34 protein-coding genes and 4 pseudogenes are annotated in these 41,557 nt (G+C 61.6%); 16 read left to right on the plus strand and 22 right to left on the minus strand.

Annotation, left to right across the window (positions count from 1 at the left end):
• Window positions 1-311 (plus strand): annotated as a pseudogene (locus NKJ84_RS27515) (S-(hydroxymethyl)glutathione synthase); the annotation flags it as partial.
• Window positions 312-346: 35 nt separating this feature from the next.
• Here the strand turns inward: NKJ84_RS27515 and NKJ84_RS27520 are convergent.
• Window positions 347-430: pseudogene (locus tag NKJ84_RS27520) on the minus strand (transposase); the annotation flags it as partial.
• A 180-nt stretch (window positions 431-610) separates the two neighbouring features.
• On the opposite strand from NKJ84_RS27520, the pseudogene NKJ84_RS27525 reads away from it, so the two are divergent.
• A pseudogene (locus NKJ84_RS27525) lies at window positions 611-817 on the plus strand (type II toxin-antitoxin system VapC family toxin); the annotation flags it as partial.
• Window positions 818-857: 40 nt separating this feature from the next.
• Here NKJ84_RS27525 and NKJ84_RS27530 read toward each other — a convergent pair.
• The 14 genes from NKJ84_RS27530 to NKJ84_RS27595 all read right to left on the minus strand — a co-directional run bounded on the left by NKJ84_RS27530 (window position 858) and on the right by NKJ84_RS27595 (window position 18,760).
• Window positions 858-1,688: a BtpA/SgcQ family protein gene (locus NKJ84_RS27530; protein WP_352509038.1), complete on the minus strand. Its 831-nt coding sequence runs from the start codon at window positions 1,686-1,688 to the stop codon at window positions 858-860.
• Window positions 1,685-2,593, minus strand: a complete 909-nt coding sequence (locus NKJ84_RS27535; RefSeq protein ID WP_352509039.1) for a ribokinase — start codon at window positions 2,591-2,593, stop codon at window positions 1,685-1,687. Before NKJ84_RS27535 ends, NKJ84_RS27530 begins: the two co-directional genes overlap by 4 nt.
• A 3-nt stretch (window positions 2,594-2,596) precedes the next feature.
• Entirely contained in the window at window positions 2,597-3,367 is a 771-nt protein-coding gene (locus NKJ84_RS27540) for a glutamine amidotransferase (protein WP_352509040.1), read from the minus strand.
• An 18-nt stretch (window positions 3,368-3,385) separates the two neighbouring features.
• A complete protein-coding gene (locus tag NKJ84_RS27545) occupies window positions 3,386-4,483 on the minus strand; it encodes a phosphotriesterase family protein (protein ID WP_352509041.1) in 1,098 nt (365 codons plus the stop codon).
• A 4-nt stretch (window positions 4,484-4,487) separates the two neighbouring features.
• A complete protein-coding gene (locus tag NKJ84_RS27550; RefSeq protein ID WP_352509042.1) occupies window positions 4,488-5,492 on the minus strand; it encodes an ABC transporter permease in 1,005 nt (334 codons plus the stop codon).
• On the minus strand, window positions 5,489-6,286 hold the full coding sequence (locus NKJ84_RS27555; protein WP_352509043.1) for an ATP-binding cassette domain-containing protein: 798 nt from the start codon (window positions 6,284-6,286) through the stop codon (window positions 5,489-5,491). Before NKJ84_RS27555 ends, NKJ84_RS27550 begins: the two co-directional genes overlap by 4 nt.
• A gap of 73 nt (window positions 6,287-6,359) precedes the next feature.
• Window positions 6,360-7,298 carry an ABC transporter substrate-binding protein gene (locus NKJ84_RS27560; RefSeq protein WP_254819828.1) on the minus strand — a complete coding sequence of 313 codons (939 nt, stop codon included), beginning with the start codon at window positions 7,296-7,298 and terminating at the stop codon, window positions 6,360-6,362.
• 116 nt (window positions 7,299-7,414) lie between these two features.
• Window positions 7,415-8,026, minus strand: a complete 612-nt coding sequence (locus NKJ84_RS27565) for a cupin domain-containing protein (protein WP_352480706.1) — start codon at window positions 8,024-8,026, stop codon at window positions 7,415-7,417.
• A 1,386-nt stretch (window positions 8,027-9,412) separates the two neighbouring features.
• Window positions 9,413-12,616 (minus strand): efflux RND transporter permease subunit, encoded by a 3,204-nt coding sequence (locus NKJ84_RS27570; protein ID WP_352509044.1) that lies wholly within the window; start codon window positions 12,614-12,616, stop codon window positions 9,413-9,415.
• A complete protein-coding gene (locus NKJ84_RS27575) occupies window positions 12,613-13,716 on the minus strand; it encodes an efflux RND transporter periplasmic adaptor subunit (RefSeq protein ID WP_352509067.1) in 1,104 nt (367 codons plus the stop codon). The genes NKJ84_RS27570 and NKJ84_RS27575 overlap by 4 nt, the downstream gene beginning before the upstream one ends.
• 478 nt (window positions 13,717-14,194) lie before the next feature.
• Window positions 14,195-15,394 (minus strand): mandelate racemase/muconate lactonizing enzyme family protein, encoded by a 1,200-nt coding sequence (locus NKJ84_RS27580; RefSeq protein ID WP_352509045.1) that lies wholly within the window; start codon window positions 15,392-15,394, stop codon window positions 14,195-14,197.
• A gap of 17 nt (window positions 15,395-15,411) precedes the next feature.
• Window positions 15,412-16,773 (minus strand): mandelate racemase/muconate lactonizing enzyme family protein, encoded by a 1,362-nt coding sequence (locus tag NKJ84_RS27585; protein WP_352509046.1) that lies wholly within the window; start codon window positions 16,771-16,773, stop codon window positions 15,412-15,414.
• 55 nt (window positions 16,774-16,828) lie between these two features.
• Window positions 16,829-17,995, minus strand: coding sequence for a mandelate racemase/muconate lactonizing enzyme family protein (locus tag NKJ84_RS27590; RefSeq protein ID WP_352509047.1), 1,167 nt, complete (start codon window positions 17,993-17,995; stop codon window positions 16,829-16,831).
• Between the two features lie 54 nt (window positions 17,996-18,049).
• Complete coding sequence (locus NKJ84_RS27595) at window positions 18,050-18,760, minus strand: GntR family transcriptional regulator (RefSeq protein WP_352509048.1); 711 nt, start codon at window positions 18,758-18,760, stop codon at window positions 18,050-18,052.
• 208 nt (window positions 18,761-18,968) lie between these two features.
• Here NKJ84_RS27595 and NKJ84_RS27600 point away from each other — a divergent pair.
• From NKJ84_RS27600 to NKJ84_RS27625, 6 genes and pseudogenes are all read left to right on the plus strand, one after another.
• A pseudogene (locus NKJ84_RS27600) lies at window positions 18,969-20,448 on the plus strand (ABC transporter substrate-binding protein).
• A gap of 66 nt (window positions 20,449-20,514) precedes the next feature.
• Window positions 20,515-21,474: a carbohydrate ABC transporter permease gene (locus NKJ84_RS27605; protein WP_352509049.1), complete on the plus strand. Its 960-nt coding sequence runs from the start codon at window positions 20,515-20,517 to the stop codon at window positions 21,472-21,474.
• Window positions 21,471-22,361 (plus strand): carbohydrate ABC transporter permease, encoded by an 891-nt coding sequence (locus tag NKJ84_RS27610; RefSeq protein WP_352509050.1) that lies wholly within the window; start codon window positions 21,471-21,473, stop codon window positions 22,359-22,361. The genes NKJ84_RS27605 and NKJ84_RS27610 overlap by 4 nt, the downstream gene beginning before the upstream one ends.
• A 10-nt stretch (window positions 22,362-22,371) precedes the next feature.
• On the plus strand, window positions 22,372-23,469 hold the full coding sequence (locus NKJ84_RS27615; RefSeq protein WP_352509051.1) for an ABC transporter ATP-binding protein: 1,098 nt from the start codon (window positions 22,372-22,374) through the stop codon (window positions 23,467-23,469).
• A gap of 33 nt (window positions 23,470-23,502) precedes the next feature.
• Entirely contained in the window at window positions 23,503-24,666 is a 1,164-nt protein-coding gene (locus tag NKJ84_RS27620) for a mandelate racemase/muconate lactonizing enzyme family protein (protein WP_352509052.1), read from the plus strand.
• Window positions 24,667-24,688: 22 nt separating this feature from the next.
• Window positions 24,689-25,438: a ribonuclease activity regulator RraA gene (locus NKJ84_RS27625; RefSeq protein WP_352509053.1), complete on the plus strand. Its 750-nt coding sequence runs from the start codon at window positions 24,689-24,691 to the stop codon at window positions 25,436-25,438.
• On the opposite strand, the gene NKJ84_RS27630 is transcribed toward NKJ84_RS27625, so the two are convergent.
• From NKJ84_RS27630 to NKJ84_RS27640, 3 genes are read right to left on the minus strand one after another with little or no spacing between them, the layout of a single operon-like run.
• Complete coding sequence (locus NKJ84_RS27630) at window positions 25,439-26,260, minus strand: alpha/beta hydrolase (RefSeq protein ID WP_352509054.1); 822 nt, start codon at window positions 26,258-26,260, stop codon at window positions 25,439-25,441.
• Window positions 26,261-26,268: 8 nt separating this feature from the next.
• Complete coding sequence (locus NKJ84_RS27635) at window positions 26,269-27,756, minus strand: NAD-dependent succinate-semialdehyde dehydrogenase (protein WP_352509055.1); 1,488 nt, start codon at window positions 27,754-27,756, stop codon at window positions 26,269-26,271.
• 18 nt (window positions 27,757-27,774) lie between these two features.
• Entirely contained in the window at window positions 27,775-29,001 is a 1,227-nt protein-coding gene (locus tag NKJ84_RS27640; protein ID WP_352509056.1) for an iron-containing alcohol dehydrogenase, read from the minus strand.
• A gap of 187 nt (window positions 29,002-29,188) precedes the next feature.
• On the opposite strand from NKJ84_RS27640, the gene NKJ84_RS27645 reads away from it, so the two are divergent.
• The 4 genes from NKJ84_RS27645 (at window position 29,189) to NKJ84_RS27660 (ending at window position 31,601) form a co-directional block, all read left to right on the plus strand.
• Window positions 29,189-29,890, plus strand: coding sequence for a GntR family transcriptional regulator (locus tag NKJ84_RS27645; RefSeq protein ID WP_352509057.1), 702 nt, complete (start codon window positions 29,189-29,191; stop codon window positions 29,888-29,890).
• Between the two features lie 153 nt (window positions 29,891-30,043).
• Entirely contained in the window at window positions 30,044-30,637 is a 594-nt protein-coding gene (locus NKJ84_RS27650; RefSeq protein ID WP_254819857.1) for a DJ-1/PfpI family protein, read from the plus strand.
• Between the two features lie 302 nt (window positions 30,638-30,939).
• Window positions 30,940-31,167: a CopG family transcriptional regulator gene (locus NKJ84_RS27655; RefSeq protein ID WP_352479447.1), complete on the plus strand. Its 228-nt coding sequence runs from the start codon at window positions 30,940-30,942 to the stop codon at window positions 31,165-31,167.
• Complete coding sequence (locus NKJ84_RS27660) at window positions 31,164-31,601, plus strand: TA system VapC family ribonuclease toxin (RefSeq protein ID WP_352509058.1); 438 nt, start codon at window positions 31,164-31,166, stop codon at window positions 31,599-31,601. The genes NKJ84_RS27655 and NKJ84_RS27660 overlap by 4 nt, the downstream gene beginning before the upstream one ends.
• Before the next feature lie 712 nt (window positions 31,602-32,313).
• Here NKJ84_RS27660 and NKJ84_RS27665 read toward each other — a convergent pair.
• From NKJ84_RS27665 to NKJ84_RS27680, 4 genes are all read right to left on the minus strand, one after another.
• On the minus strand, window positions 32,314-32,769 hold the full coding sequence (locus tag NKJ84_RS27665; protein WP_352509059.1) for a type II toxin-antitoxin system VapC family toxin: 456 nt from the start codon (window positions 32,767-32,769) through the stop codon (window positions 32,314-32,316).
• On the minus strand, window positions 32,750-32,992 hold the full coding sequence (locus NKJ84_RS27670) for a type II toxin-antitoxin system Phd/YefM family antitoxin (RefSeq protein WP_352509060.1): 243 nt from the start codon (window positions 32,990-32,992) through the stop codon (window positions 32,750-32,752). Before NKJ84_RS27670 ends, NKJ84_RS27665 begins: the two co-directional genes overlap by 20 nt.
• 430 nt (window positions 32,993-33,422) lie before the next feature.
• On the minus strand, window positions 33,423-34,550 hold the full coding sequence (locus tag NKJ84_RS27675) for an NAD(P)/FAD-dependent oxidoreductase (protein ID WP_352509061.1): 1,128 nt from the start codon (window positions 34,548-34,550) through the stop codon (window positions 33,423-33,425).
• Window positions 34,551-34,613: 63 nt separating this feature from the next.
• A complete protein-coding gene (locus NKJ84_RS27680; protein WP_352509062.1) occupies window positions 34,614-35,615 on the minus strand; it encodes an SIS domain-containing protein in 1,002 nt (333 codons plus the stop codon).
• A gap of 100 nt (window positions 35,616-35,715) precedes the next feature.
• Here NKJ84_RS27680 and NKJ84_RS27685 point away from each other — a divergent pair, with 100 nt between their 5' ends.
• From NKJ84_RS27685 to NKJ84_RS27700, 4 genes are all read left to right on the plus strand, one after another.
• Window positions 35,716-36,606: a PfkB family carbohydrate kinase gene (locus NKJ84_RS27685; RefSeq protein ID WP_352509063.1), complete on the plus strand. Its 891-nt coding sequence runs from the start codon at window positions 35,716-35,718 to the stop codon at window positions 36,604-36,606.
• Window positions 36,607-36,740: 134 nt separating this feature from the next.
• Entirely contained in the window at window positions 36,741-37,577 is an 837-nt protein-coding gene (locus tag NKJ84_RS27690; protein WP_352509064.1) for an ABC transporter substrate-binding protein, read from the plus strand.
• Between the two features lie 76 nt (window positions 37,578-37,653).
• Entirely contained in the window at window positions 37,654-39,183 is a 1,530-nt protein-coding gene (locus NKJ84_RS27695; protein ID WP_352509065.1) for an amino acid ABC transporter permease/ATP-binding protein, read from the plus strand.
• Window positions 39,184-39,272: 89 nt separating this feature from the next.
• Window positions 39,273-40,403 (plus strand): LacI family DNA-binding transcriptional regulator, encoded by a 1,131-nt coding sequence (locus NKJ84_RS27700; RefSeq protein WP_352509066.1) that lies wholly within the window; start codon window positions 39,273-39,275, stop codon window positions 40,401-40,403.
• Window positions 40,404-41,557 lie beyond the last annotated feature (1,154 nt).

The following is a 41,557-nucleotide window of genomic DNA, read 5'->3' on the forward strand; positions in this document are numbered from 1 at the left end:
GCGCGCTGATCCTGCGCCATGCCTGCACCGGCTGCGGCGTCCACATGCACGGCCCGGTCGAGCGCGACCACGCTTTCAAGGGGCTGTCCTTCATCCATCCGGAACGCTTCCAGGAGGATGGCTGGGCGCCTCCGGGCTTCACCGCCTTTGTCTCGTCGATCATCGAGTCCGGTGTCGATCCGAGCCGCATGGATGGTATCCGATCACAGCTGAAGTCGATCGGGCTCGAACCTTATGATTGCCTCAATCCTGGCCTGATGGACTATATCGCCACCTGGACGGCCAAGAGATCGGGCGCGTTGCCGGCCTAGTAGCCGCTCGACTATCATCGATCGAGCCGGGCGACGCCGCCCGGCACGATCACGTGCAGGTGCGGACGGTGGGTCATCGCGGAGCCTTGCCTGTGAAGGACGGCGGTGATGCCGATACGGGGCGCCGAGAGCGTAGCCCTCGACGCCCAAGTTTTCAGGCATTGCCCATTTCAATCGCCTCGACTGCGCCATTGGCCTGCGCCCAGCGCGAAGATCGGCCACGGCTTTTGGTCGAGGGAATGGGCAATTGGATCCCATCCTATCGGCGGAGAGATAGACACTCGAAGATCGAGCATATTAGACTAAGTTTTATGGGCCTGATAGACAATGGTTATCATGAGCTGCCAATGACCGGCGAGCATGCCGTTGCGGTGGAGGGGCTTCCACCCATCCACAAGGACCCCTTCGACCGGATCCTGATTGCTCAATCGATTGTGGAAGGCATCAGATTGCTGACCGTCGACGATCTGGTCGCGCAGTATCCTGGGCCTGTCCGTCGTCTCTGACCGAGGTGGCCCGAGCGGTGGGCTAGGCGGTTGAAGTCAGCTATCGCTTCAGACCACCCATGAACGCCTTTACGCGAGCAGAGTCGACCTGGTTCCACCAGACGCCGTCGTGCTTCAGCGCGCTGGCGATGATGACCCCGTCGACAATGGCGAGGATATCGTTGGCATTGTCCGGCGTCACGCCGCTTCCGACCAGCGTCGGCAGGCCGGCGGCCTGCTTGATCATGCTTATGTAGCCCAAATCCGCGGCGTGGCCGGTGCGCTGGCCGGTGGCGATGATGGCATCGGCATCGAAGAAGACCAGGTCCTTGACCAGTTCCTCCACCGGACGGTCGGCGACGATGGCATGTGCGCCGTGTTTGACATGGGCATCGGCGAAGATGCGGATGCCGTTGGCGCGCAGCCTGGCGCGGTAGCGCGCCGCGCGGCCCGACTCGCCCTCGACAAAACCCTCATTGGCGACATAGGCGTTCGCCCATTGATTGACGCGGACGAAACCGGCGCCGGCAGCGCTGGCGATCGCCAAGGCCGGGATCGCGGCATTGGCCAGCACATTGATGCCGACCGGCCTGCCGAGCTCGCGGCGGATGCGGTCGGAAACGACCGCCATATAGGCCGCCGTCTCCGGCCCGATATCGTCAGGCTTGGCGAAAGGGATGTCGCCATGGTTCTCGACGATGACGCCGTCGCAGCCGCCGTCGAGATAGGCTTTGGCGTCATCGAGCCCGCGCTGGTAGATCACCTCCACGGCCTCGCCGTCATAGCGCGGCGCGCCGGGCAGGGGCGCCAGGTGAACGACGCCGATCACTACCTTGGTGCGGCCGAAAAGGTGCAAGAGTGCGTCGCCGCCGGATTGGCCGATCTGGGTCATGAGAGCTCCATTTGATCGATGAGCACCGCCATCTCGGAGGCGGAAGGACAGGATGCCAGCGTGCCCGGCCGTGTCACGGCGATTGCGGCGGCCGCCAGCGCAAGCTCCAGCGCCGAGGTGACCAACATGCCCCGCGCAAGCCCGCCGGCGAGACAGCCGCAGAACACATCGCCGGCGCCGCTGGTGTCGAGCGCCTCGACCTGCGGGGCCGGCAAACGAAGCGGCTCTTCCTGGCCCGGGCCAAGCACGAGACAGCCTGCGGCGCCGAGCGTGATGATGACGGTGCCTGCACCTTTGGCTACCAGCGCGTCGGCGGCTGCTGTCATGTCATCCCGGCCGGTCAGGGTTTTCGCCTCGGATTGGTTGACAACCAAAAACTCCGCCAGGCCAAGATCGGGAACGGATGCCGCATCGATCGGGCTGGCGTTGAGAACGGTGCGTGCGCCGTTTTCCTTTGCTGCTCTGAGGCAGGCATCGGTCGCGGCGGCACGCAAATTTCCCTGGCAGACGAGGATGTCGCCGGGAGCGATCCAGCGGACAAGTGCTGTTTGCGCCACCGGATCGAACGCTTCGCTGCAGGCAACGCCGCTGACGATGAAATTCTCGCCGCCTCGATCGACGACGATGGTCGAGCGGTCGCTCGGCAGCTCGAATTCGCTGACCTCGAGGTCTGACAGTTCGCTGTCGAGGCGGCTCCTGATCCATGTGCCTTCGCGGTCCTTGCCGAGCGCCGTCCAGAACGTCACCTCTGCACCAGTCCGCGCTGCTGCGACCGCTTGGTTGGCACCCTTGCCGCCGAGCCCGTCGGCATAGCTCACGGCATTCAAAGTCTCGCCCGCGGCAGGGAGGCGGCCGACGCGAAACATGGTATCGATGCAGGCATTGCCGACGACATGGACATGCATGGCTCAGCTCTCGCCGGTCGCCCAGCCCAGCATCTGTTCGAACAGGGTCTTGTAGCCTGGCCAGGCGATGAATTGCGGCGGCAGCCAATGCGGCCCGACATCGGATGTCCAGGCCACGGTGCGGCCCTTGCCGTAATGGCCGGTGACAAGCAGCGGCGGCGAACCATAATCCGACGATACGCTGGCCAGAACTTCCGCATCGTCCTTCAGTGTCACCTCGTTGAAGCCTAGCAGGATCGGCCAGTCCGAACCGAGGCCCCTGAGGATAGGATGGCTCGACCCTGGTTTCGGCACCGGGGCAAAGCCTTCGGGAACCTCGACGCGGTCGTCGTAGGCCAGGCAGTTCACCGGCAGCACGTCCTCGATTGGCGTCTTGCGGTAGCGCGCGCCGCCATTGATGCCCTGGAAGCTGTAATAGCCGCCGAACATCAACAGACCGCCGCCGTCGCTGACGTAATCGCGGAGCAGGCGCAGGCGGTTCGGCGTCGGCTTGGAGTGGACCCAGGTGTCGGGATGCAGCAGCAGCGTGTTGGCGCCAATGTCGGAGAGCACGACCGCGTCATAGGCCGACAGCGCCTCCATCGTCTGAGGAAAGCCGCGCTGCGCCTCATGCGCCGGCATGAAGGTGACGTCGAAATCGGTCGCCTTGAGCGCGCCCAGCAATTCGTCAGCGCCGGTGTGATAGGTGACAGTCGGGAACTGGTCGAAACCCTTGATGTGGGTCGCGGTCGACACCCAGGATTCGCCGGCAAGCAGGATCTTCTTCTTGGACATTTGAACTCCGTCGTAAGTCTAGGCCGCTTGGAGCCGCGCGAACACGCTCTTCGGATTGGCGATCAGCATGCGGTCGATGGCCGCCTGTTCGACGCCATGCCGTTTCAGGCGCGGTATGAAATGCTTCAGGATATAGCCATAGCCGAAGCCGCCGAAGCGCGTCAGCATGATCTTGAGGAACACATCCTGCGACAATAGCAGGCGGTCGCCGAAGCCGGCCTCGACAAGGGCGGCGATGGCGCGTGCGTTCTCCTCGTCGGAGGGCGATTGCGCGTCCTGGTCGGCATAATAATAGTCCATGCCGATCATGTCGTATTCGAGGAACGCGCCGCGCCGGGCGAGGCTTTTCTGGTAAGCGGGATCGTCGTGGCTCGGGTTCATGTGGCAGAGCACGGTGTGGCGGAGATCGGCGCCCTCGGCCTCGACGGTATCGAGCACGTCGTGCGCCAGCCGCTCCCAGCCAGGCAGATGGATCGACAGCGGCACGCCGGTGATGCGCGAAGCGCGCGCCGAAGCTCGCAGCGACTTGCGTTCCTCGGCGGTGAAATCCTTGCTGACGCCGACCTCGCCGATCAGCCCGGCCATGATCGGCGGCTGCGTCTCGCCGCTGCCGACATCGTTGACGATGAACTCGGTCACGGCGTCGACATCCATGGCCTTCAGCCATTCGGGATGGGTATGCTCGAGATAGAACCCGGTGCCCATGACGATCTTGAGGCCGGACATGCGGCTAATGCGGGCGAGCTTTTCGGGGTCACGGCCGATGCCGATGTTGGTGGCGTCGACGACGGTGTGGCCGCCCAGCGCGCGATAGCGCTGCAGTTCCGACAGCGCCAGGTCGGCGTCGTCGAGCGAGACATTGTCTCGGTTGACGTAAGGGTTCATGCGCAATTCGCCGATGATCTCGATGTTCACCGGCTGCTCGGCGATCGCCATGTCATCGGGATGGCAGGGGCATTTCCAGCTGCGCGCGCCGTCGAGCAATATGTGCTCGTGCATCAGCGTTATCCCCATCTCCTCGACCGGAACCTGGCCGAGCACGGTCATCACTTGGCCGGTTTCGACCCCAATTGGCAACCGCTGCCTGGGCGCTGCGTCATCGAACAGACCACTCATCGGCTCAACGGCTCCGCACGGCGCCGCGGAACAGGCGGAAGTTGAGCCAGATGGCGATCAGGATGATCGTTCCGGTGACGATCGGCGTCAGGAAGGGCGACAGATGCGCCAGGATCAGGCCGTTGCCGATGACGGCCACGGTCAGCGCGCCGAGCACCGTGCCGATGATCGTTCCACGGCCGCCGAACAGGCTGGTGCCGCCGAGCACGACGGCGGCGATGACTTCCAGCTCGAAACCCTGTCCGGCATTTGAAGATCCCGATCCAAGCCGGGCAGCAATGATGATGCCGGCAAGGGCCGCCGCGGTGGCGGAAATCACATAGACGAAGAGCGTCGTCTGCCGCGTGTTGACGCCGGCACGCCGCACCGCCTCGGCGTTGGCGCCGATGCCGGTGACATAGCGGCCGAACGGCGTCTCGTTGAAGGCGAGATAGGCGATGGCCAGGATCGCCAGCGCGATCAGCGCCGGCACCGGCACGCCAAGAAACCAGGCGCGGCCCAGCACGGTGAAAGCGCTTCCGGGCTCGATGGGGATGGAATAGCCGCCTGTGATCAGCAGCGCCACGCCCCGGATCACCGAAAGCCCGGCAAGCGTGACAATGAAGGACGGGATGCCCTCATAGGCGACGAAATAGCCCTGCACCGCGCCAAGCAGGGCACCGAGCGCGAGCATGACGAGGATAACGACTGGCCACGGCAGGCCAAACTGCAAAAGTGTCGCCGACAGCGTCGCCACCAGCGCCAGCACGGAGCCGACCGAAAGATCGATGCCGCCGGTGGTGATGACGAAAGTCATTGCCGCGGCAACGATCAGCAGCGGCGCCGACTGCCGCAGGATGTTCAACAGATTGGGCGATGTCAGAAACGCGTCGGTCGCAACCGAGAAGATGATGGAGACGACCAGAAAGAACAGCGCGATCGAGACGACACTGCCATTGGCGAGGAGCGCATCGCGCCAGGTGCCCTTGCGTACACGTGAGGGCTGGGCGGCGTGGATCGCGTCGCTCATGCCGGCGCTCCACCGCGGTAGCCGTTGGTGGCGGAACGCGCATTGAACTTGCGGCCGACGATCAGATTGACCACGTCCTCGATGTTGGTCTCGCCGATCAGCCGCTCGGCTACGCTGCGCCCTTCGTACATGACCTGGATGCGGTCGCAGACGAGGAACAGATCCTGCAGCCTATGGGTGATCAAAATGACGCTGACACCGCGCGCACTGACCGCACGGATCAGTTCGAGCACCGCCTCGACTTCGGCCACGGCAAGCGCTGCCGTCGGCTCGTCCATGATCAGCACGGCCGGCTCGAACGAGGCGGCACGGCCGATCGCGATCGACTGGCGCTGCCCGCCGGAGAGGTTTTCGACCTTGAGTCGCGTGTCGGCAATGACGATACCGAGCCGATCGAGCATCTGGCGCGTCTCTTCATGCATGCGCTTCTTGTCGAGAAAGGAAATACCTGCGATGCGGCGACGCGGCTCGCGGCCGAGAAACAGATTGCCGGCGACGTCGACCGTGTCGCACAGCGACAGGTCCTGGTAGACCATCTCGACGCGCGCCGCACGCGCGTCCGCCGGCGAGCTGAAGATCACCGGCTTGCCGTCGATCTCGATGGTGCCGGCGTCGGGAACTACGGCTCCCGACAGCACCTTGCTCAATGTCGATTTGCCGGCGCCATTGTCGCCGACCAGCCCCAGCACCTCGCCCGGCTTCAGCGTCAGCGATACGTCATCGAGCGTCTGGATGGCGTTGTAGCGCTTTGAGATGCCGCTCATCCGCACCCGATAGGTCTGGCCACTGCTCATCTGGGATTCCACGCGATTGCAGTCATCCGCGGCGCAGCCTCAGACGGCGCCGCGGCCCGGTCGCCAACGCAGTTTACTTGAACATCGCGCGGTATTGGTCGACATTCTTCTTGGTCACGATCGTCACCGGGATGTTGATGATCGGATCGATTTTCTCGCCCTTCTTGAGCTTGCCCAGCGCTTCGACCGCAGCCTTGCCTTCGCCTGCCGGATCCTGCTGCACGACCGCGACCACCCAGCCGTCGTCGATGCCCTGAACGGCCTGCTTGGTCAGATCCCAGCCGAACACCTTGACGTCGCCAGTGCGGCCCTGGCTGGTCACGGCCGAAACTGCGCCGAGCAAGGCTGGTTCGCCGGTTGCATAGAGCGAGTTCATGTCCGGATTGGCAGTCATCAGGTTTTCCGAAGCGCTCAACGCGGTCTCCTGAACGTTCTGGCCGTCGACCGTGTCGAGGAAGGTGACGGCCTGGCCGCTTTCGGTCACCGCCTTCTTGAAGCCGTCGAGCCGCTGGTTCTGGATGAATGAATTGAGTGCGCCGACGATACCGATCTTGGCCTTGCCCCCCATCTCGGTCTTCACATAGTCGGCGTAGAATTTGCCGATGTCCTCGCCGGCCTTGGTGTTGTCGACGCCGATGAACGAAATATTGTCGCCGTCGGGGATCTGCGCGTCGATGGCTATGACGGGAATGCCGGCCGCCTTGGCTGCGGTGATCGCAGGCTTGACGCCGTTGACGTCGATGGCGACTAGAATGATGCCGTCGACTTTCTGCGTGATGTAGTTCTCGATCGCGTCGTTCTGCGCGCTCGGCACATTATTCGCGTTGAAGATGACCAGCTTGGCGCCGGCGGCGTCGGCTGCCTTTTGCGCGCCCTCGTTGATCTGGTTGAAGAACAGGGCCTGCTGGTTGATGTTGACGAGAGCGAACGTATCGGCAAGCGCCGAGCCCATGGCTGCCGAGCCCATGGCAACGGCGGCGGCACAGCCGGCGAGAAGTTTGAACAGACGCATTTCGGTTCCCCTTGCTTGCGGACCAGACCTAGGCCGGTCCCGTTGGTGCTACAGGCACGAAGCAAGCATTCAAGAGACTTGAATATTTGTCAATCCAAATGAACGCCGAGCGTTGCTCAGAAAGTCGCCGGCGTATTGACCCAGAAAATGCTGGCGCGTTCCTCGCCGATGTTGCGGTAATGATGCGGCAGCTCCGACCTGAACACGAAGGCATCGCCCGTGGCGAGAGCATGGCTCTTGCCATCGACGATCAGTTCGATCCGCCCGGCGAGCACATAGCCGACTTCCTCGCCGGAATGCTGGATCGGACCTTCGCTCGAGCCCTCCGCCTCGATGTGATGGATGTTGCATTGTAAGAGGTGGCCAGGCGAATATGGAATGATGCGTTCGAGCGAAATTCCTTCGCCGCGCCGTAGCGCGTCGAGCGCAATCAAAGGCCTTGCGCCCGCCCGGAATACGATCGCCTCGTCGTCGTCGACTTGCTCGAACATCCAGCCGATGTTGGTGTCGAGAACCTCGACCAGACGGTGAAGCATGGGCAGGGACGGCGAAGCCTTACCGTTCTCGATCTTGGACAGCAGGCTTTCCGAGCAATTCGCAGCCGCGGCCAACGTCTTCAGCGTCATGCCGCGTGTCTGGCGGGCGAGACGCAGCCGAGTTCCAAGTCTCGCGGCATTTACGGTGGCGTCCGTTTCTGACTCTGGCCGCCGTCGATCGATCTTGTTCATCTGTTCGCCAACCATTCAACGGTCAAGGGCAACTATCGCGCGAGCAAAAGACCTCGGCCGACGATTTGCAAGTGCTGATGCGTCAAATTCGAGACTTCAGCCGCAGCTGCCGCATCCGGCGAATGCCGCTCCCGCATGAACCGTGCTGATGATCCCGCGCCAGTTATCCCCTGTCGCTTGCCTGTCCATCGTGGTCGAAATCGCCAGCCGTTACTGCGTTTGCGTCACGTGGCGAGTGGACTTGGGACGACAATGCGTGCAAGGCGGGCCACGTAGCCAATCTTACACAACCACGGCCGCGCCGACACGATAAAATCTGGACTGTCACCGAATTGCGGAGCGCGCCCAGAAGTCACCCGCGGCAGCGCCCCATGGAGTTACGCCCAGGGCGCGCAGGCTCTCGATAGCCGCGACGTATCCAATGAAATCCCTGGGGTAGTCGCGAGCTTGAGCTTCGGCAATTTTGAAGAAAGTTCAACAGAATTAATGGACTGGCACTTTGCTTATGTAAGTTGCGGAAGCGGCGCGCGGTTAATGATTTAGAAGTATAGATACATCTACACGAGGTGCGAAGAAGCAACGCCAATACAGCTGATTGGTTACAGCATATTTATTTTCGCAGATATGGTATTGCCCGTCGGGGGATTCCTGTACACGGTCCCGTGGGATGGTGAAATTATGCGGCAAATAAGTGTAACCACCGTCTACCCTGGACCGCACCGAAGACCGAGGTATGGCGCGGCAATCTGAACCGCCGCAGCACTTGAATTTGGTCTGCGGGTCAATCTTATCTTCGTACCAATCATGGGCGTTAGCGGCTGTAGCGGCGGCGATACACATCGCCGTGAAGATGAGCCTTCGCATGGCATTCCTCAAGCATCTGGCAGGCGCTGCTCGTTGGGGTTTCCATGTATATTAGCGTTTCATTGAAAATGCCATTGGCCTCCGACCGACTAACGCAGCTCCAGCCAGTAGCGCCCGCAACGGAAGACCGCGTCGCGTCACGTCAGGACGACACTTGCGCCGAACAAAGGTCTGCTCTTGTCGCTCCGGGTTTGAAAGCCGACCATCTGCTCTGCGCCTCAATCTCGGCCGCAGAGATCAGCTTCTCCGCCTCCTGAAAACAGACATCGCAAGCGAGGACTCCGGAGGTCGCGGTTGCGCCCTTAAGCCCCGCCTGGCCGACCAGATAGAAGATCGCATTGGCCTCGCGGCCCGGCATCGTCTCGCTGAACTAGATGCGGCTGTTGGGCTGGATTGCTGGCTCAGACCGAGCAAGGGTCTCCGCTGTACCTCGACGCCGAAGTCGCGCAGATCGTGGCCGTTGCCGCGCCGCGCCGATTTTCTGGAGTGGTAAGCCGCGCCCGACGCGGCGAATTCGTAACCCTACTCGGCGGCCGTCTCCGCTGGCGCCCCTGCCGGCCCCGAAGGCTCGGCCTCGGCACGGGGCTTGCGCCGCGAAAACAACGACCTGAGCGTGACGTAGAACACCGGCGTCAGGAACAGGCCGACGAAGGTGACGCCGAGCATGCCGGAGAATACCGCGGTGCCGAGCGACTGGCGCATTTCTGCGCCCGGGCCCTTTGCGATCATCAGCGGCACGACGCCGAGGATGAACGAGAAGGCGGTCATCAGGATCGGCCGCAGCCTGAGCCGGCAGGCTTCGACGGCAGCTTCGGCGGCCGACAGCCCGCGTTCCTGCGCCTGCCGCGCGAATTCGACGATCAGGATCGCGTTCTTGGCGGCAAGCCCGATTAGCACGATGAGGCCGATCTGCACGAGGATGTTGTTGTCCAGCCCTCGGAACGACACGCCGAGCAACGCCGCGAGCACGCCGAGCGGCACCACCAGCACAATGGCGAACGGCAGCACCAAGCTTTCATATTGCGCCGCCAGCGCCAGGAACACGAAGAGCACCGAAAGTCCGAAGATATAGAGAGCGGCATTGCCTGTGTTGCGCTCCTGATAGGCGAGCTCGGTCCATTCATAGGAGGTACCGGCCGGCAGCGTCTTTGCCGTGATCCCTTCCATCAATGCCAGCGCGTCGCCTGTGGAAACGCCGGGCGCGGCGTTGCCCTGCAGCGGCACCGAGACGTACATGTTGTAGCGCTGGACCAACGCCGGGCCGGTGGCGTCGCGGATCTCGACCAACGTGCCGAGCGGAACCAGCGCGCCGGTCGCCGAGCGCACCTTCAGTTTCAAGATGTCGGCGCGATCTATGCGGAACGCCTGGTCGGCCTGCGCCCGCACCTGGTAGACGCGCCCGAAAGCGTTGAAGTCGTTGACGTAGGCGGTGCCCAAATTGATCGACAGCGTCTCGAAGATGTTGGGGATAGGCACGTTCAGGATGCGCGCCTTGTCGCGATCGATCGCCAGGAAGAATTGCGGGCTCGACGCGGAGAAGGTGGTGAACACGCCCGTCAGCCCCGGCGTCTTGTTGGCCTTGCCGGCGATTTCGTAGGCAAGCGCCAGGACCTGTCGCATGTCGGCGCTGTTGCGCTCCTGGATCTGCAGCTTGAAGCCGCCGGCATTGCCGACGCCGCGGATCGGCGGCGGCGGCAGTGCGATAATGAAGGCTTCCTTGATGCTTTGCAGGCTGCCGAACAGATTGCCGATGACCTGGGTTGCCGACTGGTCGGCTTTCAGTCGCTCGTCAAACGGCTTGAACCTGGCGAAGATCACGCCCGCATTGCTGGCGTTGGTGAAGGTCGCGCCGGAGAAGCCGGCGAAGGCGACTGCGTAGTCGACGCCTGGCGTTTTCTGGATGATCTGCGACGCCTGCTGGATGACCGCATCGGTCCTCGACAGCGAAGCGCCGTCCGGCAACTGGACGACGACGATCGCATAGCCCTGGTCAAGCGACGGAATGAAACCGCGCGGCACCGCCTGCACCATGTAGACCGTGGCGTAGATGAGGCCCGCGAAAACGGCCAGCATGGCGGCGATCGTTATCCACGAGCCGATCAGCACGCGGATGATGCTCGAATACCAGTGGGCGACCCTGTCGAAGCCGCGATTGAAGCCGTCGGCGAGCGCCCGTCCGAACCGCGCCAGGAAAAAGCGCGGCGGCGCCGCCGCGGCGTGGTGCGGCTTGAACAGCAGTGCGGCCAGCGCCGGCGAAAGCGTCAGCGAATTGAATGCCGAGATCGCCGTCGACACCGCGATGGTGATCGCAAACTGCAGATAGAACTGCCCAGAAATGCCGGGGATGAAGGCTGTCGGTACGAACACGGCTATCAGCACCAGCGAGATCGCGATGACCGCGGTTCCGACTTCGTCCATGGTCAGGTGCGACGCCGGATTGGGCGCCAGCCCTCTGGCGATATTGCGCTCGACGTTCTCGACCACGACGATCGCATCGTCGACGACGATGCCGATCGCCAGAACGAGGCCGAACAGCGTCAGCATGTTGAGCGAGAAGCCGGCGGCGTAAAGCACCGCCAGCGTGCCGATCAGCGACACGGGGATCGCCACGATCGGCACGATCGCCATGCGCCACGATTGCAGGAAGACGATGATGACGATGATGACCAGCAGCATCGCCTCTAGGATTGTCTTGTAGACCTCCCGGATCGACTCGGCGACGAACTCGGTCGGATTGTAGACGATGTCGTAGCTCAACCCCTTCGGGAAGTCGCGGGAAAGCTCCTTCATCTTGTCCTGGATTTCCGCGGCTGCGGCAAGCGCATTGGTGCCCGGCCGCTGGAAGATGGCGAGCGCCACCGCCGGTTTGCCGTTGAGATAGGAGTTGGTGACGTAATCCTTGGCGCCGAGCTCGATGCGCGCCACGTCCTGCAGCGAGATCAGGCGGCCGTCGTCGGTCGATTTGACGATCACGTATCGGAAGTCGCGTGCGTCGTTGAAGCGGCCTTGCGTGGTGACCGTGTACTGGAACGCCGTGCCGGTGCTGGTCGGCGGCGCGCCGATCGCGCCACCCGACACCTGGACGTTCTGGTCGCGCAGCGCCTGCACCACATCGCCCGAGGTCATCCCCAGGGCGGACAGTTTTTCCGGATCGAGCCAAATGCGCAGCGAATATTCGCGTTCGCCGAAGATGATGAGGTCGCCGACGCCGTCGAGTCTGAGCAGTATGTCGCGCACCCGCGAGCGGGCGTAGTTCGAGACGTAGAGCTGGTCGTAGGTATTGTCGGGCGACAGCATGTGCACGACCATCATCAGGTCGGGCGAGCTCTTGGTGGTGGTGATGCCGAGGCGTCGGACTTCTTCGGGCAGGCGCGGCTCGGCGACCGACACGCGGTTCTGCACCAGCACCTGCGCCTGGTCGAGATCGGTGCCCAGCTTGAATGTGATGGTCAGCGCCATCGCCCCGTCGCCCGACGAATAGGACGACATGTAGAGCATGCCCTCGACGCCGTTGATCTCCTGCTCGATCGGCGTTGCCACCGTCGCTGCGACCGTCTCGGCGTCGGCGCCCGGATACTGCGCGCGAACGACGATGGTCGGCGGCGCGATCTCGGGATATTGCGCGACCGGCAGCTGGGTATAAGCAATCCCGCCGAGGATCAGCAGGACGACCGAAACGACCGATGCGAAGATCGGACGGTCGACGAAGAAATGTGCGAACCTCATTGCTGCAACTCGGCGATCTCGGCCTTGGGCGGCAACGTCACCATCTCGACCTTCACCTTGGTGCCGGGCCTGGCGTGCATCAGCCCGTTGACGATGATCGTCTCGTTGCCGGTCAGGCCCCCGCGGATCACCCGGTAGCCGTCAAGAAGCGGGCCGGTGCGCACGGGCTTCGCCGACACCATCCCGGCCTCATCCACCAGGAACACGATGCGGCGATCCTGATCGGCGCCGATCGCCTCGTCGGGCACCAGCACGCCGCTATGCGGCAGCGACCCCGGCACGTTGATGCGCCCGAACATGCCTGGCTGGAGAATGCCGTCGGCGTTGGGAAACCTTGCACGCACCCGCATGGTGCCGGTCGCGTTGTCGATCCGGTTCTCGGCAAAATCGAGCTTGCCTTTGAATACCGCCTCCGTGCGGTCGGCGACGCGAACCACTACCTCGAGCCCGCCGGCGCCTTCCTGCATGCTGCCGCCGCGCTCCTTCGCGTCGCGGGCGTAGCTGAAATACAGGCGCTCATCGACGTCGAAATAGAAATCAATCGGATCGCGCGTAACGATGGTCGTCAGCAAGGTGGAATCCGGCTGCACGAGGTTGCCGACCGACACCAGCCGGCGGTCGATGCGGCCGGACAAGGGCGCCTTGATCTCGGTGAATTCCATGTTCAGGCTAGCCGTCGTCAGCGCAGCTGTCGCGCCCTGCATCTGCGCCTGCGCCGAAAGGTATTCCCGCCGGCGGTCGTCGAGCGTCGCGGTTGAGATATTGCCGGTCTTGGCGAGTTCGTCGGCGCGATCCAGCTGCATCTTGGAGAATTCGAGCAGACTCTTGGCGACGTCCACTTGCGACTTGGCGGCATCATAAGCCGCCTGGTACGGACGCTGGTCGATGGTGAAGAGCAGGTCTCCCTTGTTGACCAGTGCGCCGTCCTGGAAGCTGACCTTGTCCAGATAGCCGCTGACGCGCGAACGGATGGCGACCTGGTCGACGGCTTCGAAGCGCCCGACGAACTCGTCGTCTTCGACGATTTCACGGACCACCGGCTTGGCCGCCGTCACCACGGGTAGTTGCTGGTCCTGCGCAAACGCAGTGCTGAAAGCCATGCCGAGCAGGAATGTCGCCGATACGGCGGCGCGGGCAAGCCAGTCGGCCGATCGACGGGCTCGCCCGCCCGCGTCGCGATGCAATTTCCCATTCTCTAGGGTGTCCATTTGCGTCCCCGCTCGCTGGACCCGGAGGCCGGTTGATCCGCTTCTACGTTCAGGCTACTCGTCGAAATCAGAGCACTGCAGTGTTGTGCATGACAAGATGATCATTTTCCATGTGGGCTGAAATGTCCACCCTGTGGCTGCCCCGCCACCCGCGACTGGCGACGCAGATCCACCGGGCGATCCGGGATGCCATTGAGACGGGGAGCGGCTAGACCTGGGAGCAGACTTTGGTCCCGTCGGGCTGAACGTCCGCAATCGGTCTTCAAACGTTAAAGCCGCCATTCCGCTATCGGGCCCGAAACGGTCATTCCGGATGCCAATTTGCGAGATTTTCAGTTCGCGCGGTGCAGGGTGGCGCAAGAAGGATGGTTCAGTCGAAGAAGCCCGCATCCTCTTCCCGGAGATACTTCCTGGCTGCTTCGGCGTCGATATCGAGGCCCAGCCCCGGCGCTTCCAGCAGGTCCACCATGCTGTCCTTCACGATCTGCGACGGCAGGCCGATTACGAGGTCCTCCCACCAGGGGTCGGAGGCGCTCGGGTATTCAAACGCGATGTAGTTGGCGGGCAGGGTGGCGCAGACATTGATCAGCGCGCCGAGACCTAGAAGGCCGTTCGCGGTGCCGTGCGGTGCCATCAGGATCGAGTGCATATAGGCGTGCTCGGCGACCCATTTGAGCTCGGCAATGCCGCCAATATCGGCCGGATCGGGGCCGATGACGCGCACCGCCTGCGTTTCGATCAGCTCCTTGAAATTGTGCCGCAGATAGATCTGCTCGCCGGTATGGATTGGCGTCGAGGTGGAGGTGGTCAGCTCCCGATAGGCCTGCGGATTGACCCACGGCACATAGTCGCCGGTCAGCATGTCCTCGAGCCACATCAAATTGTACTTCTCGACCGCGCGAGCGAACTTGATCGCATCGGGCAACATCCAGCCAGGGCCGCAGTCGAGCGCCAGGCTGACCTTGTCGCCCATCACTTCCTTCATCGCGATCACGCAGTCGAGCATGTGGTTGAAACCGCGCTCGCTGATCACGCCCTGATCCATGTCACCGTGATAGCCAGCCTTCTTCTGCGTCACGCCATAATGGAAGCCCTCGACGGTGTCCTTCATGTTGGAGTGGAACGAGATCCCTTGCTTGATCATGAAGAAGTTCTGCGGCTGCTCCATCATCCATTTCACGTCAGCGGAGTAATCCTCCGGCCGGTCCCCCGTTCGCTTCTGGCGGATCGAGCCGTTGTAGACGCGCACCTTGTCGCGCACCTTGCCGCCGAGCAGTTTGTAGGCCGGCACGCCTGCGGCCTTGCCGGCTATGTCCCACAGCGCATGCTCGATAGCGCTTACCGCCGCGCCATAGGGCTTGAAAGAGCCGCGTTGGCGGATCTTCAGCATCACCCGCTCGACGTCGGTCGGCTCCTCGCCGATCAGCGCCTCGCGGAAATGCAGCACCCAGGGTTTGAGGTAGGTCTTGGTGAACTCGACTTCCCCAAGGCCATAGAGGCCCTCGTCGGTAACGATGCGGACGATGGGATGTTTGCCGATGACGGCGCAGCGGAGGTCGGTGATCTTCATCTTCGGTTCTTTTCGCCTCAGCTCCAGGTGCGGTCCCAGGAATACTCGTTGTCCCAATGATCCGTGGGCTGCCAGATGCCGGTGACACCTGGCTGCAGATGCTGCGAGATCACCTCGTCGACGACGTCGTCAATCCCCAGGCCAGGTTTGTCCGGAACAGTGATAAAGCCGTCCTTCACGAGCGGCTTGGGAACGCCGGTGACGATATCGTCCCACCAGTCGACATCGGCAGAGTGGTATTCGAGCGCCATGAAGTTTTCGGTCGCGGTCGCGACATGTGCCGCGGCCATTGCGGCGACTGGACTTTCGGCCATATGGATGGTCATTGCGACGCCGTGGTCCTGCGCCATGTCGCCGATCTTCTTGGTCTCGAGGATGCCCCCGCTGGTGAGCAGGTCCGGGTGGACAATGGAGAGGCCGCCGCTCTTGAGCAGGGGCTCGAAGCCCTCCTTAAGGTAGATGTCCTCGCCGGTGCAGATCGGCACCGTGGTGGCGGCCTGCAGTTGCCGGTACTGCTCGGTGTACTGCCATGGGATCACATCCTCGAGCCAGGCCGGCACGTATTTTTCAATCCGCCTGGCGAGCCGAATTCCGTTCTGCAGCGAGATGTGGCCGACGTGGTCAATGGCGAGCGGAATATCCATGCCGATCACATCGCGAACCTCGGCAATGTACTGCTCAAGCAGGTCGAGGCCCTTGTCGGAAAAGTGGAGGCCGGTAAACGGATGGGGGACGTTGTGCAAATCGTAGGCGGCATTGCGGGCGCGTCGCTCTTCAAGGGTCTTGACCGGGCCGCGGCCGGGATGGACGCGGTACCCTTCAAGTGAGCCGGCAGGAGACACGACCGCACCGGGTACATCCGCGATCTGCATCAGCCCCAGATCCATCTTGAGGAAGGTGAAGCCGAGCGCCATGCGCTGCTTGAGGCGCTTGCCGGTCTCGGTGCCGCTCGGCACGGTAGCGTCGGTGTCGCAATAAACGCGAACCTTCTCCCGAAACCGGCCGCCGAGCATCTGGTAGACGGGCACGCCGTAGGCCTTGCCGGCGAGATCCCACAACGCAATTTCGACCGCCGAGACGCCGCCGCCTTGCCGGCCGTGGCCACCGAACTGCTTGATCCGGCGAAACAGGCGGTCGATGTCGCAAGGGTTCTCGCCAAGCAGCCGGCTCTTCAGCATCAGCGCGTAGGTGGCACTGGCGCCGTCGCGCACCTCGCCAAGCCCGACGATGCCCTGGTTGGTGTAGATCTTGAGCAGGGTCGAGGTGAACGGCGCGCCGACGATTTCGGCTATCCGCATGTCGGTGATGCGAAGCTGGGATGGCTTGGAGTTCGCGTTTACCCGATTGAGCGCTTCGTCGGCGCCACCTGTCTTTGCCATGACTTATCCTCGTTTCGGCTTGTCGCCCCGCACCCGGCGCCGGCACAGAGTGTTGCTAGCCCAGCTCGATCTCGTGGGCCTGCAGGTAGTCGCGGTCCATCTCAATACCGAGACCAGGCTTCGACGTCAGCTTGAGGCTGCCATTCGAAATGTCGAGTGGTCTGTCGATCAGGTGATCGTATTTGCCCAGGTTCCACTCCGACGTTTCGAGTTTGTAGAAGTTGGGAACAGTCATCATCACCTGCGCTCCCGCAACCACGTTGATTGGTCCCGCGGCGTCATGTGGCGAGATCGGCACGTAGTAGGCTTCGCACAGCGCAGAAATTTTTTTGAGTTCGGTAATGCCGCCGGTCCAGGTAACGTCGGGCATGATGTAGTCGGCGAGCCTGTTCTCAAGCACCGGCACGAAATCCCATTTCGTGTGGCCGCGCTCGCCCCATGAGATAGCGGTATTGACCTTCTCACGCACCTGTTTGAGCGCGTTAAGGCTCTCGGGCGGGCAGGGCTCCTCAAACCAGTCGATCTGGCCGGCCTCCTCGAGACTCCGACAGAGGCGAATGGCGGTGGGGACGTCGAAGCGGCCATGCGCATCGATGAGAATGTCGATATCGGGTCCTGCCGTTTCGCGGATCAGAGCCGTGAGCTCGGCGGCTTCGCGCTCGTCCTTGCGGGTCATGCTGCCATCGAGGTAGCCGTCCCGCTGTTCGCGGGGCAGGCCATCGGCGCTGCGGCCCTGGTGGGGGTAGGGATCGAACTTGAGCGCAGTGTGTCCGGACTCGACAATGTCTAGAATTTCGCGGACCACAGCCTCCTTGCTGGTGAATTTGGCCTGGTTGGGATGGGTGTAGAGCGCGATCTCCTCGCGTACCGGCCCGCCCAGCAGCTCGTAAATCGGCTTGCCGAGGACTTTGCCCCTGATGTCCCAGAGGGCTATGTCGATAGCGCTCACGCATTCGACGGCGGCGCCGCGGCTTCCCATGTAGGTGAAGCTGCGGAAGATCTTGTGCCAGAGATGCTCGATGCGCGCCGGATCCTCGCCTGTCACGGCGACGCCGATCTGCCGCAGGATCGTGCAGAGAGCGCGGTTGGCGAGCCTTGTCGTGGTGGTGATCTCTCCCCAGCCACTCACTCCCTCGTCGGTCGTCACTTCGACGAACAGGAACTCTCCCCAGTAAGAAGCATCGGACTTGATCAGCCACGGCCGGATGCTCGTGATTTTCATCTCAACTACCTTTGCCTGAAAATAGTCAGCTAACGATGTTCTGGACTGGACATTCTATCCGGCCCGAGCGGCGTTGCGCGCTCGCATCTGTTCCAGAATATGCCGGCCCGAACCCTCGACATGGCGGGAAACGAGTTCGGCCGCCTTGTCGGCCTCTCCCGCCTTCACAAGCGCGATGAGTTCGCGGTGCTCGCGCATGATCGCGGCACGTCGCGCCAGCGTGAAGTTGAAACGACGGCTCACGGCTCGCAGCACTTCGCGATGCTTCCACCAAAGCTCGGCGGCGTGGCGGTTGTAGTGCCGTTGGTACATCACGGTGTGGAAAGCGGTATCCAGCTCACTATGCCTGAATGTGTCGGCGAAATTGTTCTCTTCGATCAGGCCCTGGAGACGTTCGAGTTCGGCGATGTCCTCGCCGGTAGCCATGTTCACAAACCATCGTGTCAGGGCTGGCTCGATCAGAACACCGATCTCGTAGATATCCCGGACAAAATCCTGATCTATGGGTCGGACACGCGCCCCGCGGTTGGCGACAAAGGTGACAAATCCTTCGCCGCGCAACAACTGCAGGGCCTCGCGCACAGGATTGGTCGAAGTGCCGTGACGCCGGGCGAGATCGGTGACGACAAGCCGTTCGTTGGGGGCGAGCCGTCCCTCGATGATGTCTTCCCGGATCAATTCATAAAGCGAGGCGCCCTCGCTGGAGGCTCCGATAGGATCGGTCCCCACCGGGGGCATCGCTTTGAAATCGCTTGTTTCGGCCAAGGCCGGCTCCCCATTTTAATACATACCTTGCCCGATATCACACACGGCTTTCGCAAACAATGTACGATTCTGCGCGTTGACAGGCAATCCATGATCTGAAAACGTACCAAGCGATCGAGCGGATACACTGATCTGAAAGAAGCATCCTCGCGATCGAAACGAGCAAGGACCGCTTTAGGGCGGCATGGGAGAACCAGGGAGGATACCTATGACGAGAATTGCCCTCGGCAGTGCCGTCCTGCGCGGCACTGTCGCCACTGCTTTGATCGCATCCCTGACGTCTACATCGGCGCTGGGTGCACCGCCGGTCGACCTGAGCAAGTGGTCGCCGGAATATGTGCGCTCGATTGCGGGCACACAGGATTTTGACACGGCGGCCGATTGCGCCAAGGTCACCCCCCCTCGATTACAAGGGGCGACTGACTTTCTGGTATCAGGGCGTGTTCGAGGGCGACCCCGACCTCCTGCGCCAGTACTACAAGGATTTCTTCGAGACCTTCCGCAAAACCTATCCGAACATCCAGCTCGAGGAACAAGCCCTCACCTATAACGATCTTCTCGACAAGTTCCGCACCGCGCTCCTGGGCAATGCCGCGCCGATGGCGGTCCGCCTGCAAATCCTGGGTGGCACCGAGTTCGCCTCAAAGGGGTATCTGCAGCCGCTCAAGCCAGAGGACGTGGGGTATTCGACCGAGGATTTCTGGCCCGGCGCCATGAAGGCCGTGACCTGGGAGGGCGTGACTTACGGCATTCCGACCAACAATGAGACGATGGCGTTCATCTGGAACGCCGACATCTTCAAGCGTGCCGGCCTCGATCCGAACAATCCGCCGGCAACGTGGGACGACGTGGTCAAGTATTCCAAGCAGATCCACGATAAGCTCGGCCTTGCCGGATATGGCCTCGTGGCTCGCAAGAATGCCGGCAATACGCCGTACCGCTTCATGCCACAGCTATGGGCCTATGGCGGCGGCGTCTTCGACGAAGCGACGCCGAATCCAACCTATGAGCAGGTCCAGCTCGATAGCCCGCAAAGCAAGGCAGCGCTGCAAGCCTCCTACGACATGTATGTTCGCGACAAGTCGGTTCCGGTTTCGGCACTCACCAACCAGCAGGCCGATAATCAGCCCCTGTTCGTCGCCGGCCAGCTCGGTATGATGATCTCGCACCCGTCCGATTACAACGTGATGCTCGACCTGCAGAAAAAGGCGACGGGCACCGACAAGGACAAGGCGCAGACGGTCATCGACAACATGCGCTACGGCCTGATCCCGACCGGCCCCGACGGCAAGCGCGCCGTCGTGTTCGGCGGCTCGAACATTCACATCCTGAAGCCCGAATATGTCGAGGGCGGCAAGGTGGACGAGCCGGCTGCAAAGGCCATCATCTGCATGTGGACGAGCCCCGAATGGTCGCTGAAAATGGCCTACGCCGGCTCGAATCCGGGCAACCTCAACGGCTTCAAGACCAAGTGGATGAAGGAACGTCTGGACAACATCAAGTTCCTCGATGTCACGACGTCGATGCTGCCATACGGCATCCCGTTCCCAGCGCTGCCGCAGGCCCCCGAGATCATGAACATCATCATCCCGGACATGCTGCAGAACGCCCTGACCGGAGCGATGACCGTCGACCAGGCAGCGGACGACGCAGCCAAGAGGGTGAGAGAGCTGATGGGCGGACTCTAGCCCAGACCTGACCGGCTGGGCCGATGGTCCAGCCGGTTCGTTCCGAAGAATAAGGGCACGCCACAAGTGACGATCGTGACCGGCAAGGCCGAGGCTCGCCGAAGATTGCAACCCGGTACCGCCGGCGCGCTGCGGAAGATCTGGCAGCATCGCGCGGACTACGCGTACGTGCTCCCGGCGATCGCGGTGATGCTCATCGTCATCGCCTATCCGATCTACTACACGGTCGAGCTGTCGTTCTTTAAGACACCGCCTGGCCTGCAGCTCCGCGATAAGACCTTCATCGGCTTCGACAACTACACGACCATCCTCACCAGTCAGGTGTTCTGGAAAGTCACCTGGAACACTTTGATCTGGACACTGGGGTCAACTTTCATCTCCTTTGTTCTGGGGTTTGCCACAGCGCTGGCGCTCCACCGCGACTTCATCGGCCGTGGCGTCTTGCGCGCTGTCCTGATCATCCCTTGGGTCATCAGTGCCGTCGCCGCCTCCTACATCTGGAAGTGGATCTACCATTCGGACTTCGGAATCATCGGCGCGGTGCTGGTTGGCCTCGGATTGGCCGACCAGCCGCCGAATTTCATCGACAATGTCAGCACGGTGCTGCCCTCCCTGATCGTCGTCAATATCTGGCGCGAGTTTCCGTTCGCCATGATCATGATGATGGCCGGCCTGCAGACAGTCCCCGACCAGTTGCTGCGCGCCGCAAAAGTCGACGGTGCCAATGCATGGCAGCGCTTTTGGCACGTCACCTTCCCGCACTTGCGCAACGTCTCGGTGGTGACGATGCTGCTGCTCGCGGTGGCCAACTTCAATTCCTTCATCATCCCCTGGATCATGACCGGCGGCGGGCCGTCGAATGCATCGCATATCTGGATAACCCATATTTATGAGCTCGCCTTCGGACGGCAGCGCTGGGGCGTGGCATCGGCCTATTCGGTGCTCCTGTTCCTCACACTGATGACGCTGGGCTACTTCTACGTCCGTGCGTTAAGCGGCAACGAGCGGAAAGAGGGGAGCGCATGAGCACGATTGCCGAGACAGCCCCTCGAGCCCAGGCCCGTCGCCGCATGCGCGTCGACGGATGGCGGTGGGCCGGGCGCATATTCCTCGTGTTCATGCTGCTTTATACCGCGTTGCCGATGATCTGGATGCTGATCACCTCGATCAAGTCCGGATTCGCGGCGACACAATTCCCGCCGCAATGGTGGCCGGACGAACCTACCCTCGCCAGCTACCAGAAACTGCTCGATCCGCAGAACAGCGTCGGCCAGGACTTCCTCCGCTTCTTCTGGAACAGCCTTTTCGTGTCGACCGTCACGACAATTCTTTCGGTGATCGTGGCTGTCCCTGCGGCCTACGCGTTTTCGCGCTTCAGTTTCCCCGGCCGGAATTTCCTGTTCTTTGCCGTGCTGCTGCGCAATATGTTCCCGGCGGTGATCTTTCTCGTGCCACTCTTCATCCTGATGCGCGCCATCGGTCTGATAAACACGCACGGCTCGCTGATCCTCACCTATCTCACCTTCGGCCTGCCGCTGGCGATCTGGCTGCTCAAGGGCTTTTACGACAACATCCCGGTGCAGCTTGAGCAGGCGGCGCGCATTGATGGCGCCACACGGTTCCAGGCCTTCATCATGATCGTGATGCCGCTCTCGACGCCGGGGATTATCGCCACCGCAATCTATTCCTTCATCGGCGCGTGGAACGAGTACATCTACGCCTACACCTTCCTCTCCAAGAACGAGCAGTTGACGCTGCCGGTCGGCATCCAACGCTTCTTCTCGGAAAATACGACGGACTTTCCGGGCCTGATGGCGGCGAGCTTCATGATGAGCGTGCCCGTCGTGGTGCTGTTCCTGGTCCTGCAACGATACTTTGTACGCGCCCTTACAGAAGGCGCGGTCAAGCACTAGGGAGTTGCCGATGGCCCACGTGGTCCTCCAAGATCTCGTCAAGAGCTATGGCAGCTTCAAAGCTGTCAACCACGTCTCACTGACGGTCAATGACGGCGAGTTCGTTGCGCTCGTCGGCCCTTCAGGCTGCGGCAAGACAACCACGCTCAATCTCGTCGCCGGGCTGACCCCGATCTCATCGGGCGACATCATCATCGGCGAGCGGGTGGTCAACGACCTCGACCCCAAGGACCGGGACATCGCAATGGTGTTCCAGAACTACGCGCTCTACCCGCAGAAATCGGTCTACAAGAACCTGGCGTTCCCGCTTCAAATGCGCAAACTCCCCAGGGACGAGATCGACAAGAAGGTCAAGGAAGCGGCGCGAGTGCTCGACATGACGCATCTGCTCGAGCGCAAGCCGCGCGAACTTTCGGGCGGACAGCAGCAGCGTGTGGCCCTTGGCCGTGCCCTCGTTCGCGACCCCGCCGTGTTCCTCATGGACGAGCCACTGTCTAACCTCGATGCCAAACTGCGCGTGCAGATGCGGTCGGAGATCAAGCGTTTCCACCAGGACCTCAAGGCGACGATCATCTATGTGACGCACGACCAGCTCGAAGCCGTGACCATGGCTGACAAGATGGCGGTGATGAATGGCGGCTACCTGCAGCAATACGATTCACCGGCGCAGGTCTTTGCCCATCCGGTGAACATGTTCGTGGCCAGCTTCATCGGCAGCCCGGCGATGAGCCTTATTCCGCTAGAGGCCTCGATGGCAAACGGCAACACGGTGTTGACCGGCGCCGAGGGCTGGCGCCTTGAGCTCTCAGCGCGCAATGCCCAGAAGGTGGCGAAAGCGACGACCCGGAAAGTCGTGCTCGGCGCACGTCACTCGACGATCAAGCTCCACAAGAGTGCGGTACCAGGCAGCGTCCCTGCCAAGGCCTATACGGTGGAGCCGACCGGCGACGTCACCTTCGTTCAGGCGTTCCTGTCCGGCGCCATCGTCAACGTCAGCGTGCCGCCGAACATTGCCGTCGCGCCCGACGAGCAGATCTGGCTCGAGTTCGACCAGGAGCGGATGCATCTGTTCGACGGCGAAACTGAAATGGCCCTCAAGGCCAACTGAGATAGGGCGAATGCGCGTGAAACGTGGGCGTGGATGACTGAGAAGCTTAAGATCACCGCGATCAAGCCCTATCCGGTGTGGGTAGGAACCCGCAATCAGATGCTCGTCAAGATCGAGACCGACCAAGGCATCTTCGGCTGGGGCGAGAGCGGCTTGAGCGGTCGCGAGAGGGCCGTGGCCGGCGCGGTCGAGCACTATCGCGAGTTTCTCATCGGCCGCGACCCGATGCAGATCGGGCGGATCTGGCAGGAGGTTTACCGCAGCCAGTACTTCGAAGGCGGGCGAGTCCTTCAGGCGGCGATTTCCGCCATCGACATCGCCCTTCACGACATCAAGGGCAAGGCGCTGGGCGTGCCGGTCTATGAGCTGCTGGGCGGCAAGCAGCGCGACCGCATCCCCACCTTCGCCTCGACCGGCGACGAGGCCGAAGGCGATGTTGCCATCGAACGGGCGCGCGAGCTTCGCGCACAGGGGTGGCAGGCAATCCGCTTCTTCCCTTTCGGGCAAAACAGCAAGGACATCTTCGAGCCGCGCGAGTCCATCGGCGCTACCGCGAGTATGCTGAACAAGGCGCGCGAGGCGCTGGGCGGCGACGTGGTCCTCGGTCTCGACTATCATCATCGGCTGTCGGTGGCAGAGGCGGCGAGCTTCTGCAACAAGCTCGGCCGCGGCGTGCTTGATTTCCTCGAGGAGCCGATACGGGCCGAGACGCCGGAGGCCTATGAATCACTGCGCACGATGACCGACATCCCCTTTGCCATCGGCGAGGAATTTGCCAGCAAGTGGCAGTTCCTGCCCTACATCGAGCGCGGCATCCATCAGTTCAACCGGATCGATGTCTGCAATGTCGGCGGGCTCACCGAGGCGATGAAAATCGCTGGCTGGAGCGAGGCGCATTATGTGGACCTGATGCCGCACAATCCGCTTGGTCCAGTGTGCACGGCCGCGACCGTGCATCTCGCTGCAGCGGTACCCAACTTCGCGTGGCTCGAGACCAGGGCGCCCGAAACGAAGCTGGGCTTCGACAATTCCGACTTCTTCCCCGTGCAACCACGGCTCGACGGGACCGATTACCCGGTCGGCGATCTGCCGGGGCTCGGCGTCGAGGTCAACGAAGTTGCGGTCCAGGCGCAAAGTCTGCGTTTCTGGGAAGCGCCTCACCTTAGGCGCCGCGACGGTTCTGTTACGAACTGGTAGTTCCATTCAATCGGAGTCCACAATGACGCATACTTCCGACATCATGCGGCCGCCTAAAGACCTGATCGACGCGCTAAGGGAGATCGGCGCCGCGACGGTGGCCGGCACGCTTGGCCACATGGGCTTCCGCAATCCGCACATGGTCGGTCCGGTGGCGCAAAACCACGGGAAATCGATCGTCGGGCCGGCGTTGACGCTGCAGTTCCTGCCGCAGCGGCCGGACCTCTTCACCGAGGGAGAATATGCCGATCCGGAGACGCAACTGCACCGGCACGTGCTCTATCACGCGCAGGAGGGCGATGTGGTCGTGGTCGACGCGCGCGGCGACATGAGCTCGGGCGTCTTCGGCGATATGATGTCGACCTATTTCAAGGGCAGGGGCGGGGCGGGTATCGTCATCGACGGATGCATGCGCGACCGACCCAATGTCGAAAAGCTCGACCTGCCCCTATGGCTGCGCGGCTGGACGCCAAACTATCATGTGCAGACCAGCATCTATCCCAATGCCGTCAACGTCCCGATTGCCTGCGGCGGTGTCACGGTGATCCCCGGCGACATCATCGTCGCCGACGACGACGGCGTGGTGGTGCTTCCCGTCGTAATGGCCCCGAAGGTGATCGAAGAATCACAGAAGCATCACGATTGGGAGGAGTTCTCGCGAGCGAAGCTCATGGAGGGCGGGCCGTTGCAACGCTACTATCCGTTGCATGACGATGCCCGCGGGGAGTACGAGGAGTGGCGCAAAACAAACCGCCCCGAGAACCCGAGTTAGTCAGCAGGCCTTGGCGATCAGTTTTGCCAGGCAATCGGCAGCCTCAGTCCCCGGCACGCCAAGATCTCTTACACTGTCCATGTGGTTGCGGTTCGGGAGCACATGCGACGTTACCAACGATCCCTGCCGCAGCAAGCTTGCTTTGAATCGATCGGCTTGCTGATGGAAGGGTGGCGTCTCATTGGCTCCGACCAGAACCGTCGTCCTGGTTTGACGATCATGCCGATAGGCCAGAGGTGTGAACGTGGCGACTTCCTCGTCGGTTATTCCAATCTCGTTGGCGAGAAAGGAATCCTGGAGCGGCTTCAAATCGTAGAGCCCGCTCAACAGAAGGGCTGCCCTCACATTCGAGGGGGTATGCTCTCCCTCGAACAGAAACGTTGCAAGATGTGCTCCTGCCGAATGACCACTGACGGTCAGGACCATCGGGTTTCCACCATGATCGGCGATGTTGGCCAGGACCCACTGCTTGGCGCTGCGCACCTGGTCGACGATCGTCGCCATTCTGACCTTGGGCATCAGAGCGTAATCAAGAATGACGGCAATAGCCCCGGCCTGGGTAATCGTCGTCGCCATGTATGAATAATCGCGCTTGGAGAACATTCTCCAGTAGCCGCCGTGGACAAAGATGTGCACTGGCAGGGCCGTTCTTTTGCACGCGGGAAAGAACAGGTCCATGGTTTCGGTCGGATCCGGTCCGTAGGCCACGTCAGCGGTCATCGCAATAGTGGCGCGGGCGGCTTCGCTGCGATCAATGAAGTCCTGCACGATTTCGTCAAAATCCGCGACGTGGTCGCGTATACGAAAGGGATCGCCTTGCATTCTTCTGCTCACATGCTGATGGCGAGGTATTTCGCCTCCATGAATTCCGCAATGCCGTGATGCTGCCCTCCCTCGCGGCCAAGCCCGCTCTGCTTGACGCCGCCGAAGGGGGCTGCCGGATCGGACATCAGCCCGCGGTTGAGAGCAATCATCCCGGCCTCGATCCGGGAGGCCACCCGCATCCCGCGCGCCAGATCGCGCGTGTAGATGTAGGCAGCAAGCCCATATTCAGTGTCATTGGCGCGCGCGATGACCTCGGCCTCGGTTTCGAAGCTGGAGATTGGCGCCACCGGCCCGAATATTTCCTCATGCGCCATCTTTGCCTCGCCTGGCACGTCGCGAAGCACTGTCGGAGGGTAGAAGAAACCACGTCCGGCCAGGACTGAGCCGCCGCACAAGACCCGCGCGCCGCGTGCGACCGCGTCGATGACAAGGCGGTCTATCTTCTCGACCGCCTTTTTCGTAATCATTGGCCCGCATTCCGTGTCCGGATCAGTGCCGGGGCCGACCTTGAGCGACGACATCCGCTTTTCGAGGCCATCCGAGAAGGCTTCGTAGATGCCGGATTGCACGTAGAGGCGGTTCGCGGCCGTGCAGGCCTCGCCGGCGTTGCGCATCTTGGCCACCATTGCGCCATCGAGCGCCGCTTCGAGATCGGCGTCGTCGAACACGATAAAAGGGGCATTGCCTCCGAGCTCCATGGAACACGAAACCACATGCCTGGCAGCTTCTGCCAGCAGCGCGCGACCCACACCCGTCGAACCGGTGAAGGAGAGTTTGCGCACCCGCGGATCGGCCAGCATGGCGGCTGTCAAAGACCCGGGACTGGAGGTTGTCAGGACGTTGACCACCCCCGGTGGAACGCCTGCGTCCTGATAGAGCGCGGCCAGCGCGTAGGCGGTAAGCGGGGTCTCACTGGCCGGCTTCAGGATCACCGTGCATCCAGCGGCAAGTGCCGGCGCGATCTTGCGCGTAGCCATTGCGGCAGGAAAATTCCAGGGCGTGATCAGGACGCAGATGCCGATCGGTTCGTAGTCGACCACGATGCGGTTGGTGCCGGAAGGCGCAGTACCGAATTCACCGGTAATGCGAACAGCCTCCTCGGCATTCCAACGGAAAAACTCCGCGGCGTAAGCGATCTCGCCTCTGGCATCCCGCAGGGCCTTGCCATTTTCCAATGCGATGAGAGTAGCCAGCGCTTCCGATCGTTCCGTCATCAGTTCAAAGCAGCGTCGGAGGATCTCGGAGCGCTTTCGCGGCGACGTTGTCCGCCAGCCATGGGCTGCCTTGGCAGCGGCGGCAACGGCGGCGGCCGCGTCCTCCAAGGTCGCATCGGGTACGGCAGCGATGATGGCTTCCGTCGAGGGATCGATAACCGGAATTACCTTGCCATCCGCGGACTGCCGCCATTGGCCGTCAATATAGAGCCCGTGCGAAATTGTGTGGAAGTCGCTGACGCCCTGATCATCCGACAGAACCTGTGAAAACGTGTTCATCTCGATATTCCCGATTGTTTACACCGCGCAGCTGGCGAGGTCGCCATCAAAGGCGGCCTGGACCAGGCGTCGCATGGACCTCAAATCGAATGGCCGTGGGTTGTTCTTGATGAGGCGCTCGATACCGATCGCTTGTTCCGCCGTCCAATCGAGCTTGTCGGCGGGCAGCCCTAGCTCGGCCAACGAGGGGGTGATCCCGATTGCCCCAAACAGGCGACTGACCTCGCCAATGGTCGCGTCGGCCAACTCGTCCGGCGTCCGGCCCTTTCCATCGAGGCAGAGCGCGCTGGCGATCTCGGCCATCTCGGTCGCTGCGGCTGTTCTGTTGTACTTCATGACATACGGCAACATGGTGGCGACACCCAATCCGTGAGGGGTGTGGGTTATCGCGCCGACCGGGTATTGTACGGCGTGCGCTGCCGCCGTGCCGGCCGTCCCGAACGCGCAGCCGGCTGCAAGTGCGCCCATCATCACGTCGGCCCGGGCGTCCTCGTCAGAAGGCCGGCGGTATGCCGTTTCGAGGCTTCGGCCAAGCAGCTTGATCGCCAGCAGGGCGAAATGATCGGTCAAGGCGGTTTTGCCGATAAAGACATGTGTCTGCGGAAGGCCGGGATCAGTTCCGCGCCTGGCGGCGGTGAAGGCCTCGATTGCATGCGTCAGCGCATCGGCGCCTGCGATAGCCGTCAATCCCGGCGGGCATGTCATCGTAAGTTCAGGGTCGCATATGGCTGCGGCCGCGATCAGATAAGGGCTGGAGATCCCGACCTTCAGTGTGCGATCCGGATCCGAGATCACGGCAACCGGGGTCACTTCAGAGCCGGTTCCGGCTGTCGTCGGCACGGCGATCAACGGCAGCGTTGGACCGGGCACCTTGAACTCGCCGTAGTAATCCTGGAGCTGACCGCCGTGGCTGATGAGCAACGCAGCGCATTTGGCCATGTCGAGACAACTGCCGCCGCCAATGCCGATCACCATGTCGGGCGCGAACTTCCGCGCCTCCTCGACGCAGACGGCAACCGTGTCTCGGGGAACGTCGGGTAGTACTCGGTCATGCACCAGCACATCTATCGCGGCGGCTCGCAGCGCCGCGACAGTCTCCGCGAACGAGCCCGTTGCGGCAAAACGTTCATCGGTGCAGACGAGCGCGCGACGCCCGAGCCTGGCCGCGACAACCGGAATGACGTGGCGTTGGCCCTTCCCGAAGAGGATTTCGCGCGGCAGCCTTATGGCAGCGAAAAGGCTCATGACCTGCATCCTATGACGATGTCTGGAAAGGCTGCGGGCGCGGCACGCTGCTCCCCGCAGGGCCACCGCTAGCGCCATTGCTTCGTCTCGTAACGGCGGCATGATATCCTCTATAAAATCGTATAGGATATAGGATTGCATTGGCTCGAGCATCGTGTTAGCAACTCAATGTGTCAAGAGGCAAAACATGCAGGCCATTAACTTACTCAATGCAGACGATACGAACCTCGGCGGCGGGCGTATCCAGCGCTCCAGCAGCCTGGTTGAGGACGTCTACGAAGCGATTTTTGCGCAACTCATGTCGCTGAAGATTGCGCCGGGCTCGCGCATCACGGTCGACAGCCTGGTCAAGGAATTCAACGTCTCCCATACGCCGATCCGCGAGGCGCTCGGCCGGCTCGAGGGCGAAGGCCTGGTGCTGAAGACGCATCTGATCGGTTACCGCGCTGCGCCGCAGATCACGAAACGGCGGTTCGACGAACTCTACGAGCTTCGCCTGCTGCTAGAGCCTCATGGTGCAGCAAAGGCAGCGGTGCTCATGGATGAGGTAAAGCTCGCAGAACTTCAGAAATCCGCCGGCGTCATGGCGCGCCATGAGGGCAAGGACGAGCGTCTGCGGTATTCCAACTTCGCCCGCCAGGATGCCATTTTCCATGACAAGGTCATGGAATTCGCCAACAACGAACTCGTGCGCGAGACACTGGCTCACCAGCATACCCACTTCCACATATTTCGCCTGATGTTCCATTCGCGCGTCACCGAGGAGGCGCTTGACGAGCATGAGGCCATTCTGGCCGCTTTCGCTGCGGCCGATCCTGCTGCTGCCGAGCAGGCGATGCGTCGCCATATCGAGCATTCCCGCGACCGTTTGTTGTTGGCGTTCGACTGAGACTGTCCCGATGTCCCCGTACCCGCCATCGACGATCATCACGCAGGCCAGTGCCAACGAAGACTACTTCCCCGATTCGGCCTTCTAGAAACTCAAACCTGCCGGGCGAGTACAGGTCTCGCCCGGCCCCGTTGTCACAGGAAAGGAAGTACCATGCCAGGCAAAAAGATCCTGATGCTGACCGGTGAATTCACCGAGGAATACGAAATCTTTGTCTACCAGCAGGCTATGGAAGCGGTGGGCCACACTGTTCACGTCGTGTGCCCAGACAAAAGCGCCGGAGACCTGATCAAAACGTCGCTGCACGATTTCGAGGGCGATCAGACCTACACCGAAAAGCTCGGTCACTATGCACTGATCAACAAGACCTTCTCCGACGCCGAGAAGCAGCTGGAGCAATACCACGCTGTTTACTGCGCCGGCGGTCGTGGGCCCGAATACATCCGCACGGACAAGCGCGTGCAGGCGATGGTGCGTCACTTCCACGAAAGCAAGAAGCCGATTTTCACGATCTGCCACGGCGTGCAGATCCTGATCGCGGTAGATGGCGTCGTGCGTGGCAAGAAGGTCGGTGCACTGGCGGCATGCGAGCCGGAGGTGACGCTTGCGGGCGGAACCTATATCGACCTGTCTCCAACGGAGGCATATGTGGATGGGACGATGGTTTCGGCAAAAGGTTGGACGGCGCTTGCTGCGTTCATCCGCGAATGCCTGAAGGTGCTGGGAACCGAAATCCGCCACGCGTAGACCTTTGCTCCGACGCATCTCAAAGGGGGGTGCGTCGGTCCTTGCTGCAGCCTCCGTAGCTTCTGCCGATAGTCTCCCGAGCTGATAAGCTTCCGGAAGGCACGTCCCTTAGGTAGCGCGGCCATAACGGTCCTTTCGGCCCTGCGCAACTTTGTCGGGAGTCAAAGTATGAGGGAATCCGGACAACTCATCTGCTTACGACGCTACGAAGTCGCACCGCTGTCGGAAGTCGCACAGCTTGAGTATCCGACGTCGCTATTCTATATGATGCGTGATGTTTGATGCGCACCAAGGAGGGCGATATGAGAACCACACTTGCGATCGATGACGATGTCCTGGTCGCGGCCAAGGCCATCGCCCAGCAGCAGGATCGCAGCCTCGGCGAGGTCATCACCGATCTCGCACGGCGCTCGCTGCGCCGGCCTCAAGCCGGCGGCGAGCGTAACGGGATTCCTCTTCTGTCGCCTCGGCCGGACGCACCTCCTGTCACGCTTGAGACGGTCAACGCCTTGCGAGACGAACTGCCTTGACGTTCCTGCTCGACGTCAATGTGCTGGTCGCGCTGATCGATCCTGGCCACGTCGCCCATGACGACGCGCATGGCTGGTTCGAAGTGACCGGTAACGCCGCATGGGCTACGTGTCCCATCACCGAAAACGGCGTCCTGCGCATCGTCGGCAACCAAAGATATCCCAATTGTCCCGGCTCGCCCGCCGTCGTTGCGCAAATCGTTAGCAAGTTGCGGACTCTGCACGGGCACAGCTTCTGGCCCGACGATGTGAGCCTGGTTGGCTCTGGCAACATAGATGCAGCGAAAATCCTGACCTCGGCACAGGTCACCGACACCTATCTTCTCGCGCTCGCCAAGGCGCGTGGCGGCCAGCTTGCAAGCTTTGACCGCAAGCTGCCGGCGGCGGCCGTGAAGGGCGGGAAGTCTGCACTCCACCTGATTCCCACAAGGTAGACCACCGGGGTCTTTGTGTCTGTTCCCGCAGTTGAGATAGGCGTAGCCGCGCAGCACCATCAGGCTGTTGCGCTCAGGCGCAAACGCGCGACCGTTGCTCGAAGGCCCGATTGTCTCGATATGCCGCCTCTCATCGAAAGCGGTTGTTCTTGGGCTCCAGAAAGCCCGGCTCGGATTCTACACCGCGGCCACGATCCAAGGTCGCCTCAGCGTCGTTGGCCGGCTCGCGCTTCTTTCTGTTCCGGCCGCTTTTCCGGCGCCGGCCGTTTCGATGCTGCGCTCGCCGACAGTTGGATACGTGTGGATCGTCCCGACGCGGCTTGTGTCTGCCACGCGACTGCTTTGTCGCCGATGGTCCAATGGGTCGGCTTTACCACGCCGGCCTCGTCGAAGTGATGAGGCGGCATGCCAGCAGCATCTGGCCCCCCAGCATTGCAGCCACCCTTGGCCCGCATATCGGCGCGTTATCGAACTGCCAAGGTCGCTTGTGCCCGTTTCTTTCCGCAAATAGGATTTTAACCGGTTTTCCGGGCCGACCGGCGGTCAAGCGCCTCTGGGCACAAAATGCCTTCCTAGCCAGATGGGGCAGGTTCCCAGGGCGCGGGCGTCGTCGGTCAAAGTTCGGCCAGAAACTTGCGGCGATCCAGGGGCAGCACGGAAACGAGAGACTTTGGCACGTCGAACAACATTGGCAGGTGGTCGAGCGAAGAGGTCAGTTGCCATTCGCGAGCGGCCCCAGAATTCGGACTCCCTGGCCGCGCGCGGCAAATGCGAGCTTACGATCGAGGGTGGCCAGGGGCAACTCGGTTTCGATTGCCAGCGCAAGATAGGCGGCGTCATAGACGCTGAGCCCGTGCGAAGCCGCTAGGCTCAGCACCGCGCCGTCCGACCCGCCGCCCGCGTCCTCTAGCGGCAATCGGCGCAGCCGTGCCATGGTGGTGGCAGCTTCGCCCGCCGCGATGCGGCCACACCGCTCGGCAATCAGTACGACGTTCCGCGCCTCGTGCCAGAACAGAGAAGGGACAGGCGCCCTTGTTCCCGGCAATCGTCGCATCAGGGCGGCCGCCGCCTCGCTGTCTTCATCAGGAAGAATCCAGGCAGCCGCCATGGAAAGGTCGACAACGAAAGGCATCACACGATGATCGCCATCAAGCGCGGCGCCCTTCATCGCGCCAGGCCCGAATTTCGTCCTGCGTCACGGGCTTGGCGCGGGCCCGGGCAGCGCTGATCTCTTCGATCACGGCTTCGACATCGTCGCGCCGTTGAATCCGCGACAGTTTAGCGATGGGATCGTTGCCGCGCGAAATAATCACCTCCTCGCCTGCTTCGACTCTTGAAAGCAGTTCCGAGAGATGCGTCTTGGCCTCGCCAACTTTCACCGTGATGGGCATTTTCTGTCCTTGTACACGTCGGGGCCCCTCGCGGCGAGCCGTGTTCATTGCCGTTGAGCTGAGTGTGGATTGCCCGACAATCGCTGTACACAACAATAGGCGCAATGCTGACGCTTGGTCAATGCTTGGTCAAGTCACTAGGCCTGGACATTGCCGACCCCTCGCAGACCGCAAGGCGGGCCGTCTCTCAACAAGGTGAAGTTGTTCGTTCTGGTGGAACGGGGCTTCTGATCGTGCGCGGTTATCTGGTTTTCGAAGATGCGGAGGCTTGCAACTTGTCGCGGTCAGCGCACTCCAATGGATCGCGAGTGGCCATCTGACCATAAGACGACGACCTGATCACGCGATCCTGTCACCCCTCTCTCGGTAAGGGCAAGATTCCCCAGGCCCGCGGCCCATCTGGACGGTTCGGCCTTGCCCAATTGCCCTTTCAGTTGAAACGATTAGGGCGGAACGTTGCAAGCATGGGATGCGGATTGCCTGAGGCGATTTCTTTGGCAAGCAATTCGCCGACGATCAATCCAAGCGTGGCGCCGCTGTGGCTAAAGGCGACGTGAAGCCCGGCAACGGTCTCGACGGAGCCAAGCACTGGCTCGCCATCGCCGGGGATCGGCTTCGGGCCAACTGCATAGGTAGCGAGTTGGAGCCGCGGATTGCCCTCGAGCACCGCACTAGCCTCCTCGAGCAGTCCTTTGACGGTCTTGTCGTGCACGGTGTAGGTTCCGTCGGAGTTGACCATGACTTCTTCCTCCGACCACGCCGAATCCAAAACAAGTGCGCCATCCGGCGTCGGGCGCACCGCCACGCGGGGCGTATTCAGCACGGCACGGAGCTCGGTCTTGATCGGCTTGGTTTTCAAGAGAAGTGAAATCGGGGTGGCGTCGGGGACATGAACTCCGACCGTCGCGAGCATGGCGGGCGTCGCTGGCCCAACGGCAAGGACCACCGCATCCGCCTTTAACGGCATACCGTCGGCAGTGACGACGCCACGCGCGCGACCATCTGTGGCATCTATCCGCACGCGTCCAGCGTTCTGCACGAGTTTGCCGCCGCGGGAGCGGAACTCATTGAGCAGCAGATCGATCAGGCAGGGCAGGTCAACCCATCCTTCGCCAGGATTGAAGATGGCACCCTGCGGGGTGATGGCGCTGGCGTTGACGCCGGGCGCCACTGCGCCGACTTCGGCAGGGCCGAGCAGAAGCGCGTCATACCCGATATCCTGCTCCAGCTGGCAGATGGACGCGATCTGGTTCGCCTCGTCATCCGCATCCCAGGTGAGGCCGCCGTCAAAGCGAAGCCAGGCCGCCGTTTCCGGCCTTGTGGCGGCCAGGGTCCGATAACGGTCGATGCCTGCAAGCCTCAGGCGGTGGTAGGCAGTGTCCGCACGTCGTGCTGAGTTCAGCCAGGAAAGTGAACGGCTGGATGCGCCATTGGCGGGCGCGCCGTCGTTGACAATGGTTACATCAACGCCAAGACGAGCGAGGTGCAACGCGGAAGAGATGCCGAAGATGCCCGCGCCGATAACAACGACATGGCGCGGCTTTGGGAATGCAGTCATAGAGAAATCCTTCTTCGCAGAAGACGGGCTGGAGTTGTTAGATCGCTGCAGAGCGCGGCGGAACTAGTAGTCCGTTAGCTTCTTCATGTAGCGCCGGCCCTCGAGCATCGGCCGGCCGCGCAGACCGGCCAGCTCGTAGGCAAAACGCCACAGAGTGTCGAAGAAGACCAAGGGCACGAGATAGGGTTTGATGCGATTGGACATACCGCTGAGGTCGAGTTCCGCTCCATCGAGCACCAGGGTGTTTTCCCGGCTGCCGTACTTGACAAGGAAGTCGCGGGCGCGTTCCGTGAGGCGCCTCGTTTCGTCCAAGCCCAACATCACGACGAAGCCGGCATCCTTGTCCACCACCTCAAAGGGGCCATGGAAAAACTCGTTGGCGTGTATGGCCTGCGAGTCGTACCATTGCATCTCCATCAACACGCAGATGGCGTAGGAATAGGCCGCGCCATAGCTGGCACCGCTGGCAAGTGTGTAGATCCCCTTGCGCGGCGCGAAACGGGGTGCAAAGGCCCGAAACCGGTCGGCATAGATCCGGTGCGCACGTTCGATGGCCGGCTGAAGATGGCTCAGGCTCATCAGCAGGTCGGCGGTTAGCTTGGCATCCTCCCGAGCATCGATCAGGCCAGCGAGCAACATATAGAGCACGCCGTAATTGCTGTAGGCCGCATCGATTGCTTTGCCCGTCGTGTAGGATGCCTGGTAGGCTACCGGGTGGTCGACCGCCCGCGCGAGGGGCGATGTTTGGTCGAGCGTCATACCGATTGTCGTTGCGCCTCGGTGTTTTGCGTGATTGGCCGCCCGCACGGTCTCCGTGGTGGTTCCTGTCTGCGAACAAAGGACAACGAGCGTGTCAGGTCCCAACCGTCGCGGATCTCGGCAGACGAACTCATCCGCGTTGTAGATGTCGCAGGCGAATGTGCCGCTGTGACGGTCGACGAAGTATTTGCCTGCCATCATGATCGAGAGCGAGCCGCCGCACGCCACGAGGAATAGGTGCGAAAATCGCTTGCCCGTCGTAGCGGTCAGGGCGCGTTCCACGTCGGCGGGCAGGGCGGAAATCATGAGCTTCCTCGTCTCGTTGACAAGCTTGGCCGGGGGCACAATTGACAGATAGTGGTGATTGTGCGAACGTTCTCATATCCTTTAAACTGAAAGTCATGCAATGGTCAAGATTGCCGCGATGGGTGATAACGTGGTCGATTGTTATCTTGCTCGCGGCGAGATGTTCCCCGGAGGAAACTGCCTCAATGTCTCGGTCTATGTGAGCCGCTTCGGCGGGCAGTCGGCCTATGTTGGAGCGATCGGCAAAGACCGGGCCGGGGACCTGATCTGCGCTGCACTGGCGTCGGAACGCGTGGACGTCACCCGATTGCGTCGCCTCGAAGGGTCGACTGCCTACTGCCTCATAGGTCACCGAAACGCTGATCGGATTTTCCTGGACTTCGACCTCGGCGTCTCGATGTTCACGCCAACGCAAGAAGATCTGGATTTTCTCTCGGGCTTTCAGGCCGTCCACATCGGCCAATCCAGCGGGTTAGACCCGTGGGTTGCCGCGGTATCGAGCAAATCCCTGTTATCTTACGATTTTTCTACACGGCGGGAGCCGGGACACCGGCGCGAGATTGGGCGCTATTGCTATCTGGCCTCCGTCTCGGGCGACGGTCTCAACGACGATAAATTGGCTGCAATCGTATCCGAACTGCTTGCATGTGGTTCAAAATGGGTTCTGGTGACTCGAGGTCGAGCTGGCGCGGTGCTTCACAGCGACACCGTCTCCTACAGCACCCCGGCGCGGCTGGTCGAACCCGTCGACACCCTGGGCGCGGGCGACACCTTCATCGCCAGAACGCTATTCGGCCTGCTTAAGGAAGAGGCGCCTCAAGACATTCTCGGCCATGCCGCGGAGGCGGCGGCCGCTACCTGCCAGTACTACGGGGCGATCGGCCACGCGACAGCAATCGAGTTAGGAAAGATGACGCCGGAGATCCTTCGCGGAGCTAGGCACGCTCAAGACTGGAAACCGTCTAGCAGCGAAATTCTCCGAAGCAATTGACGCGAGAAATGGACAATGCTAGTGAAAATGATAACGTTCTCACCTATCTGACCAAAACGCCACCTAAGAGCGTTTAAATGAGACGTCGAGTGGGATCGCAGGGCCGAGTTCGGCCAATCGTAAGAGGAGAAGACATGCACACGAATTTGAGCAGGCGCCAACTGGTGAAATCCGGTCTGGCGCTGACGATCGCGCTGTTGACAGGACTTGGCACGTTGGCCTCGTCAACGCAGGCAAACGCGGCCGACAACCCCTACAACCTCATCGACCCGACGGTGATCAGCGTCGGAACCATGGGCGATGCGAAACCCTATGTCTTCACCGACGCCAACGGTAACTTCACTGGCTTCGACGCCGAACTGTTCCGTGATGTGGCGCGCCGGCTCGGGTTCAAGGAGGAACAGGTCGTTTTCACCGGCCAGGAATTCTCGGCGCTGCTGCCGTCGGTGGCCAACGGCCGCTTCGACGTCGCTGTCGCGGCCATCGGCACGACCGCGGAGCGCAAGAAGACCGTGGATTTTGGCGACGGCTATCTCGCCGGCTACCTGTCGATCATTTCGGCGGATCCGGCACTGACGAGCAATGAGAGCACCGCCGGAAAGCGCATCGGCGTGATCCAGGGAACGCTGCAGGAAATCTATGCCGAGAAGAATCTGAAGGGCGACATTGTCAAATTCCCCGACAACAACACTGCGGTGGCGGCGCTGAATAACGGGACGATCGATGGCCATTTCACTGATTATGAGTCGGCCAAGCAGTATGTGGAGCGCTATAAGAACCTGAAGATAACAATGAACGTGCCGTCCTTCGATGCGCCGGCCGGGTTCGTGGTCAAGAAAGGCAACGATGCCTTCCGCGAGGCGCTGAATAAGGCGCTGCGCGAGGCCATGGACGATGGCACCTGGAAACGGCTGCATGAGAAGTGGTTCCCGGGCACTCCGATGCCCGATCAATATCTGCCCAAGAAGTAAATTCGCGCGTATTCATTTTCGTTTCCGGCCGGGCCCGTGAGCAACGGTGCCCGGCCGAGTTATAGATGGACTTGATATGAGCTGGTTCGATACCTTCGCCCGCAGCTTCCTTGATTTCCAGGCGATGGCAGAAGTTCTGCCAAACATGGTGATGGTCGGCCTCAAGAACACTTTGATCCTGGCCCTTGCCTCGACGTTTTTCGGGACGCTGATCGGTATCGTCCTCGCTGTCATGGGGATTTCCGAAAACCGGCCGCTGAAACTCCTTGCCCGAGTCTACACCGATATCTTCCGCGGGCTTCCCGCCATTGTCACGATCCTGATTATTGGCCAAGGCTTCGCGCGGTTGGGCCGAGATCTGTTCGGTCCATCGCCTTATCCGCTGGGCATTCTGGCACTCAGCCTGATTGCCGGCGCCTACATCGGAGAGATTTTTCGCGCCGGTATTCAGAGCGTCGAGCGTGGTCAGATCGACGCAACGCGCACTCTCGGTATGACGTACGGCCAAGGCATGCGCCTGGTGGTGATCCCGCAAGGCATCCGCCGCGTCCTGCCTGCACTGGTCAACCAGTTCATCGGTAACGTCAAGGACTCCAGCCTGGTCTATTTCCTTGGCCTGCTCGCCTCCGAACGCGAACTGTTTCGCGTCGGCCAGGACCAGGCCGTGCTGACCGGCAATCTGTCACCACTGTTGCTGGCCGGCGTGTTCTATCTCGTGATCACGGTGCCGCTAACCCACCTCGTCAATTACATCGACGCTCGCATGCGCGTCGGCAAACGTATCACCGCTGTGCAGAGCGGCCTCAAGGAAGTCGCCGAGCTTGCCGAAGCGATCGTGCCGGGCGCAGCGACGTTGCCTGCAGCGGCGCCCACACGCTTCAAGGGCGGCGGCATCGAGGTCAAGAATATCGACATGGCCTACGGCGTCGTCCAGGTGCTCCATGACGTCAGTCTGAAAGTGCAGCCCGGGACCGTCACCTGCCTCATCGGGCCGTCCGGCTCGGGCAAGTCGACCTTGCTGCGTTGCCTCAACCGCCTCGTAGAGTGTCGAGCCGGTGACATTCTGCTCGATGGCGAAAGCATCTACAAACAGACCCCTGACCAACTCCGGCGGCGCGTCGGCATGGTTTTCCAGCAGTTCAATCTGTTTCCCGACCGCAGCGCCCTCGCCAACATCACCCTGGCGCTGCGCAAAGTTAAACGCATGTCGCGCGAGGAGGCTGAGGGGGCGGCCTTAGCGAGGCTGAATGAAGTCGGACTGCTGGAGCGCAAAGATCATCGGCCGGCTAATCTCTCGGGTGGGCAACAGCAGCGGGTGGCCATCGCGCGCGCCTTGGCCCTCGAACCTGAGGTTATGCTGTTCGACGAAGTCACCAGTGCCCTCGATCCGGAATTGGTCAAAGGTGTCCTGAATTTGATGGCCGACCTCGGGCGGGGCGGGATGACGATGGTGGTCGTTACACACGAGATGAACTTCGCTCGCAAAGTCGCGAACCAGGTCGTATTCATGGACGAGGGGCGGATAGTCGAGGCAGGACGACCAGAGGACCTTTTCGACAATCCGCAGAGTCCACGTCTTCGGCGCTTTCTGTCAGAGGTGCTGTGATTGCAATGGTGTGCGCAACGGCGGGTGCTTCGGTGTTCGGCCTTGCGGCGCGGGCTTAACTGCCGCTAGGTCCCCGTCACAACGCGCGCATGGGCGGCGGGGTTTGCCGAGTGACTCAAAGATCGTCGAAAAACGCAACTATCATAGAGGTCGCTCGCCGGGCCGGGGTGAGTTCCGCCACGGCCGGGCGTGTCCTTGGTGGGTACGGCTACAGCAGCCCCGAGGTTCAGGAGAAGGTGCGCGCCGCGGCAGCTGCGCTGGGCTATCGGCCCAATCGCCTGGCCAAAGGCCTGATCACCGGTAAGACGCAGACTATCGGAGTTGTCGTCGGCGACATCGAAAGCCCCTTCTATGCCAGCGTCCTGCGCGGAATAGGGGATGTCGCGCGCTGTGGCGGCTTCGGGGTTATCGTCACGAATAGTGACGAAAATGCCGAACTCGAGCGAGAGGCGGTGCAGCTCCTGCTGGAAAAGCAGGTCGACGGTTTAGTTGTCTCGTCGACTTTCGTGGACGAACCGGATCATCTTCGTGAGGCAGTCGCAGCCCGCTGTCCCGTCGTGCAGTTTGACCGCATGGTCGCGGGCCTGGAAACCGATACAGTGGTGGTCGACAATGTTTCCATAACGCGTAGCAGCATCGCGGCGATGATCGGCGCCGGACACAGCCGCATCGGAATTCTGGCGGAGCTCGGACCGGGCCAACGCGATGATGTTGGCTCGTTTGTGGCAAACGCCGATCTCTCCAGCGCTGATATTCGCTATCATCATCCAAGCTGGCAAAGGCTATTGGGTTACCTCGAAGCCCATCGCGCTGCGGGCATTACACCGGATCCGCAGTTGATCCGCCGCGTGGCGATCTATTCTAGCGAGGCGGCCCGCAAGGAGGCACTCGACCTGCTGACAATGCGCAATGCGCCGTCCGCCCTGTTTACCGCCGATGGCATGATGTCGACAGGCGTTCTGGAGGCGACATCGGCACTGAAGCTTGCGATCCCGGGAAACCTTTCGCTGCTTTGCTTCGACGATCTCGACTGGATGCAATTCGTGGCCCACGGCATCACAGCCATCGCGCAGCCAGCACAATTGATCGGAGCGGCGGCGGCGGAGCTTCTCTTGAGGAGGTTAGGGGAGGCCAGTTTGCCTTTCGAGCACCGTGTGCTGGCGGCCCGCTTGGTGGAGCGTAATTCAATTGCGGTTCACCGCAACCGCGAGGCCGTCTGATCTCCGGCCGCGACGGTCTGGCTGGAGCTGAATTGCAGCGCGTCTATGCCGAGGTTGAGGCCATGCACGGATATTGACGTGTCGTATGTCTCTTCGCTTGCCTACAACAACATCGGCCATCGGGATCGGCTCGGCTGAATGACAGCCCAGGCGGACTGCTGGGCACGACTACTACTGCTTGCGATGCCTCGGCGTAAGCTGCGCAAGAAAACGGGTGAGAACATCCGGGTTCCGATTGCGGATCTCGATGTCGCTCTTGCGCCGGATTGCGCCGCGTACAAGTCTGGCGCCGAGATAGCGGAACGGCTCTGGAGGCAATGCCAGCCGCCGGTCGATGCCGACAAGACCGCTGGCGCTCCGCCGGTCCTTGCGCTGAGCACCAGACTGGCGAGCACGCGGCCGCCGATGGGCGTCTGTGCAATGCCGGTTCCGTTGAAGCCCATGCCATAGAAGATGCGGGATGACCGCGCAGATGATCGAAGACGGGAACATGCTCGGGCGCGAGCTAAAGCGATCTTAGCTATGCCTCAGAGTCCTGTCGGATCCGCCAACAATTCGCAAAGTGTTCGGGGTTCCAGTCGGGAGACCGCCAGCGGCTAATCACCCAATCGAGGGATATAGCTGCGGTGCCTACAGCACGAGCTCCTTTTTCAAATGCACCAGTTCATTTTTTTGCAAAATTCGCGTGAAACAGCCGCTGTCGCCAGACAGAACAGCCCAAGCGAGCCGGCCCCAAGCCGCGCGGGAGCGTTCAAGCCGTTTCCTGTAACGGAGCATCGCGCGCAAAGCTTCGCCGCAGCCAATCGACAACAGCATAGAGACCGAACTTGTATGCGTGCGAACCCAAGGTGCGGCGAACATCAAAGCTGCGGCATCTTGATGGAAATGGGACCCAATGGTCCGTCTGCAGGGGTAGCCAATAACTTGCCAAGGCTGCGCTGTTGACGGGCTCAGGTCTCGTATCGAAAGAGCCACCTGGATTTACGCCGATTTTCTTCGGCGACGGTATGGTGATCAGGTGATCAGGTGATCAGCCCATTTGCGCGAGCGGTGACCTTGCCCCTCTGATCTAATCCGGTTTGAAGTTCGTTCTGGCCCATCGAGAGGACCAGGACATGAAACGTAGCCGCTTCTCTGAAGAGCAGATCATCGGA

Source organism: Mesorhizobium sp. M0048, assembly GCF_040323405.1.
GTDB lineage: Bacteria > Pseudomonadota > Alphaproteobacteria > Rhizobiales > Rhizobiaceae > Mesorhizobium.

Bases quoted from the DNA above. Each gene is read 5' to 3' on its own strand.
- NKJ84_RS27645 (WP_352509057.1), top strand. From the start codon at position 29,189: ATGCAGGCCATTAACTTACTCAATGCAGACGATACGAACCTCGGCGGC.
- NKJ84_RS27560 (WP_254819828.1), bottom strand. From the start codon at position 7,298: ATGCGTCTGTTCAAACTTCTCGCCGGCTGTGCCGCCGCCGTTGCCATG.
- NKJ84_RS27695 (WP_352509065.1), top strand. From the start codon at position 37,654: ATGAGCTGGTTCGATACCTTCGCCCGCAGCTTCCTTGATTTCCAGGCG.
- NKJ84_RS27650 (WP_254819857.1), top strand. From the start codon at position 30,044: ATGCCAGGCAAAAAGATCCTGATGCTGACCGGTGAATTCACCGAGGAA.
- NKJ84_RS27615 (WP_352509051.1), top strand. From the start codon at position 22,372: ATGGCCCACGTGGTCCTCCAAGATCTCGTCAAGAGCTATGGCAGCTTC.
- NKJ84_RS27680 (WP_352509062.1), bottom strand. From the start codon at position 35,615: ATGATTTCCGCCCTGCCCGCCGACGTGGAACGCGCCCTGACCGCTACG.
- NKJ84_RS27545 (WP_352509041.1), bottom strand. From the start codon at position 4,483: ATGAGTGGTCTGTTCGATGACGCAGCGCCCAGGCAGCGGTTGCCAATT.
- NKJ84_RS27585 (WP_352509046.1), bottom strand. From the start codon at position 16,773: ATGGCAAAGACAGGTGGCGCCGACGAAGCGCTCAATCGGGTAAACGCG.
- NKJ84_RS27565 (WP_352480706.1), bottom strand. From the start codon at position 8,026: ATGAACAAGATCGATCGACGGCGGCCAGAGTCAGAAACGGACGCCACC.
- NKJ84_RS27555 (WP_352509043.1), bottom strand. From the start codon at position 6,286: ATGAGCAGTGGCCAGACCTATCGGGTGCGGATGAGCGGCATCTCAAAG.
- NKJ84_RS27620 (WP_352509052.1), top strand. From the start codon at position 23,503: ATGACTGAGAAGCTTAAGATCACCGCGATCAAGCCCTATCCGGTGTGG.
- NKJ84_RS27575 (WP_352509067.1), bottom strand. From the start codon at position 13,716: ATGGCTTTCAGCACTGCGTTTGCGCAGGACCAGCAACTACCCGTGGTG.
- NKJ84_RS27625 (WP_352509053.1), top strand. From the start codon at position 24,689: ATGACGCATACTTCCGACATCATGCGGCCGCCTAAAGACCTGATCGAC.
- NKJ84_RS27670 (WP_352509060.1), bottom strand. From the start codon at position 32,992: ATGCCCATCACGGTGAAAGTTGGCGAGGCCAAGACGCATCTCTCGGAA.
- NKJ84_RS27675 (WP_352509061.1), bottom strand. From the start codon at position 34,550: ATGACTGCATTCCCAAAGCCGCGCCATGTCGTTGTTATCGGCGCGGGC.
- NKJ84_RS27635 (WP_352509055.1), bottom strand. From the start codon at position 27,756: ATGAACACGTTTTCACAGGTTCTGTCGGATGATCAGGGCGTCAGCGAC.
- NKJ84_RS27700 (WP_352509066.1), top strand. From the start codon at position 39,273: ATGGGCGGCGGGGTTTGCCGAGTGACTCAAAGATCGTCGAAAAACGCA.
- NKJ84_RS27665 (WP_352509059.1), bottom strand. From the start codon at position 32,769: ATGAAGGGCGCCGCGCTTGATGGCGATCATCGTGTGATGCCTTTCGTT.
- NKJ84_RS27685 (WP_352509063.1), top strand. From the start codon at position 35,716: ATGGTCAAGATTGCCGCGATGGGTGATAACGTGGTCGATTGTTATCTT.
- NKJ84_RS27630 (WP_352509054.1), bottom strand. From the start codon at position 26,260: ATGCAAGGCGATCCCTTTCGTATACGCGACCACGTCGCGGATTTTGAC.
- NKJ84_RS27655 (WP_352479447.1), top strand. From the start codon at position 30,940: ATGAGAACCACACTTGCGATCGATGACGATGTCCTGGTCGCGGCCAAG.
- NKJ84_RS27550 (WP_352509042.1), bottom strand. From the start codon at position 5,492: ATGAGCGACGCGATCCACGCCGCCCAGCCCTCACGTGTACGCAAGGGC.
- NKJ84_RS27570 (WP_352509044.1), bottom strand. From the start codon at position 12,616: ATGAGGTTCGCACATTTCTTCGTCGACCGTCCGATCTTCGCATCGGTC.
- NKJ84_RS27640 (WP_352509056.1), bottom strand. From the start codon at position 29,001: ATGAGCCTTTTCGCTGCCATAAGGCTGCCGCGCGAAATCCTCTTCGGG.
- NKJ84_RS27690 (WP_352509064.1), top strand. From the start codon at position 36,741: ATGCACACGAATTTGAGCAGGCGCCAACTGGTGAAATCCGGTCTGGCG.
- NKJ84_RS27580 (WP_352509045.1), bottom strand. From the start codon at position 15,394: ATGAAGATCACCGACCTCCGCTGCGCCGTCATCGGCAAACATCCCATC.
- NKJ84_RS27540 (WP_352509040.1), bottom strand. From the start codon at position 3,367: ATGTCCAAGAAGAAGATCCTGCTTGCCGGCGAATCCTGGGTGTCGACC.
- NKJ84_RS27590 (WP_352509047.1), bottom strand. From the start codon at position 17,995: ATGAAAATCACGAGCATCCGGCCGTGGCTGATCAAGTCCGATGCTTCT.
- NKJ84_RS27535 (WP_352509039.1), bottom strand. From the start codon at position 2,593: ATGCATGTCCATGTCGTCGGCAATGCCTGCATCGATACCATGTTTCGC.
- NKJ84_RS27530 (WP_352509038.1), bottom strand. From the start codon at position 1,688: ATGACCCAGATCGGCCAATCCGGCGGCGACGCACTCTTGCACCTTTTC.
- NKJ84_RS27610 (WP_352509050.1), top strand. From the start codon at position 21,471: ATGAGCACGATTGCCGAGACAGCCCCTCGAGCCCAGGCCCGTCGCCGC.